At 35.7% G+C, this 47232-nt stretch carries 38 protein-coding genes; 16 read left to right on the top strand and 22 right to left on the bottom strand.

The features are described 5' to 3' along the window. The first annotated feature begins 443 nt into the window (after positions 1–443). From LQV47_RS21605 to LQV47_RS21585, 5 genes are all read left to right on the top strand, one after another. Positions 444–1610: a T9SS type A sorting domain-containing protein gene (locus LQV47_RS21605; protein ID WP_230041193.1), complete on the top strand. Its 1167-nt coding sequence runs from the start codon at positions 444–446 to the stop codon at positions 1608–1610. 141 nt (positions 1611–1751) lie between these two features. Further along, positions 1752–4403 carry a 4-alpha-glucanotransferase gene (locus tag LQV47_RS21600; RefSeq protein ID WP_230041192.1) on the top strand — a complete coding sequence of 884 codons (2652 nt, stop codon included), beginning with the start codon at positions 1752–1754 and terminating at the stop codon, positions 4401–4403. Between the two features lie 139 nt (positions 4404–4542). Beyond that, a complete protein-coding gene (locus LQV47_RS21595) occupies positions 4543–5559 on the top strand; it encodes a hypothetical protein (RefSeq protein ID WP_230041191.1) in 1017 nt (338 codons plus the stop codon). 181 nt (positions 5560–5740) lie between these two features. Next, positions 5741–6187, top strand: a complete 447-nt coding sequence (locus tag LQV47_RS21590; protein WP_230041190.1) for a hypothetical protein — start codon at positions 5741–5743, stop codon at positions 6185–6187. A gap of 127 nt (positions 6188–6314) precedes the next feature. Further along, positions 6315–6824 (top strand): ferritin, encoded by a 510-nt coding sequence (locus LQV47_RS21585; protein ID WP_209804726.1) that lies wholly within the window; start codon positions 6315–6317, stop codon positions 6822–6824. Positions 6825–7095: 271 nt separating this feature from the next. Here the strand turns inward: LQV47_RS21585 and LQV47_RS21580 are convergent, their stop codons facing one another. Together LQV47_RS21580 and LQV47_RS21575 are read right to left on the bottom strand one after the other, a co-directional pair. Then, complete coding sequence (locus LQV47_RS21580; protein WP_230041189.1) at positions 7096–7320, bottom strand: hypothetical protein; 225 nt, start codon at positions 7318–7320, stop codon at positions 7096–7098. Between the two features lie 138 nt (positions 7321–7458). Next, positions 7459–10599, bottom strand: a complete 3141-nt coding sequence (locus tag LQV47_RS21575; RefSeq protein ID WP_230041188.1) for a UvrD-helicase domain-containing protein — start codon at positions 10597–10599, stop codon at positions 7459–7461. A gap of 182 nt (positions 10600–10781) precedes the next feature. On the opposite strand from LQV47_RS21575, the gene LQV47_RS21570 reads away from it, so the two are divergent. From LQV47_RS21570 to LQV47_RS21555, 4 genes are all read left to right on the top strand, one after another. Then, positions 10782–11528, top strand: a complete 747-nt coding sequence (locus tag LQV47_RS21570) for a hypothetical protein (protein ID WP_230041187.1) — start codon at positions 10782–10784, stop codon at positions 11526–11528. A gap of 5 nt (positions 11529–11533) precedes the next feature. Then, positions 11534–12343 carry a hypothetical protein gene (locus LQV47_RS21565; protein ID WP_230041186.1) on the top strand — a complete coding sequence of 270 codons (810 nt, stop codon included), beginning with the start codon at positions 11534–11536 and terminating at the stop codon, positions 12341–12343. Positions 12344–12460: 117 nt separating this feature from the next. Continuing rightward, the gene (locus LQV47_RS21560; RefSeq protein ID WP_230041185.1) at positions 12461–13177 is read left to right on the top strand and encodes a carboxypeptidase-like regulatory domain-containing protein; all 717 of its coding nucleotides are present in this window, start codon (positions 12461–12463) and stop codon (positions 13175–13177) included. Positions 13178–13253: 76 nt separating this feature from the next. Next, positions 13254–13988, top strand: a complete 735-nt coding sequence (locus tag LQV47_RS21555; RefSeq protein ID WP_230041184.1) for an SIMPL domain-containing protein — start codon at positions 13254–13256, stop codon at positions 13986–13988. Between the two features lie 81 nt (positions 13989–14069). Here LQV47_RS21555 and LQV47_RS21550 read toward each other — a convergent pair whose 3' ends face one another. The 6 genes from LQV47_RS21550 to LQV47_RS21525 form a co-directional block, all read right to left on the bottom strand. Beyond that, entirely contained in the window at positions 14070–14582 is a 513-nt protein-coding gene (locus LQV47_RS21550) for a GNAT family N-acetyltransferase (RefSeq protein WP_230041183.1), read from the bottom strand. Between the two features lie 2 nt (positions 14583–14584). After that, complete coding sequence (locus tag LQV47_RS21545) at positions 14585–14806, bottom strand: PspC family transcriptional regulator (RefSeq protein WP_047494723.1); 222 nt, start codon at positions 14804–14806, stop codon at positions 14585–14587. Position 14807: 1 nt separating this feature from the next. Beyond that, positions 14808–16070, bottom strand: coding sequence for a DUF2851 family protein (locus LQV47_RS21540; protein ID WP_230041182.1), 1263 nt, complete (start codon positions 16068–16070; stop codon positions 14808–14810). 40 nt (positions 16071–16110) lie between these two features. After that, positions 16111–17160, bottom strand: coding sequence for an endonuclease/exonuclease/phosphatase family protein (locus LQV47_RS21535; protein WP_230041181.1), 1050 nt, complete (start codon positions 17158–17160; stop codon positions 16111–16113). A 301-nt stretch (positions 17161–17461) separates the two neighbouring features. Then, on the bottom strand, positions 17462–18610 hold the full coding sequence (gene bshA, locus LQV47_RS21530) for an N-acetyl-alpha-D-glucosaminyl L-malate synthase BshA (RefSeq protein ID WP_047494729.1): 1149 nt from the start codon (positions 18608–18610) through the stop codon (positions 17462–17464). 4 nt (positions 18611–18614) lie between these two features. After that, entirely contained in the window at positions 18615–20327 is a 1713-nt protein-coding gene (locus LQV47_RS21525; protein WP_230041180.1) for a glycoside hydrolase family 3 N-terminal domain-containing protein, read from the bottom strand. A 116-nt stretch (positions 20328–20443) separates the two neighbouring features. Between LQV47_RS21525 and LQV47_RS21520 the strand changes: the two genes are divergently transcribed. Further along, the gene (locus LQV47_RS21520; RefSeq protein WP_230041179.1) at positions 20444–20989 is read left to right on the top strand and encodes a hypothetical protein; all 546 of its coding nucleotides are present in this window, start codon (positions 20444–20446) and stop codon (positions 20987–20989) included. A gap of 231 nt (positions 20990–21220) precedes the next feature. On the opposite strand, the gene ribA is transcribed toward LQV47_RS21520, so the two are convergent. From ribA to LQV47_RS21480, 8 genes are all read right to left on the bottom strand, one after another. Further along, positions 21221–21817, bottom strand: a complete 597-nt coding sequence (gene ribA / locus LQV47_RS21515) for a GTP cyclohydrolase II (protein ID WP_230041178.1) — start codon at positions 21815–21817, stop codon at positions 21221–21223. A 15-nt stretch (positions 21818–21832) separates the two neighbouring features. Next, on the bottom strand, positions 21833–22294 hold the full coding sequence (locus tag LQV47_RS21510; protein ID WP_047494916.1) for a hypothetical protein: 462 nt from the start codon (positions 22292–22294) through the stop codon (positions 21833–21835). Then, a complete protein-coding gene (locus tag LQV47_RS21505) occupies positions 22291–22905 on the bottom strand; it encodes a DUF4254 domain-containing protein (protein ID WP_230041177.1) in 615 nt (204 codons plus the stop codon). Before LQV47_RS21505 ends, LQV47_RS21510 begins: the two co-directional genes overlap by 4 nt. Positions 22906–22920: 15 nt before the next feature. Beyond that, positions 22921–23133, bottom strand: coding sequence for a twin-arginine translocase TatA/TatE family subunit (locus tag LQV47_RS21500; RefSeq protein WP_209804713.1), 213 nt, complete (start codon positions 23131–23133; stop codon positions 22921–22923). Between the two features lie 31 nt (positions 23134–23164). Beyond that, entirely contained in the window at positions 23165–24727 is a 1563-nt protein-coding gene (locus LQV47_RS21495; RefSeq protein WP_230041176.1) for a peptidoglycan DD-metalloendopeptidase family protein, read from the bottom strand. Next, complete coding sequence (locus LQV47_RS21490) at positions 24724–25569, bottom strand: DUF4292 domain-containing protein (RefSeq protein WP_230041175.1); 846 nt, start codon at positions 25567–25569, stop codon at positions 24724–24726. Before LQV47_RS21490 ends, LQV47_RS21495 begins: the two co-directional genes overlap by 4 nt. A gap of 112 nt (positions 25570–25681) precedes the next feature. Next, entirely contained in the window at positions 25682–26698 is a 1017-nt protein-coding gene (locus LQV47_RS21485) for a sugar phosphate nucleotidyltransferase (protein ID WP_230041174.1), read from the bottom strand. Positions 26699–26844: 146 nt separating this feature from the next. After that, complete coding sequence (locus LQV47_RS21480) at positions 26845–28299, bottom strand: oligosaccharide flippase family protein (protein WP_230041173.1); 1455 nt, start codon at positions 28297–28299, stop codon at positions 26845–26847. Between the two features lie 160 nt (positions 28300–28459). Here LQV47_RS21480 and LQV47_RS21475 point away from each other — a divergent pair, with 160 nt between their 5' ends. Continuing rightward, positions 28460–29797: a dihydroorotase gene (locus LQV47_RS21475; protein ID WP_230041172.1), complete on the top strand. Its 1338-nt coding sequence runs from the start codon at positions 28460–28462 to the stop codon at positions 29795–29797. 301 nt (positions 29798–30098) lie between these two features. Here LQV47_RS21475 and LQV47_RS21470 read toward each other — a convergent pair whose 3' ends face one another. Continuing rightward, positions 30099–32396: a GH92 family glycosyl hydrolase gene (locus LQV47_RS21470; protein ID WP_230041171.1), complete on the bottom strand. Its 2298-nt coding sequence runs from the start codon at positions 32394–32396 to the stop codon at positions 30099–30101. A gap of 126 nt (positions 32397–32522) precedes the next feature. Here LQV47_RS21470 and LQV47_RS21465 point away from each other — a divergent pair, with 126 nt between their 5' ends. The 3 genes from LQV47_RS21465 to LQV47_RS21455 all read left to right on the top strand — a co-directional run bounded on the left by LQV47_RS21465 (position 32523) and on the right by LQV47_RS21455 (position 36596). After that, positions 32523–33404 (top strand): SDR family oxidoreductase, encoded by an 882-nt coding sequence (locus LQV47_RS21465; protein WP_230041170.1) that lies wholly within the window; start codon positions 32523–32525, stop codon positions 33402–33404. A 79-nt stretch (positions 33405–33483) separates the two neighbouring features. Then, the gene (locus tag LQV47_RS21460) at positions 33484–35682 is read left to right on the top strand and encodes a M1 family metallopeptidase (protein WP_230041169.1); all 2199 of its coding nucleotides are present in this window, start codon (positions 33484–33486) and stop codon (positions 35680–35682) included. An 86-nt stretch (positions 35683–35768) separates the two neighbouring features. Further along, positions 35769–36596, top strand: a complete 828-nt coding sequence (locus LQV47_RS21455; RefSeq protein ID WP_230041168.1) for an endonuclease/exonuclease/phosphatase family protein — start codon at positions 35769–35771, stop codon at positions 36594–36596. 2 nt (positions 36597–36598) lie between these two features. Here the strand turns inward: LQV47_RS21455 and LQV47_RS21450 are convergent, their stop codons facing one another. Both LQV47_RS21450 and LQV47_RS21445 read right to left on the bottom strand, forming a co-directional pair. Next, positions 36599–37285 carry a response regulator transcription factor gene (locus LQV47_RS21450; protein WP_230041167.1) on the bottom strand — a complete coding sequence of 229 codons (687 nt, stop codon included), beginning with the start codon at positions 37283–37285 and terminating at the stop codon, positions 36599–36601. After that, positions 37275–38594, bottom strand: coding sequence for a HAMP domain-containing sensor histidine kinase (locus LQV47_RS21445; protein ID WP_230041166.1), 1320 nt, complete (start codon positions 38592–38594; stop codon positions 37275–37277). The genes LQV47_RS21450 and LQV47_RS21445 overlap by 11 nt, the downstream gene beginning before the upstream one ends. Before the next feature lie 229 nt (positions 38595–38823). Between LQV47_RS21445 and LQV47_RS21440 the strand changes: the two genes are divergently transcribed. Both LQV47_RS21440 and LQV47_RS21435 read left to right on the top strand, forming a co-directional pair. Then, complete coding sequence (locus LQV47_RS21440; protein WP_230041165.1) at positions 38824–41196, top strand: outer membrane beta-barrel family protein; 2373 nt, start codon at positions 38824–38826, stop codon at positions 41194–41196. 104 nt (positions 41197–41300) lie between these two features. Beyond that, a complete protein-coding gene (locus LQV47_RS21435) occupies positions 41301–43166 on the top strand; it encodes a M1 family metallopeptidase (protein WP_230041164.1) in 1866 nt (621 codons plus the stop codon). A 36-nt stretch (positions 43167–43202) separates the two neighbouring features. Here the strand turns inward: LQV47_RS21435 and LQV47_RS21430 are convergent, their stop codons facing one another. The 3 genes from LQV47_RS21430 to LQV47_RS21420 all read right to left on the bottom strand — a co-directional run bounded on the left by LQV47_RS21430 (position 43203) and on the right by LQV47_RS21420 (position 47127). Continuing rightward, positions 43203–44588, bottom strand: coding sequence for a phosphatase PAP2 family protein (locus LQV47_RS21430; RefSeq protein ID WP_230041163.1), 1386 nt, complete (start codon positions 44586–44588; stop codon positions 43203–43205). A gap of 99 nt (positions 44589–44687) precedes the next feature. After that, a complete protein-coding gene (locus tag LQV47_RS21425) occupies positions 44688–45680 on the bottom strand; it encodes a zinc metalloprotease (RefSeq protein WP_230041162.1) in 993 nt (330 codons plus the stop codon). Positions 45681–46119: 439 nt separating this feature from the next. Continuing rightward, positions 46120–47127 (bottom strand): zinc metalloprotease, encoded by a 1008-nt coding sequence (locus tag LQV47_RS21420; RefSeq protein ID WP_230041161.1) that lies wholly within the window; start codon positions 47125–47127, stop codon positions 46120–46122. Positions 47128–47232 lie beyond the last annotated feature (105 nt).

Genomic DNA, 47232 nt, shown 5'->3' with positions numbered 1-47232 from the left:
CTGCTTTGGTTATATCAAAGTGTTCAACTAAAAACTCGGGAAGTAATAATTTAAGTAGTTCGTGATCGCTTAGCATAATACAAAGATAAGATTACTAAATATTCCCCCCAACTTTTGCTCCTGATCCCTCCTAACTCATTAGAACTTATATTGAAGTTCAATACTGAGATCCCTACGGGATGACAAGGGAGGTGGAGTATGATAAAGTAATGCCGGACATTGAATAGTTGATAGTGCTGTCAACCCTCAACTCATAACTCTCAACTCTTAACTCATCATTATTCTTTTTTGACTGATAACCTCCCTTATTTGCAAAATATCAGTGTTTGGATTAATTTATTGTAAATGTTATTCAAATATCACTGTTTTTTTGTTTTTTCAATTTTAAAATTATGTAACTTAGTCATAACCAAAATGACTACGAATTCTAAAATATGCATATTATGAAAAAACATTTACTCCCTCTATTTGTCTTGTTATTAGGTATGAATGTTCATGCCCAGCAAGATTTCTTTGCGATTACCGGAAAGGATACTCAGAGTATTAATTTTAATGACTTTAGGGTAATTGATCCTGCTAGTGGAATATCTGGTGAAAAAGTCTTTACAACCGAATCTTCTGCTAAAATATTTTCACAGACCAGAAAAAGTAAGATAACGGAAGATCGAAATTCTTCCCATAGTTCTCAGGCTGCAACGATGGCTGCACTAGCTTATAATTCTTCTAATAATAACTTAGTGTACATACCCATGTTCTCTTCAAATGTTTATATTCTAAACCCTGAAACTAAGGAAATTACTTTAATAGAAAACAGTATAGCAAAGGCTTCGTCCTGTGATATTAATTCCCATATAACGAGGATGGCTACAGGCTATGACGGCAATATTTATGCTGTAAATAATGCAGGAACACAGTTTTTACAGATCACAAATAAAAATGGACAATATGAAGTAAATGACCTAGGAATTATAAAAGATGACACCTCTAATGGTAAAAATTCATTTACCGCTATAGAAACCGGTTTTGGAGGAGATATGATTGCTGATACAGATAATAATTTCTATATTTTTGCAGCGTCAGGAAATGTTTTTAAAGTATCAATAAAAGAATTGAAAGCAAAGTTTATTGGTAAAATTGCAGGTATTCCCGATAACTATTCCGTAAATGGCAGTGCTGTGAATGCAAAAGGGAAAGTTGTTATTGCAAGTGCTAAAGGGGCTCCTTTATATGAAGTAGATCTGGGTACTTTACAGGCACAGCAGCTTCCAGGAGAACAAAATCTCCACATTTATGATTTGGCCAGCAAATATTTTGCTAATGATAAGGCATCTTCAGTGAATGTATTGGCTAATATTGATATTTACCCAACCAGAGTTAATGAGCATTATGTGAATGTTTATAGTAACAATAAGAATGTTAAAGGAAATATTCATTTTAATGTTTTTGATATGTCTGGTAAGAATGTGATGACACAAAGCCTGAATGTAAAAGAGGGCTCTTTACATGAAAAGGTATATTTCAAAAACCTAGTGAGTGGTGCCTATATTGTAAGTATTGTTGATACATCAGGAAAAATATTATTGAATAAAAAGATTTTGGTGACAGAATAAGTTTAATTTAAAGAAAGAACTTTTTCTGTCCATAAAAATAGGACCTTCTTAAATTAATTTGAGAAGGTTTTTTAATGATTATTTGATATTCGATAAGTTTTATCTTTCGATATTAAAATGTAATTTTATAAAAAAATATAGATGAAGCTATACTTTAATGTAGGGTATGTTGCAAAAGCCGGAGAAAATCTTCAATTGATTATTGGTGAGGAAGGAGCTGCGGTTCATATCCATACTATGTTTTATGCAGATAACGGATTATGGAAGTGTGAAGTAGATTATTTTTCTAAATCGATTTCCTACAAATACCAGCTTGTAGATGAAAAAAATAATGTTTTAAGAGAAGAATTTGTTTATCATCATCTTAATTTTCCGCATAATTATAAGGAGTTTATTATTTTCGATGAATGGAATAATAAAAATTTTCCTGAGCATTATTTAAATAATAAAATTCTATATAATAAGTTACATGGATTCGTTCCGGAGAAAGTAGCTGTCTTAAAAAAGCATACACATTTATTCAGGTTGGAAGCTCCTGTTTATAATCCTGACTGGAAAATTGTATTGTTTGGAAGCACAAAATCATTGGGAAGCTGGAATGTGGATAATGTTGTTCATTTATACCAAACTGACTTCGGAGTTTGGGAAGCCTCCGTTGAAATCCCGGAAAATGAATTTATTCAATTCAAATATTGCCTTTATGATATCAAAGAAAATAAGGTAATAGATGTTGAAACCGGTGATAACAGATTTACTGTAGCTAATTCTTTTACAGATGTTCTTCAGATAGTTTCCAACCATTATTTTAAATTCAAGGCATATCAGATGTATCATGATGCCGGAGTAGCAGTTCCTGTATTTTCTTTAAGAAGTGAAGAAGGATTTGGGGTCGGTGAGTTTTTGGATATTAAGAAACTAGCAGACTGGACAAAGGAAACTAACCTTGGAATTATTCAGATCCTGCCTATCAACGATACTACAGCGAATTATTCCTGGACAGATTCTTATCCTTATGCTGCAGTATCAGTATATGCACTGCATCCACAATATATATCACTCGAAAAACTGGATTTTCCATTACCGGAAAAATTAGTTGAGAATTATATTTCTGAAAAACAGACTCTTAATGCTCTTGAGCTTATTGATTATGAAAAAATGATCGTGGCTAAATGGAGATATCTGAAAGCCGTTTTCAGTACAGAAAAAGAAAATATTTATAAAGACCGCAGTTTCAAAAAGTTTATAAAAGAAAATGAATCCTGGCTGGTTCCCTATGCTGCATTTTGTGTGCTGAGAGATAAATATAAGACTCCTAACTTTAATGAGTGGAAAACTCACAAAAAATATATCGCTGGAAAAATCTTGCAGTTTTTTACTCCAAAAAGTAAAGACTATGATAATTCTATGCTTCATGCATGGGTGCAGTATCAGCTTCATAAACAGTTGAAAGATGCCGTTGATTATGCTCATAACCTTGGTATTTCTCTAAAAGGAGACCTTCCTATAGGGATTTACAGGTATTCTGTAGAAGCCTGGACAGAACCTGAATTATTCGGTATGGATTTTCAGGCTGGTGCACCACCGGATCAGTTTACAGAGCTTGGCCAAAATTGGGAGTTTCCAACTTATAATTGGGAAGCAATGAGAGAAGATGACTATAGGTGGTGGAAAAATAGGTTCAAAGCATTGGAGCAGTATTTTGATGCAATGAGAATTGATCATATTCTGGGCTTTTTCAGAATCTGGAGAATGCCGGTTTCTGCTGTACAGGGTATTTTAGGATATTTTTATCCGGCTGTTCCTATTGTTGCTGATGAATTTAAAGCCTGGCAGATTCCGTTTGATTTTGACAGATATTGTAAACCATTTATTAATAATCAGATCTTATGGGATCACTTTGGGGATAACAGTGGAAAAGTACTTGAATTTATTGATCGCAATCACGACGGAACCTATTCTTTTAAGGAAGAATTTAATACGCAGAGAAAGCTGGTAGATTTCTTTAAGAAACATCCGGGAGGTGCACTTGAAGAACAGCTGATTTCACTTTGTGCCAATGTTTTATTTTTAACGGAGGAAAGAAATGGTGAGCTGGTTTATCATCCGAGATTCAATGTATATCATACGGAATCATACAAATACTTGCCGGAATCTGAAAGGAAAGGTATTTATGATTTATACCATGACTATTTCTTTAGAAGACAAGACCATTTATGGTACGAGAAAGCAATGGAAAAACTTCCTGTAATCCTAAATGCCACCAAAATGCTGATTTGCGGAGAAGACCTTGGGATGGTTCCGGCATGTGTACCGGTGGTAATGGATGAACTTGGTATTATTGCCCTGAAAGTACAGCGTATGCCTTCAGAAAATATCCCATTCTATAATCCTAAAAATGCAGGCTATATGAATGTGGTTACGGCCTCTTCCCACGATAGTTCTACATTAAGGCAATGGTGGAAAGAAGATCCAGCTTTGACACAAAAGTACTATAACCAGCAATTAATCCAATATGGAAAAGCTTCGGAAGATCTGAACCCGGATCTTGCTGAGATTATTATGAAGCAGCATTTATACAATGATGCTATGCTGGCTATTTTCCCTATTCAGGAATTTTTTGCTACAGATGCAGAACTATCCAATGAAAATATGGACAACGAAAGAATCAATAATCCTGCTGTTTTTCCTCATTACTGGCGGTATAGAATGCACATAAAGCTGGAAGATCTAAAAGAAAAACAAGCTTTCAATGAAAAAATATCCAGATGGATAAAAGATAGTGGAAGAGTATAAATTTAACACCTGATTATCAGTTTGTTATAAAAATATTAAAAGAAGTTTAATCTTATGATTTAACTTCTTTTTTTTATTTGAATCAAAAAGATAGAATTAAGATATTCTGCTATATATTAACCAATTAACGACTATAGAGATGAAAAAAATATTTTTGGGATTAGCTTTGGGCTTTGGAGTCTTGACGGCAGCTCAGCAATATCCGAATAATGGTTGGGGAGATGATGGTTATTATCAGAATGGAGACGGCTATTATAGCAACGAAGATGACAGGAATTATTTTCCGGATGATTATTACTACAATTATCCTCAGGATTATTATCCTGGCGATTATTATCAAAGCTATTATAACGATTACAGAAATAGTATTATTAATATTGACTGGAACGGCTTTTTCGTACAGAACAGACTAAATCGCTGGCAGGTCGACCAGATTATGAGATTGAATAATCTGTATTCAAGTTTTACAACTTGGGATAATTTTTACAGATATAATCCGGACAGGTGGTATTATGACAGGTTTTATGCACTGGAAAGAATTTTAGGTCCGAGAGTCTTTGTAGTTTTCCAAAATAACTACTATCGTGGCTCAAGCCCAATTATTTATTTTCAGAATTACAGAAGAACGTACTATGCACCAAGATATACTGTAATGCCAAGATACAGGAATGTAAATATCAATATTTACAGAATGGACAGATCAAGATTCCGCAGAATGGATAATCCTACTTTTGATATCATCAGAAGAGACAGCAGACCCGACAACGGATTCAGAGGTCCTGTAAGAGATGGCAGCAATTCCGGAGGTTTCAGGGATAATGATAATTCCGGAGGTTTCAGGAGTAACAATGGAGGAGGATTCAGAGGTAACAGCGGTGAAGTCCGAAAAGAAAATAATGGTGGTTTTAGAGGTAGTTCCGACAATTCCGGAGGTTTTAGAAGTAATAATGGAGGAGAATTTAGGGGAAATAGCGGCGAAGCCAGAAAAGATAATAGTGGTGGTTTCAGAGGCAATAGCGGCGAAACCAGAAAAGAAAATAATGGCGGCTTCAGAGGAAATAGCGGAGGCTTTAGACAAAAGTCTGAAAGTTCTGCACCCCGTCAGCAAAACCGCAGTAATAGCGGAGGCTTTAGAGGCAGCTTAGTAAAGAATTAATAATTTTCATATATTATATTTAAGTGGTGTGAAGGGCAGGTTTTTATAATCTGTCCTTTTTTTTGTTGTTTTATTGATTTATTTTTATTAAAATTTAACATTATTTATGAATGTGTTAATTTAACTTGTGTTTTAATTGTTAATCCAAAAGATGTATAACAATTAATTAAAATTTTTAAAGATGAAAAAATTAGTTTTAGCAATAGCATTTATCGGAATGGGAAGTTTCGCAATGGCACAACAAACCAATCCTCAGGACAAAGAAGCAAGAAAAGCTGAAATGCAGCAGAAAAGACAACAAAAAGAACAGGAGCATCTATCACAAATGCAGAAAGACCTTAACCTTAATCAGTCGCAGGTAGCTCAAATAAAAGATCTTCATGAAAAAAGAAAGGCCGAAATGAAAGCTGACTTTGAAAAGAATAAGGATAACAGGCAAGCCAAGATGGATGAGAGAAAGGCTAAAAGAGCACAAATGGATGCCGATATGAAACAAATTCTTACTCCTCAGCAATATGATAAATGGCAGGCTGACAGAAAAGCTAAGATGGAGCAGAAAAGAGTAGCTATGAAAGATAGAAAAATGATGAATAAGCCGATGAATACAGCTACTCCTGAAGTGAAATAATAGTTTGTAATTGTAGTTTTTTAATGTGTAAAGGATGGAAATTTTTCCATCCTTTTTGTATTAATTTTCTGTAAAACTTTTGATTTCGGGCATTTATTCCCTATTTTTGGCTATAAATTTAATACTTATGGTTAGCGAAAAAATTGCAAAATTAATTAACGAACAAATTGCCCACGAACAATATGCTGCTCAATACTATCTTTCAATGTCTGCCTGGTTTTCAGGAAAAGATTTAGATGGAATTGCCAACTATTTCAGAGTGCAAAGCAAAGAAGAATTAATGCACGCGGATAAAATGTTTGATTATTTAAATGATGTAGGAGGAGAAATCATTATCGGGGAAATTGCAAAACCTCCACATGAGTTTGATAATGCAACAGATATTTTCGAGAAAGCATTGGCACATGAGAAAATTGTAACTAAAAGTATTTTCAATATTGTAAAGAATGCTAACGAAGAAGGTGATTTTGCAACAACGTCTTTCCTGCAATGGTTTATCAACGAACAGGTAGAAGAGGAAGCAAGTGCTTCGCAATACGTAACAAAGATTAAGATGGTTTGTGATAACCCATCTGCATTATATCTTTTCGACCAGGAATTAGCACAGAGAGTGTTTACTCCCAATCCGGCTGTTTAAGAATCAAATCTTTTCAAAAAATATAAAACTGCTTTTCAAAAGAATAGCGGTTTTTTTATACCATAAATTGTACAGGATGATTTATTTTATAATTGTATTCAACATTATATAGCTGCACATTGTTGCTGATATATATATGAAAAGAGAAATGACAGACAAAAGTTAAAAGAATAAATTAAGTCAAAATGATCACCCGAGCACTAAATATAGACTTCCGGTTCTTTATGATAGCGTTTTTTATTTAATTATTTGAAATATAGCCTGTTGAACTTTATCTTTTCTGTCTTTCCCTTTGTATTTTTACCGCTGCAATAAATGCTATGGCTGTTAATATCAAACTGCCAATGAGGGATTTTGCGATATTTTCTGTGGGCATATAGGGATGTCCGTCATCGGTTACCGGTGGATCTATATAATCTGCAATATTGTAAATGGTTACAGCAGAGAGTATCATCATAACAATACTTATAAGAGCTGAGATTAAATATATTTTCATGGTTAGTTATTGTCTTTTATCAATTCAAATACACGGCGGACTAATTTTTAATGAATAAAAATAATCAAACCTTTTGTATTTGTGACTTTTTTTAAGACAATTCTATTCTATTATCGCGAATAAAAGCATTATAGAGGTTTATAAATAGATGATTTGGGTTTTGAGAACCTTTTTACCCAGTTTTTCGAGAATGTTTTTATACCCTTCCACCTGAGCTTCATCTTTACTTTTTTGCTCTCCGGTTTTGAAATCTACAATGATATACCCTTCATTGCTTTTTAAAATACGGTCCGGCCTTAAAATAAAACTTTCTCCATGTTCTGAAATCATGATGTCTTTCTCATTAATTACTTCCCATTTCTCATCAAAGAACTCGGCGTAGGTTCTCACAATTTCCTGTAAAGTATCATGGATTTCATTTTTCTCCTCTAATGTAATCTGGCCTTCCAATGTATATCCTTCCAGTACTTTTGAAATATCTTTTTCCGTATTTATTTTTGAGAGAAGCTCGTGAACGAAAAGTCCTATTCTTACTTTTTCATTTCTTACCTGATAATTTTTTGATGGAGTGGCAATCTTTATGGAAGTAGTCTTTTCATTGACATTTTTCAGATCCTGAATATTTTGGGTTTTGAAAGGCGAGCTTTTTTCTTTAGAATACTTTTTTAGCATTTCAGGCTTTACTTCATACAGATCAAATTCATCAGCTTCATTCATATTCTTTGTTTTAATAAACTCTAAAAGCTCAAGATTGTTGGATGTTTTATTAGGCTTTTGAAGGTAGAAAAATAACTGTTCAACAGGTCTTGTAGTAGCAACATACTGAAGGCATAATCTGTCAATCAGGTTTTTATAGGAATTTTTTTTGTTGAATAACTGAATCTCACTGTCATAAGCTTCCAGATTTTTACTGAACTGGTTGATATTGACTGCTTTTAAAGATTCATTATCATGAGTATCAAACCAATTAGTAAACTCATTATCCCTGTTTTTGTTCATCATGGGAATAAAAACAATAGGGAATTCCAGTCCTTTAGACTTATGGATGGTCATGATCTGAATGGCATCAATATTCTCTGAAGCCTGAATAGTGTAAGAAGAGGCTTCCTCATCCCAGTATTTTAAAAACTCTTTTGTACTTACACCAGCAGTTTGGGTAAAATTAAAAAGCATTTCCATGAAGTTGAGCAGGAAATCGGTTTCTTTATTCTCAACGGAAAATTCATTGATATAATATTCTACAAAGTTGTAGAGATTAAATCTTGGAAAATTATCCTGCTTAAGCTGTAATGAATATTTTTGCTTAATAATCTCGAGGATCTCTTCATGGTTTTCAATATCCAGAATTTCTTTCATTTCCAGTGTGAAATCAGCCATATGAATTTTACCCAACGTATTCAGGTAATACATCATCATGATCAGACAGTGTTTATTCTTAGGATTTATCTCCCATCTCAGAAATTCAATAACAGCTTTTAGGGTGTTGGAAAGTTCCAATGTAAGCCCTTTATCGGAGATTGTTTTTATATTGGTCTCTTCACCCCGGTAATTTACTTTTAAGTTTCCAAGCTTCTGAGAATAGCTGAAAATATCAAAATTTCCACGGCAGAGAATGGTGATATCAGAAAATTTGAATCCATTATCCAGACATTCCTGAATATCTTTTCGCATTTTTTCAGAAGTATCATCATAAAATTCTTCGTTTGTGAGGTTTTCAATGAGGTTTACCTTTACCCTTCCATCCATTTGGGATTTTGGAGTTTGTTCGGCATCTGTTCCAAAGATATTTTGATGTTCCTCCTCCAGTTCTCCGGAATGGAAACGGTAGAGCTCATTGTTAAATTGTACAATATTTCTGGCACTCCTCCAGTTATCTTTTAAAACCAGAAGATCAGCCTCTTTAGGAGAGAATTCTTTCTTATTGATAATATCGAGCATCAGCTTACTTTCTCCTCCACGGAATCTGTAAATACTCTGTTTAGGATCTCCAACTAATGTAAAAGAAGTGTTTTCAGAAGATACACTATGGTCTCTTAACGGAACAAAGTTCTGCCACTGCAGCTCTGAAGTATCCTGAAATTCATCAAAAAAGTAATGCTGAAATTGTGAACCTACTTTTTCATAAATAAATGCAGAAGGTTCATCTTTAAGGTTTTCATTGATCAGAATATTGAATTTTGAGAGCAGCACCAGATCATTTTCTTCCTCAATCTTTTTGAGCTCATCCTGAATATCTTTATTAACTTTTAAAGGAAGAAGTGCCGAAAGTACTTTTTCTTTCTTTTGCGTTTCAATATACAGAAGAATAAGCTGCATCCTGTTATCAAGAAGCTGATCCAGGATCTCTACAATATCAGCTTCCTTATGTTTTGATTTTGAAGAAGCTCCCTTTCTGTAATTGTTGACTACAGATTCTTCCTGAGTAGTAGGAAAAGGAAATCCAGCTCTTTTCTGTTGATAAAAGTCGATAACTTTAAGAAAAAAGCCTCCAATCCCATTTTTTCCCTGGGCAAAATCTTCAACTTCAATATTTCTGGCCTTAAAGAGCTCAACAGATGTTGCAGCAAGCTCTGCAGCCTGTTTTTTATGAAGAACAATTTCTTTACGCAGTGTGTTTTTTATAGTGTCATAATTCGCATCATCAAAACTTTTGTTGTTTTTCAGATGTTCATAATGAATATCTTTCACAAATTCTTTCGCGGAGTCATACAGATTTTTGTTAAGATTAATCCTTTCATTGTTTTCAAGACTGTAATCTACATAATCCATGAAAGAATTGGAAATCGTTTCATTTTCACCAATCTGATCGAGCATTTTATCTACTGCCTCGATCAGGTAGGGCTCAGCTTCAATTTCAAGATTGAAATTTTTAGCCAGTCCCAATTCATAAGAAAAGCTTCTTACCAATCTTGAATTAAAACGGTCAATAGTCCCGATATTCAGTGTAGAATAATTATGAAGAATATAATCCAAAAGCTTTTTTGAACGCAGATGGAGCTCATCAATTGTAATTTTTAAGCCCTGCTCTGCAAAAGCTTTTTGAATATTTGTAAGATCTGCATTTTCGGTATAGCTACTGGCGGAAAAATTTCCCAGCCATGTCAAAATCCTTTCCTTCATCTCATTCGCTGCCTTATTGGTAAATGTCAGAGCGAGGATATTCCTGATCGATTGATGTTGATTAGGATAGCGGAGACAGATCATCAGCAGTCTCTGAACCAGAGCATATGTTTTCCCTGATCCTGCTGAAGCATTGATGACTGTATAAGAATTTTGCATTATAAAAAGTAGAATTGAAACTGCAAGTTAGCTAAAATTTAAAAGAAATTTTAACAATTCACTTCAGCTATTTAACAGTTTCAAGAGCAAAAACAGAAAAGAAATACTAAAAGGCGTTAACTGTGGTTAAACTTGTGGAATAATTTAAAAATAATTTTAGCTTTGCTTTATAAAAACAGCCTGTGAAACTCAAACTATTCTTTTTTTTATTTCTTATTTCTTCCATTACCATCAGTGCCCAAAGCTACATCTTCGGCAAAATAACTTCTGAGGGAAGTTCCGAAATACAGGACGTGAATGTGATCAATATCAGAACGGACGAAATGGTGCTCTCCAATAGTGACGGGCATTTTATGATTTCCGGAAAGGCTGGAGACGAACTACGCTTTATAAAACCAGGCTATGAGCGCTTAACCAGGATCGTATCTCAGGAAAATATACAATCTCCATTGAATATCAGTCTGGTGAGAGTTACCATACAGATTCCTGAAGTGGAAGTGAAGCAAGGTCTTACCGGAAATTTAAAAATAGATTCCAAAATATATAACAAACCTAAAAAGGTTGAAAAATTGTCTAAAGAAATAGATAAGTATATTGCCCAAAAATCTGACCCCAGAATATTGGCGGCAAGAGCAGGAGAGTTTGTACAGCCAAAAGGCGAAGGTTTTTCAATAGGAAAAGTAAAAGATCAATGGGATGATATCGATTTAATGAAATATCTCAAAGCGAGCCTGGGCGATGATTATTTCGCAAGCTTAAAAATAGATAAACCTCAAATTGACCATTTTATTTCTTATGTTCTTGCAGGTGGTTTTGAAAGAAAGAAAATTTTAAAATATGGCTTCTGCAGTGATGCTGATCTGAACAGGTTTCAGCGTTTTGTACTCACCAGAATATCATCATACCGGGCACCACAGACTCAAAAATAACCTATATGAAGACTTTTATTAAACTGTGCTGGATATTTTTATTTGTGGCCGGAAAATTATTCTCACAAGAGAATATAAAGGGGCAAATTACAGACGGCAGTACTGGAAATGTAAACCCTGTTTTAATAATCAATATTTCTGCTCAAAAAAGCTCCCTTAGCAGTATGTCTGGAGAGTTTGCCATTGAGGCAGCGGAAAATGATGAAGTCAGATTTGTAAAAGAAGGATACTACCGCTTTGAAAAGAAGATTACAAAAGAAGATTTAGCTTCACCGTTACATATCATTCTGAGAAGAATGGAAATACAGATTCCTGAAGTGGAGATCGCCTATAAGCCCACTGGAAATCTGGCAAAAGACTCTAAGTATTTAAGTGAATCCGGAAAATTGAAAGCTTTAAAATCTGATATAACAATGTATATGAAAAGCCCTCTCAATGAGCCTATGCCGGATAATAAGGTATCCAAAACATTTGCCGGACATGATTTTAATGCCGGTCAGGTAAATGTGGCAGGCGTTTTTAAAGCTATTTCAGGGATTATTAAGAAGGCTTCAAAACCGAAAATTACTAAAGCAGATTATAATGAAACCCAAAGCTTTCTTATCAGAGTAAAAAATGAAATCAGCCTTGACTTTCTGAAAAAATACGGTATGGATGAAGAGCAGATTAACAGATTCCTTCTTTATGCCAATAAGACCCGGCTGCTGGCAAAAAATTACAGAAAGGACTTTAAAAACGATGTGGTAGAATATGAATTAAGAGTGGCCTTTGGAGAATACCGGAAGCTGCATAAACTGGACAGCTGGGAAAAATAAACCTGATAAAACTTAAAATAAAAATTGGCTAATACTTTTGAGACTATAAATATTTTTTGGAGGAAAAGAGTTTTTCTTTTGTTTCTTTTCCTGTGTAATGCTCTGTTTTCCCAACAAATGATAACAGGAAAAATTGTTGATGACAGTAATGAAGATGTAAGCGGAGTAACGATTATCAATATGTCTACCGATAAAAAAGTATATTCCAATTCATTGGGAATGTTTTCTATTGAAGCATCTTCGAATGATGAACTCAGATTTGTAAAAGAAGGCTTCAGAAGACAGTCTAAAAGAGTTCTCACGGATGGAGTCAATTTTCAGTTGCTAATACGGTTTTTTCAGATTCCCAAAGAAATAGAAGAAGTAAAGATTGTAAAAAGACTGACGGGTGATCTTGAGCAGGATTCCAGAATTGTTGCTAAAGTAGACAAAGGGGAAATAGTTCGGGATGCAGTAGGTTTACCACAGCCTGTTGGAAAAATGAGGGAAAAGCCGGCAGAAGTGAAGCAGGTTCTGCTGCCTATACTTTTAGGAAACCTGAATGTTCAGGGAGCTTATGATCTGATAAGTGGCAAAGCACGAAAGCAAAAAAGACTGTACAGATATGACGATTTACAGGAGCACATTGCCTGGATTAGAGATAGAGTGGAAAATGACTATTTTACAAAAGCCGGAATTCCGGAAGATAGAATATCTGAATTTATAGAATTCTCATTCGTTGCCAAACCTCAGGTGCGTACCTATGTAAAAGCGAAAAATCTATCGGGAGTTCTGCTGAGGCTGGAAGAAACTATTCCTTTGTATGTTGAGAGGCTAAAGAAGAATGGGAAATAGTGTTAACAAAATCTTAAAATATTGGAATGGAAATTGATGCATTACTGATATAAAATAAATCAAATCCACAAATCTTATGAATAAAAATAATATTGCAGTAGCAATAGGGGCTTTAGGTTTTGTAATAGGGCTTGGCTTTTTAGGAAATGCCATCAAAAATAGAAATAGATCTGAAAATACAATCTCGGTTACAGGGTTGGGAACAAAACAGTTTGTTTCCGATCTTATTACCTGGTCCGGAAGTTTTTCCAAAAACAATATGGATCTTAAATCAGCGTATGATGAATTGGCTCTGGATAGAAAGGTGATCAATGATTATCTTCTTTCAAAAGGAATTAAACAGGCTGAAATTGTATTTTCATCGGTAGATATTCAGAAGCAGTTTAGAAGTTATAATGACTCCAATGGCAATTATGTACAAGGCGAGTTTTCGGGTTATAACCTGACTCAAAAGGTTTCTATTGAAAGTAAGGAAGTAGCAAAAATTGAAAACCTTTCCAGAAATATTACCGAAATTATCAATCGTGGAATTGAATTTACCTCTTCTTCACCTTCTTATTTTTACACCAAGTTAGCTACTGTAAAGCAGGAAATGATTGCCAGTGCAACAAAAGATGCTAAAGAACGGGCCGAAAAAATTGCCGAGAACTCCGGCAGCAGTCTGGGGAGCCTTAAGAAAGCAACAATGGGAGTTATTCAGATCACAGCTCCCAATTCCAATGAAGATTATTCATATGGCGGAACTTTCAATACTTCTTCCAAAGATAAAGAAGCCAGTATTACCATAAAACTGGAATATCAGGTGAATTAGAAACATCAGTTGCGGGAATCCTTTTAGCAGTCTATAATCAATATAAAAATAAACGCCGGAAATATTCCGGCGTTTTATATGTTAAGGATATACAATATCACAAATTTCATTTTTCAACTCGTCTACATTCTCCGGAGCATAGTTGGCAAGCAGCCATAGATGTAAAGACTGTTTCCCTTCACCATAGCTGGGCTGTATGTGGCTGTTATCAATCAGGCTGAAACTGTTTCGTTGATAGAAAGAATAACGGCGCTGGGCATCCTCACTTAAATCCGCAGGTTCAATTTCCAGAATGATTTTAGGGTATGTCTCCAATAGATGTTCTATAATATGAGAACCCAGTTTTTTACTTCTGAACGTTTCAAAAACTTCAAAATGTTCTACGAAAACAAAAGAGCTCATTTTCCATAAGATGAGATAGCCAATGGCTTCAGATTCGTGAAAAACAGACATTATTTTTGTCTGTGGGTTTGAAAATAGATCCAGAAACTGTTCTCTATCTCTTTGTTCGTCTACAGGAAACGTACTGGTATAAGAATTATAGATTTCCTGAACTCTATCATCCTCAGCATTAATAATCGGTAAAAATTCCATAATTATAAATCAAAAACGCTTGGTCTTCTTGTAATAAAAATATCTTTAATCCACAAAGTAAATGCCAATCCCAAATAAATAAGGAAGAAAAATCCGGCGGTAGCAAAAGTAGAGTAGATGAAGAAAACCCTTAATTTAGATACAGGTATTCCCAGTTTAGCGCCCGTTCTTGTAAGAACACCAAACCATTCTCTCTCCATTTTATGACGAATATTACTCAGCATTTCAAGATTCTTTTAGTAGTTTAAATCCAATACTGCAATTTAAGCAATTTTTTTCTTCGCATAGATGTTTGTAGTGATAAATCAGGCTCTGGCTTTCCAAAGCATTTTTTATATGGAGACCCAGATTTTTCCATCCCGTTATCACGGAATTTTTCTCTGCCGTAATATGACTGTAGAATCCCAGAATTTCATCGGCTATTTCTTCATTATGATACCTGTGGTAAGCATATTTTACCGGAAGTACAGTATTTAAAATAAGGAGATCAATAAAATCCTTACTCAACATTTTTGGAGTAGGTTTTGAAATGGTTCCAAAATTGAAATGACAGTCCCAATATTCCGAAGCTTTTACAGGCTGAAAAATCTCATAAAGCTGATCAGGATTTTTAATACTGATTATTTTTGAAAATAAATTCTGGTGTCTGTTGTAAAGATCAGCCAATTGAGAAAGTCGGATTGTTGGAAAGTTAGGAGGTCTTAATCTTAAAAACTTGGGATGTAGTTTTACATCGGATAGCATAAACTTGGCTGTAAGAAAATCAAATTCTCTTTTCCATATTTTCATCTGTCCGTCCAAAGGAACATCAAGCCATCCCGAAACTCCGAAGAATAAAGCTTCAAGCTGCAAATGATTCTGCCGGATTTTATTAATGATACTGAAATCAATACTTTCTGCAATTTGTCTGAAAATATAAGCATTCACTTTTAACCCAAAAGAATAGGCAAGGCTGTGGAATAAAACAGCTTCGAAATTATTCTTGTAGTGTGATAAGTTATGCTCAAGCTCAAGGGATTTTTCGTCCAGTTTTTTCAGAATATTTCCTTCGTGAAAATGAACAGGGATCTTGTTGCGGTCAAAAATTTTTTCACAGGCTATGAACTGGTTGCCATCAATGAATTTTTCATACTTACCTATTATATTTTCATCAATATAGCTGCTCAGCTCTAAGGTAGGTACGTTTTTGTCAGTATGTTCACTGATTTCCAGGTCATGCTGGAAAACAACATGAAGTATGATATTCTGGTAATTGGGATCTGGAGAGTGGTTGTGGAAAATCCAGTCAGATGAGCGGACGTGAAGTTCTATATTCCCGGCTATAACCAAGCCATTAGTCTTGATTTTGGCATCCAGAAAATCGGGACCTGCATCTTTATTCCACTTTCCAAAATTGATGATTTCAACGGAATTCCCTTCAATATCCTTGAAGTCAAAATTATTGAAAACCTTATAGTTCCAAAGATATTGAAGTAGTTTTTCTGTCATTAATTAATAGCACTAGGCTAGGTTGGTCATTTATGTTTTTTTACTTCTTAACACTGAAGGTACTTATAACGGCTTTATGATCTGTCGGCCAATTGTTCTGTGGTGCTAAGAAAATATCATGTTCCGTTTCTTTAACTTTCTGTCCTTTAACAATGCTTGTATCTGGACCCAGAATAGCGCTTTTATCAACTGAAATTCTACGATCAGCATAATAATAGACGAAATCTATCCTGTCTCGTTCATCTGCATCTAGAGCCCAACTGTTCTGTGCAGGCCACGTAAATCCCGGATATTGAAGTTCATCAGGATACACTTCTCTGTAGCTATCTCTAAAGCCATTTTTGTATAATGTGGTTGATGAATTCCAGGGAGCTACAATACCTCTGTGGTCGTAAAGGTTTTTAGTTGATTCTGTCCAATCCAAATGAGAAGCTTCATTAAAATCTCCTCCTAATATGATGATTCTTTTCTTTGCAATATCCTCTTTTGCTGCTTCAAGAAATGCTTTTATAGCCACCTGCCTAGTAGAGCTAAGATCCATATTCATGATTTGAGTGAGATCTGTAATAGGTGCTGGAAGCTTGTTAAAGTTGTTTCCATCATATCCGCGAGGCAGATAAACTGCATAATGGGTATAATCCAGATGAGCGGAATACACAGCGATTTCCTGTCCTTTAATTTCAGTAACCAATTTATGCATGCTGTGAATGGCATTGTCCTTACTGAACTCTTTTATAGGGTATTTGCTTAGAATAGCAGTGTCATAACTTGAAAAGGAATAATATTTTACTCCCTTTTCGTCTAATGCCTGCAGTATTCTTTTGTAAAAAAGGGTATTATTATAGTTTCTCACCTCTGACATTGTAACAAAATCAGGATTATGAGCCGCAATCTCATTGACAATTGCATCAAAGCCTCCGGGCACTTGTGTCCCTTCCTGCCATACATTGAACTGCATCACACTGAAACTGAAATTAATGTTAGAATTTTCAGTTTCTCCTGTTTGGCTGCAGGAAGGTATAAAGCTCATAAAAATGAAGCTGATTATTATATTTTTTAAAGTAATTAAAACAGTTCTTTTTTTCATCATTGATTTTTTTTAAACAAGTAAAAACAATTAAAATGTTTTTAACTACACTCTCAAATGTAAAATTTATTTGAATACAAAAAAACAAATTTCTCTGTTTAGAGAAATTTGTTATATTAATAAAATTTATTGAATGAAATTTTAAATTTCTAATCGTGTTTTGTGATCTTTTTTTTTAAAATTCTGATATATCTACAAAAGAATATTCAGGGGATTTTAAAGTTGATGAAGAAATCATAAAAGTAAAAGACCCAGATAAACATCTGAGTCTTAATTCTATTGATATCATAATCTTATAAAAAAACTATACTTTCGTTAGCTCTTTCTTAAAATTTTCTATGGTTGTTCTGTACATTTCTTCATATATAGGAAGAATGTTTTTCAAATCGAATTTTATAGCCTGTTCTTTCGCATTTTCCTTCATTTGAGATAAAAGATCGTCGTTACTCAATAATTTGATCGTATAGTTGCTCATAGCTTCCACATTTCCGATTTCTGCTAAATAACCGGTTTCACCCTGAATATTTACTTCAGGAATTCCACCTGCATTGGAGCTGATGACAGGTGTATAGGCTGCCATCGCTTCAAGAGCTGCCAAACCAAAGCTTTCCTGCTCCGAAGGAAGTAAAAATACATCTGAAAGCTGTAATATTTTATAAAGATCATTTACTTTACCTAAAAGACGTATTTTGGAGATAAGATCGGGATTTTCTTCCAGGAATTGGTTTACTTTTTCCATATCAGGACCTTCTCCAATGATGATCAGTTTTGACTTTACCTTTTTATTTACGTTTTTAAAAATCTGAAGTACCTCTTCTACACGTTTTACCGGACGTAGGTTTGAGACATGGATCAGTATTTTTTCATCCGGATTTGCAAACTGTGTTCTTTGGCATTCCGAACAGTCATCGAATTCAGAATTATCAATGAAATTGGTAATAACCTGTATTTCCTTTTTAATATTAAAAAACTGAAGGGTATCCTTTTTCAGACTTTCGGAAACTGAGGTAATAGCATCGGATTGATTGATCGAAAACTCTACAGCATGTTTATAACTCGGATGCTGGCCCACAAGGGTTATATCTGTTCCGTGAAGGGTTGTTACCAATGGAATATCATTATTATCCTCACGAAGCATTTGCTTAGCGGTAAAAGCTGCATAGGCATAAGGAATAGCATAATGAGCGTGAAGCAAGTCGAGCTTATAAAGATTGACAACCCGGTAGATCATAGAGCTTAACGCAATATCATAAGGCTGATATTGGAAAAGGGGATAGGTTTGAACATTTACCCTATGAAAGAAAATATTGGGATTGGTAATATCTAATCTTGCAGGAAGTGCAGAACTGATAAAATGTACTTCATAGCCTTTATTGGCAAGTGACATTCCCAGCTCTGTTGCTACAATTCCGCTTCCACCATATGTTGGATAGCAAAGTATGCCTATTTTCATTGGATTATTGTTGTTTTGATGTTGTTAAAGATAAAGTAGGGTTAAGATCTATACCCATTCCTGGTTTTAATTGGTCATTGACCAGTACAGGAAGTCTTCCCCATATTTTTGTTTTTCCGTTCAAAGCATCGGCTGCTGTATTCATAGAATCATCATTGTTTTCATAAGAAACAAGAACCGTAGATACCTTTGAAATATCAATGTCTTTTAAAGCATAAGCACTTCCAAATACATTGAGGATTACACGTTGATTTTTTGTGAGGTCAGCAAGAACTTTTTTTGATTCTGCCGATATTTTGTAAGGCTTATAAGCCGTAGAATTGTCCTTATGGAAACCTACAACTACAGTAGAACCTGCCGGAATTGTATTGATTTCGCTTGCCTTTTTTATAATAAGATTCGATCCTATTCTATTGGCAAAAGTTTGGTAAGGAGCTTCTTCCAGCGGAATATAATAAATTTGTTTTCCGGTGACAGGAAGAAGTTTTTGATCATCTTTTAATAAAGTTAATGCATTGGAATATAAATTCTGAACTAGTGTTTTGTGAGAATCATTATTCAGATCAGCATTGATATTATCAGGACTTTTGGGAGTGTATTGAGTCAGTCCTAAAAAATATTTTGTAAGCAAAATCTTCTTTACACTTTCTTCCACCCGGGATTGAGGGATTTCTCCTTTATCTATAGCTTTTTGAATCAGTTTTTTACCTTCAGAAACGCCCTGTGAGAAAAGCATAATGTCATTTCCTGCGCTGAAGGCCATGGCATCCAGTTCTCCCGGTTTATATTTATTGGCTACAGCACCCATATTGAGGGCATCTGTGATGATTAATCCTTTATAGCCTAATTGGTCTTTCAATAAACCTGTAATGATATTTTTAGAGACAGAAGCAGGAATTCCTTTTCCTGATTCTAAACTCGGAACATACAAATGAGCAACCATCACGCCACCGATTCCTTTATCCATCAGCGCTTTGAATGGTGCTAATTCTATAGTATTAAGCCTGCTGAGGTTATGAGAAACAACGGGAAGATCAAGGTGTGAATCTGTATTGGTATCTCCATGTCCCGGGAAATGTTTGATCGCAGCCAATATATTGTTGTCCTGAAGACCATTAGAATAGGATAGAGCAGATCCAATCACATTATTGACTTCTGATCCAAAGCTTCTGTTACCAATGATAGGATTGTTTGGATTCGTATTAACATCCACTACCGGGGCAAAATCCCAGTTAATACCCATCCTGTGGCAATCTTCTGCAATTTTTGCAGACATCTGGTAAATTAAATTCTTATCCTGTATTGCTCCTAATGTCATAGCCCAAGGGAATTTGTGGGCAGTTGCTATTCTTTGGAACAGTCCCCACTCAGCATCCATTCCGATCATTAACGGAACTTTGGACTTCTGCTGAAACTCATTGACAAGGTTGATTTCTCTGGCTGCATCGTCCTGCATTAAGATCAAACCACCTATTTTATCAGCTGTAACAATATTTCTTACCTGATTGATATAATCCTCTCCTTTATTAGTATATAATGCAACAATAAAGAGTTGTCCCAGCTTTTCATCCTGAGAAAGATTTTTATACGTCTTTTCTACCCATTGCTGTGCCTTTTTCAAATCTTCCGGAGATGCGTTTTTAGGCTGATACTGGGCATTCATCTTTGGGCTTATCAGTGCTACAATAAAGAGTGAAGTATATACTATTTTCTTCATGACTTTTTGAATAAGAACAAAAATACAATTAAAAAAACGACGAAAACAATGTTTTTTTAATTTTTGGTATATGATTTGAATACGCAATATAAATAATAACTAAACTTTAAATAGAAATGAAAAAAATTCTTCCATTTATATTACTAGCCGGAATTGGGTTTTTGTCTTACAGCTGTGATAACAAAGATGATGTTGTCGTACAAAATACTGCCAATGCTCAGATAAAAGATGTTACAGGTACATTTAACAGCAGTAATAATTTTGCATTCAAACAAGGTATTGCTATTCAGAATACGGATGTCGTGTTGGTATATAGAGATGCCGGAGGTGCATGGCAGCAGATTCCTAAGACTGTAGTTTTAGATAATGTAACGGGTATGCCTACCAACAGGGTATTTGAATATAATTTTGTTTTCGATACTCAGAATGTACAAGTAAGAGTAGAAAATGAAAATTTTGACTTAACCAATGGTACAACTTCCGGTGAGAAAAATGACTGGTTAAATAATCAAAGATTCAGAATTGTATTAGTTCCTGCTGTTTCAGGTAATAATCTAAAATCAGCAAATGCTACTCCACCTGTAGATTATAGCGATTATAACGCAGTGGTAAAATATTACAATCTTAATGATTCTAATGTTTCATCTACAAGAGTAAATTAAGAAATATCTTTTCAGTTTTTTATAATTAAAGAAAGCTCCGGGAGAAATTCCGGGGCTTTTGATTTATATAAAAGGAGAATCAACTGTAATAGGATGAAGCCCATTCTATAACTATTTCTTTTTTGTTGGCAGAAGCACTTCAAAAAAGGTACAGAGCCTCATGTGATGAAAGCAAGGTTATGTATTAGAAAACAAAAAAGCTTCAGATAAGAACCTGAAGCTTGTCATGTATTAATTATCATTGTCATCCAGAAGATGTCCAAAGAAATCTTTTTTAGTCTGTAGATAACCTTTACTTATTTCGTTAGCCGGAATTTGTAAAGGAATCCGCGAATTAAGATGAATATTACTGTCTACTACATATTTTACCTTTTCAGGGTTATTAGTAAGCAGGTTGATATCTTTTACGCCCAATAAATTAAGGATTTCAATAGCTACTCCGAAGTTTCTGTCATCAGCAGGAAGTCCTAGTTCAAGGTTGGCCTGAACGGTGTCAAGACCTTTTTCCTGTAGTGAGTAAGCCTTCAGCTTATTGATTATTCCAATATTTCTGCCTTCCTGACGAAGATAGACGATAATTCCTCCATTTTCATGGGTATATTTCATAGCAGCATCTAATTGTTGGCCGCATTCACATTTTTTTGAATGGAAAACTTCTCCTGTAATACATTCTGAATGGAAACGCACATTAACAGGTTTTGAAAAATCTGTGTTTTCTGCGATAATAGCCATGTGAGGCATCCAGTCGTTTTCATTTTCAGAGAAAGCTATCATTCGGAAATTGCCGTGTTCTGTAGGAACATTGGCCTCCGCCTGAGTTTTAATCATTAATAGTTAATTGTTTTAACTTCCTGGTAAAGCATCTTCAATCACAGAAATATTGGTTTTTAAACGAACCAGGTATCTGTTGAGAACCTCATCATCATCTCTATCAAGATTTTGTCTTTGCTTTTGTATTTTCTTATATGATTTTTCGAAGCTTTTAAGGGCTCTGCTCTTTCCTGCAGAGTTGTTGGCATCAATAGCATATAAATAATTTTGAAGGCTGTATTTCAAGCTTGTTATTTCATCATTCAACCCATTGCTTTTAAATTTAGGAAAGGTTGAAATTATATTTGAAATTTCAGAAGCGTTTATATTTTCCTTGATATTGATGTTGAAACTCTTTTTTGAGCCTCTGTCCGAATCAGAACCTTTTGTTTCACTATAAAAATTATTCGACAGCGGGGAAAGATTAAGTTTTTCCGTTGCGCAGGAAGAAGTTATTATTATAATGAGTACTCCAAAAAAAAATCGTTTTTTCATTTCTGTTGCCCTTTTTGATAAAGGATTGGATTAAGACTTTCATCGTTATACATTTTCATTTGTTTGTAAACTTTCATCTTAATATTACCGTTTTCAATGTCAGCAAGCAACTGATCTATGGAAGTTGATAGATCTTCTTTCTGAGTAAGCAATATATCCAGTTTGGCCTGGCAATTTTTTCGATGCTCGTCAGAAGCAGATTCTCTATTCGCTTCCAGTGACATATGATAAACCTTTAGTGCAAGAATTGATAATCTGTCTACTGCCCAAGCGGGAGTTTCGGTATTTATTTTTGCTTCAGGTTTAGGAGTTATATTTTCAAATTTTCTAAGGAACCAACTGTCAATATATTCTACCAGATCAGTTCTTTTCTGATTGGAGGCGTCTATTGTTCTCTTCAATTGAAGAGCTTCAGCCGGATCGATATTTTCATCTCTAATTATATCTTCCAAATGCCATTGAACGGTATCAATCCAGTTCTTTGCATACAAAATCCGTTCCAAACTATCTATTTCGAACGGGTTATTAATTAGAGAGTTAACGTTATCAGACACGTGATAGTCTTCAATACATTGATTGAAGACTTTCCATGCAGTCTCAGTGAAATTCATTAATCGTAAGGAATATTAGTTACTGGAAGAATTATTGTTTGTAGAAGAAGTTTTATTTTCAGAACCTGGTTTATCTTCTTCTTTTACCGCATCTTTAAATTCTTTGATTCCTGAACCTACTCCTCTCATTAATTCCGGAATTTTCTTTCCTCCAAATAGTAATACCAAAAGTATTGCTACGATAAGGATATGTTGCCAAGATAAGGCTAGTATTGTTATTGTATTCATCTCTTAAAATTTTTACAAAGTTAAGCTTTTTTTAATATGAAATCCAACCTAATGGATCAACGGGTGTACTTCCGTTCCATACTTGGAAATCAAGGGTATAGGAACCGTCGAAATCCTGAGCTACTGTTCCTACAGGAGTGCCTGAAGAAACCTGCTGCCCTTTGGAAACGCTTACATTTCCTAAGTTGGAATAAATAGTAAAATAGCTTCCGTGTTTTACAATAACAGTTTTGGTTCCATCATTGTTTGCCAATACTGAAGATACTGACCCTGGGTACACAGATTTAGCGCGTGTACCTGAAGGAACAGAAATTTTTATTCCGTTATTTTCTTCGGTAATATTTTTGAAAACAGGGTGTGGCTGTCTTCCAAAACGGTGGGTGATTTGCCCGGCTCTGTCTGCAGGATAGCCCAGTCTTCCTCTGTTATCGGCAAAACTGCTTCCCGAAGAAGTAGTTACCCCATAACTTGTCATTGCCTTTGTTTCTGCTGCTTTTTTATCTTCTTCTTTTTTCTTGGTAAGAGCAGCTTCTGCTGCTTTTGCTGCTATTAGCTTATTGGCAGCTTCTCTTGATCTGGCAGCTGCTTCATCCGATGCTTTTTTAGCGGCTAATCTTTTGGCTTCATCTCTTGCACTGGCTTCTACTTTCGCTGCCTCTTCATTACGTTTTCTTTCTTCTTCAGCTCTTCTAGCCGCTAGCTCAGCAGCTCTTTTTGCTTCTGCCTCTGCCAATCTTCTTTCTCTTTCCAGGGCTTCAGCTCTGGCTTTAGCTTCGGCTTCAATTCTCGCCTTCTCTCTTTCTGCAGCAAGTTTGGCTAAACGGATTTTTTCAGCTTCAGCTTTTCTTCTTGCTTCTTCCTCTGCTTTTGCTATTCTTATTTCTTCAGCAATAATTGCTCTGATCTGTCCTTCCAGAGCTTTAGACTGAACTTGTTTTTGTTTAAGTTCAACCGTAAGTTTCGACTCGTTCTTTTTGAATTCAGTAACGAGCTGTTCTTTTTGTGCTCTTTCTGCATTAATTGTAGCAAGATCTTTCTGCTGGTTAATCAACAGATTTTCTTTTGCTTTTACAGAGTTTTGCCTTTGTGCAATTGTTTTTTTGATCAGATTGGCTGCATCAGTAATCTCATTAGCTTTCTTATCCTGGTAATCGGAATATTGTTTCAGATACTGTACTCTACGTATAGCTTCTCCCAAATTCTTGGAAGAAAGAATAAAGGTTACCTTATTTTGTACCCCTTTGTTTTTATAAGCATTTACAAGAACTTCAGCATAGTTTTTTCTTAAAACTGCCAATTCCTTATTCTGACGATTGATCTCCAGCTGACGCAGGTAGATATCATCCTCAATAAATCTTTTCTCTTTCTGGGTATTATTGTAAACCTTTTCTCTTAAAACTAACTTTTGATTAACGTTGGTGAGGTAGGCTAAAGAAAGCTTAGATTCGCTTCGGGTTTTCGCTAAATCTGAATTTATTTGTGCAATTTGTTTTTTAAGTTCGGCATTTTGTTTTTGCAGCTGTTCTTTATTCTGCTGTCCCAGGTGCAGTCCGAACACCAAAATACCTATTAAAAAGCTAAATTTTTTAATCATTTAATCTCAATTTTCTTATAACTGGAGGGTACAGAATAAGCTGTTTCCATCCTCGAAAAGTCAAATTTCGTATTTTCCATTAAAATCTGACTAGATTTTGAGCCTTTTATAATTATTTTAACATTTTTTGGAAGACGTATTCCTTCATATTCATTCCAGTCACTGTAAGAAATTTCAAGCTCATCCGGAGATAAAACATCTTTAAGGTTTACACTGAGTAAGTCATAATTCGTGTCATATTGCAGGACGATTTTATACTCCCTGTTTTTTTCGTCAGTAACAATTTTTTGATTGACCTTTGAGGTCATTTTATATCCCTGCGCATTTTGAGTGAGGGTAAATTGTGAATCACTGATCTTTACAAAAGTTCTGCCCATCAATATTTTCTCCAGAGACTTATAGTCGATGAAATTAACGTTCAGCAGATTATTGAGATAGTCAAAATCAGAATCAATATAGACCTTGTTTACTTTGTCCTGACCTTTTATGCCTTCAGGAGTGGCAATTCCTCTTGCCACATTCAGGAATACAGCTCTTAAGTTCATCCATACTTTTTTATCATTTTCAATATAGACAGTTGCATCCAGGGTAGGAATAAAACTTCCGGTTTCTACACGTACTTTACTGTCAATCTTAATCTGCTCAAATTTTGGCGGGATTAATACATGCTCAAAGAAAGTGAGTTTATCTCTCACCGGTTCATTTACATCTTTTGGATTTTTATTATTTTCTGCAGCGGTAATGCTGTCCCGTGGATTGCCATTATTATCTTTAATGGCATTTCTTGTTTTACAGGATGATAAGGCAAGAAGTAATAAAAGGAGTGGGATCCAATTTTTCATGTATTTATCTTTTCAATTAAAAAATACGTTGCAATATTAACGCCAAACCACACAAGATGTTTTGTGTGGTTTGATGATATTATATTTTAGGGTAAATAATTTCTGATCTTATTTATTTGGATAGAAAATCTAAAACAGAATAATCTCCCAAAGAAATTTCTCTTGCTACACCGAAATACTGTGCAGAATTACCAATCATGGAATTCGAAAGATTCCCATGGTTGATTTTAGTGTTCTCCTGAATAAGAGAGTGTTCAATATTTGAGTTTACAATTACAGTATTGTTTCCTAATGAAACACCAGGTCCTATTTTAGAATTAGAAATTTTCACATTCTCTCCAATAAAGCAAGGCGGAATAATCAATGAGTTTTCAATAGTTGCGGAAGCCGGGTGGTGTGACATTTCCTCCGTTTCATACGCTAGAATTTTACTGTTGGTTTCTACCGTAGCATTCTTATTTCCACAGTCCATCCAGTCGTTTACCTTTCCTAAAGTAAACTTGGCACCTTTTGCTCTAAGGTTTTCCAGAGCTGTAGTCAGCTGATATTCTCCACCATTTTTAATATCATTATCCATGATATAATTGATCTCATTCATTAGCTTTTCAGCACTGTTGAAGTAATAGATACCAATAATGGCAAGATCTGAAACAAAAGTTTGTGGCTTTTCAACAAAATCAGTGATAAATCCATAGTTGTCTAGCTTTACAACGCCAAATGCAGCTGGATCTTCTACGCTTTTCACCCAGATTACACCGTCTGAATTTTTATCTAGCTGGAAATCTGCGCGGAAAAGTGTATCTGCAAATGCAATCACGACATCTCCCTGCATAGACTGTTCAGCACATTTAATAGCATGGGCTGTTCCCAGAGGGTCATTCTGGTAGTATATACTTCCTTTTGCTCCCAGCTTTTCAGCAATCTGAATAAGAGACTTTTCGATCTCAGGACCAAAATCTCCGATGATAAAAGCTACTTCTTCAATATCTTCTCCTGCTACCTTAGCAATATCTTCTACCAATCTCTGTACAATAGGTTTTCCTGCAATAGGAATAAGAGGTTTTGGAACAGTCAGTGTATGTGGACGTAATCTGGAACCACGCCCAGCCATTGGAACAATAATTTTCATAAATTATATAAGTAAGTTTGTTTAAGTTTATTCCTTTTGTTAAAGATACTATTAAAACGCTTATTAAAACGTAATAACTATCATCTTTAGCAGTCTGTTTAATTGTATATGATAAGCTTGCTAAGCATCAAATTAGAGACCAAATTCTAAGATCTTTTTATAATTTTTAATAAAATAGCTTTTTCTTTGAAAGCTACCAGACAAAGAAACAGGATTAAAAATAAGTTTCCTACCAGATAATTGGTTCTGAAATAATAAAAAGAAACTAATGAAAATGTAATAGTAAAAATAAGATACATTAATATTTTTCCTGTATTATAATGGATTGGGTATTGTTTTTGCCCCCATATATAGGAAATAATCATCATTGACATAAAGGTTATCAGAGCAGCCATTGCGCTGGCCCAATATCCATACTGAGGAATGAATAAGAAATTGATAAGAATGGTAATAACGGCACCCATTACTGAAATATACAATCCTACCCGTGTCTGGTCTGATAGTTTATACCATATCGACAGGTTAAGGTAAATTCCTAAAAACAGAGCTCCCAACATTACAAAAGGAATAATTTCAATTCCTTCATAATAGAGAGGGTTTCTTAAATATTTTTCTGATATCCATTGAAGGTTAACCATGAGCCCCATATAAATAATACAGCTGCAAATGACAAAAACATCCATCAATACAGCATAGGTCTTATGGGAATCTTTATTCTTAAAACTTGAAAAGAAATAAGGTTCAATACCCAATTGGTAAGCCTGCCTAAAGACAGTAATGAAGGTTGCTATTTTATATACAGCTCCATAAACACCTATTTGATGACGGGCTTCTTCTTCAGGAAGCAGATATTTTAAAAATTGTCTGTCCAAAGTCTGATTAACAATACCCGCAAGCCCTGCAATCATAACCGGCCATGAATAATTCATAATTCTTTTCCATAAATTGAAATCGAATTTTGAGATGCTGAAACTGAAAAATTCTTTTCCTACGATTAAAAGGGTAATAATACTTTGAATGAGGTTTGCTATAAAAACATAACCAACGCCAAATTCAGGATTGTATTTTAGACCTAGTATTCCTTCAGGATGATTAGGAAGCCATCTGATAAAGAATAATACCAATAGGAAGTATACTGAAGAACCCGCTACCTTAGACAGCATATATTTAAAAGGTTTCCCTTGAAGCCTCAATATAGCTGAGGGAATAGTAGAAAATGCATCTAATGAGAGGATGAAAAGGAATATAATAAGATAGTTGACCTGATCGGGGGTTTCAAAGGCTTCTGCTAGCTGGTATCTGAAGACATATCCTAGAATAAGATAGATGAGCCCCATACTAATGATACTCACCGAACAGGTAGAAATCAATGTTTTCTTGTCGATATTATCTTCCTGTGCAAACCGGAAGAAGGAAGTTTCCATACCATGAGTAAGTAATACTGTAATTACTCCTGCAATGGAATACCAGTCTACAAATGGTGATGAAGCAGCAGGCCCGAATGCTTTTGTAACAATTGGGGCAATGATAAAGGGGAAAATGCGAACCAATACGGAGCTAAGCCCATATACAGCTGTCTGCCCAAATAATTTCTTATACAATTCGAAAAATTTTATGCAAATGTAAATATTAGAAATTGATTTTTTAGAAGTGATATTAAAAATTCATTCATAAACCTTAATTTTGCTTACAATGAAATAGAATGGATTTGTTATAATCTGATTTCTAAATATCTCTAACATCTAATTTCTAAAAGAGTAAATGAAAACCCTTATCAAAAACGTAAAAATAGTCAACGAAGGCAAAGTCTTTGAAAGCGATATCTTAATAGAAAATGATCTAATCTCTAAAATAGGCACTGATATTTCTGACGAGGCAGATCAGGTCATTGACGGTTCAGGAAAACATCTTCTTCCGGGCGTTATTGATGATCAGGTTCATTTTCGTGACCCGGGGCTGACTCATAAAGGAGATATAGAAAGTGAATCAAGAGCAGCTATTGCCGGTGGAGTAACGAGTTTTATCGATCAGCCGAATACCGTTCCCAATGCTGTTACACAGGAATTATTAGCCGATAAATATGAAATTGCCTCTCAGAAAGCTTATGCTAACTATGGTTTCATGATGGGAGGAACTAATGATAATCTTGAAGAGGTTTTAAAAACCAATCCCCGAAATGTTCCGGGAATTAAGTTATTCTTAGGCTCATCCACTGGAAATATGCTGGTTGATAATCCTGAAACCCTGGAAAATATTTTCAGCAATACAAAAATGCTTATTGCTGTTCATTGTGAAGATGAAGCTACCATCAGAGCTAATACACAAAAGTATTTGGATGAATATGGAGAGGACATTCCTGTAAAATTTCATCACTTGATAAGAAGTGAGGAAGCTTGTTATAAGTCTTCTTCAAAAGCCGTTGAACTGGCACAGAAAACGGGAGCGAGGCTTCATGTATTCCATCTTTCAACAGCTAAGGAAATGAGTCTTTTCAGAAATGATATTCCATTGAAAGAAAAGAAAATTACCGCTGAGGTATGTGTTCATCATTTAACCTTTACCAATGAAGATTATGAAACGAGAGGAGGCTTGATTAAATGGAATCCTGCTGTAAAAACACAAAAAGACAAAGATGGCCTTTGGGAAGCTTTATTGGATGGCAGAATTGATGTGATTGCTACCGATCACGCCCCACACACTGCAGAAGAAAAACAGAATGTATATACAAAATGCCCTTCAGGAGCCCCTTTGGTACAGCATTCATTAGTAGTGATGCTGGAGAACTACAGAAATGGTAAAATTTCTCTTGAACAGATTGTTGAAAAAATGTGCCACAATCCCGCTATCCTTTTCAGAGTTGAGAAGAGAGGCTTTGTGAAAGAAGGCTATAAAGCAGACCTGGTGCTGGTGGACCTGGACGAAAACTGGACGGTTGCCAAAGATAATTTATTGTACAAATGTGGCTGGAGCCCATTGGAAGGGATGAATTTCCATTCTAAGGTAACGCATACTTTTGTAAATGGACATTTGGTATATGATCACGGAAAAATTGCAGAAGAAAAGTTTGGAGAGCGTTTGCTTTTTGAAGTTCAGGAGTAACAAAATAAAAGATAAAACTGTAAAATCTTAAATTTGCTTTTGTAGCTATGCTGTAAAAGATATTTAGTAACAAGTATATTAATAGGAGCGGGCTTTTAGCCCGCTTTTTAATTTTAGAATATCCATTGGCTTTAGCCAAAACCTGCTAGAGACCAGAATATAAATCAAAAAAAACTGCCAAATGCAGTTTTTTTTCTTACAGAGTAAGTCTGTGTACTTTTTACAGTCATCTACTCAGTTCGCTTAATCTAAGAGCGTTTTTATTTATTAAATATGAATAATAGAAGGCTTTATGAAACACTTACTTCCTTGCTTTATTACTCATATAAAACGTAAGTTTTCCTCCGTTCATAATCTCAGCATGTTTCAAGGTGAAATTTTTAATCTCTTTTCCGTTTAAAAGAATCTTCTGAACATATACATTCTTTTGGCTTTGGTTGACGGCTTCAATTTCAAAGGTTTTTCCGTTTTCCAAATGTAAAAAAGCATGGTCAACGGCCGGGCTTCCGATTGCATAATCTTCTGAACTGGGAGCAACAGGGTAAAAGCCAAGTGAGCTCAGAATATACCATGCGCTCATTTGTCCGGTATCGTCATTGCCTCCCAGTCCGTCAGGAGTAGCTTTATACTGCATTTCTAAAATACGTCGGACTTGTGACTGGGTTTTCCAGGGTTGCCCTGCCCAATTATAAAAATAAGCAACATGATGAGCCGGCTCGTTGCCATGTACATATCCTCCGATGATTCCTTCCCGGGTAATATCTTCAGTATCTGCAAAAAATGCATCCGGCAAGTGCATCGTAAACAGCTCATCCAGCTTTGAGGCAAATTTTTTCTTGCCTCCCATCATTTTGATCAGTTCATCAGGGTCTTGGGGAACAAAGAAGCTGTAGTTCCAGGAATTTCCTTCAATGAAACCCTGTCCGTGTGTACTTAATACGTCAAAATCTTTTTTGAAACTTCCGTCAGCCAGACGCGGGCGCATAAACCCGATAGTGGTATCGAAATTATTTTTCCAGTTTTCAGAACGTTTGATGAATTGGTTATAAATATCTGTTTCACCCAAATGTTTTGCCAGCTGAGCAATTGCCCAGTCATCATAAGCATATTCTAATGTATTTGAAACTGAAGTTCCGTTCTTTTCAGCGGGGATATAGCCTAAATCAATATACTGACCTATACCCTCGTAATTCCTTTTATTGGCAGTTTCCACACAGGCTTTAAGAGCTTCTCTAGGATTACCGGTATAATTTCCTTTAATAATAGCATCCGCGACAACGCTTACACTGTGATAGCCACTCATACACCAGTTGTCATTGGCATAATGAGACCATATGGGAAGCATTTTCATCGAAAACTGATCGTAATGGGCCATCATTGATTTTATCATATCATTATTTCGCTTAGGCTGAATGATATTAAAAAAGGGATGAAGAGCACGGTAAGTATCCCATAATGAGAAGGTGGTATAATTTGTAAAACCTTTTGCCTGATGAATATTCTGATCCAATCCTTTATACTCTCCATTGACATCCATATAGACTGTCGGATTAATGAAGGTGTGGTACATGGCAGTGTAAAAGTTAGTCTTTTCAGTTTCAGATCCCTGAATGACAATTTTATTTAATTCTTTGTTCCAATCTTCCTGAGTTTTTGCTCTTACCTGATCAAAATATAAATTTCCTGTTTCTTTTTCCAGATTTTCCATGGCATTGATTTGGCTTACGGGAGAAATAGCAAGCTTTACTTCGATGGCTTCATTTTCATTAGTGTCAAAATCAAAATACATTTTCAGATTTTTACCGGCGATTTCCGGAAAGTTTTCCGTTTGGTTAAACTTTCTCCAAAATCCTTTATACACCTGTGTTCCATCATAATTTTTCTGGCCGTATGACTTAAAAGGTTTTGAAAATGTCATCGCAAAATAAACAGTCCGCGTTCTTGCCCATCCGTTTGTCTGACGGTATCCCGTTATTGTATTCCCATTTTCTACCCGAACATAAGTCCAGACATTTTTACTGTCATAATTATAAATTCCGGCCATTAGATCCAGGATGATGTGGGACTGATCCGATTTTGGAAATGTATAGCGGTGAACTCCGGTTCTGGTTGTTGCTGTTAACTCTGCCAGAATATTATAATCATCAAGTTTTACTTTGTAATAACCCGCTTCAGCTTTTTCATTCTGATGGGAGAAGCTGCTTCTGTAGCCATTTTCAGGATGAGAAGCTGTTCCGGGGTTCAACTGCAGTTTTCCAACGGTAGGCATGATAAGAAAATCTCCCAGATCAGAATGTCCGGTTCCGCTGAAGTGTGTGGAACTGAACCCTGTAATTGTTTTGTCTTCATAGCGGTAGCCTGCACAATATTTGTAAACATCACCATTGTATTTTCCATTGAGTTCATAGGAAATGGTATCGGTTTCGGGGCTCAGCTGCACAGCTCCGAACGGCGCAGTTGCACCGGGATAAGTGTGTCCCATTTTTTCAGTTCCGATGAGCGGATTTACATATTGGTATAACTTTTCAAACTTTTGAGCGTTAAAGTTTGAACTACAAAATAACAATGATAGAACAAGAGCAGTTCCCGGATTTTTCATGAGCAACGATATTATTAAGTGCTAAAATTAATTAAAAAAATAAAGAATATTATTTATGGCATTATTTATAAATTTAATTTAGGGACAATCCGTTCAATATTTATTATTTTTAGAAAAATATTATACATGAATTTATATACACAACCAATGTTGCGTGAAGGCGCACTGAAAGATAAAGTAGCGATTGTAACAGGAGGAGGAAGTGGCCTTGGAAAAGCCATGACTAAATATTTCCTTGAGTTAGGAGCCAATGTGGTGATCACTTCCCGAAATATTGAAAAACTTCAGGCTACTGCTAAGGAACTGGAAGAGCAGACAGGAGGGAAAGTTCTTTGTGTAGCTTGTGATGTGAGAAACTGGGATGAGGTGGAAGCAATGAAAGAGGCAACGTTGAAAGAATTTGGTAAAATAGATATCCTTTTAAATAATGCTGCTGGAAACTTTATCTCTCCTACAGAAAGGTTAACGCATTCTGCTTTTGATTCTATTTTAGATATTGTTTTAAAAGGGACAAAAAACTGTACACTTTCAGTGGGTAAACATTGGATAGATGCTAAACATGCAGGAACCGTTTTAAATATCGTAACTACCTATTCATGGACGGGATCTGCCTACGTTGTTCCTTCAGCGTGTGCTAAAGCCGGTGTTTTAGCCATGACGAGATCTTTAGCTGTAGAATGGGCAAAATATGGAATCCGTTTTAATGCGATAGCGCCGGGGCCTTTCCCTACAAAAGGTGCCTGGGACAGACTGTTGCCTGGTGATTTACAGGAAAAATTTGATATGAAGAAAAAAGTGCCTTTGAGAAGAGTGGGAGAACATCAGGAATTGGCCAACCTGGCAGCTTATCTTGTTTCAGATTATTCTGCTTATATGAATGGTGAAGTGGTAACTATTGACGGTGGGGAATGGCTTCAGGGAGCAGGAGAATTTAATATGCTGGAGGATATCCCTCAGGAAATGTGGGATGCTTTAGAAGCCATGATTAAGTCTAAAAAATCAAATTAAATAAAAAAAAAATAAATAAAAAGCTCCTGGATTTGTAACAATTCCAGGAGTTTTTTTTACCTATGTATAAAATAATTAAATGAATTGTAAACTTCCAACCCTGGTTTCTGCAGTTGCATTTTTCCTTTTTTCAGGATCTGTATATGCACAGGAGACGCCAAAATATGATTATGTAGAGGCGTTTAAGCCATTTTTTTATCCCCAGACAGGTACGGAAACCCGTTCTGCAAGTGGTCAGCCCGGTCATGCTTATTGGCAGAATTCAGCAGATTATTATTTGAATGTCAGCCTGAATGAAGATAAAAAAGAAATTGCAGGTACTGCTGAAATTACCTATACGAATAACAGCCCTGATGCATTGAGTTTTCTCTGGTTACAGCTGGATCAGAATTTATTTGCAAAAGATTCCCGGGGAAATGGAGTTGTTCCTATGTCGGGAAGCCGAAACGGAGCTCATGGTGAGGAACTGAATGGAGGATATCATATTAAATCGGTAAAACTGGACGGTAAAGAAGTACAATATACCATTACAGATACAAGAATGCAGATTGACCTTCCTAAGGAACTGAAAGCAAAAGGAGGTAAAGCAAAAATTGCCGTTGAATATTCTTTTATTTCTCCGGAATACGGTTCAGACAGAATGGGAGTGCAGGATACGAAAAATGGCAAAATATTTACCATGGCACAATGGTATCCTAGAATGTGCGTTTATGATGATGTATTGGGATGGAATACGATGCCTTATCTTGGAGCATCGGAATTTTATTTAGAATATGGAAATATTACAGCCAATATTACAGTTCCTTCCAATCATTATGTAGTTGCTTCCGGTGAGCTTCTCAATGAGAAAGATGTGTATACCAGAGAGGAAATCAACAGATGGAATGAAGCCAGAAACAGTGATAAAACAGTAATGATCCATTCTGAATCTGAAATTGGTAAAAATAAAACGGCCGGAACAAAAACCTGGAAGTTTAAGATTACACAGGCAAGGGATTTTGCCTGGGCATCATCTTCGGGGTTTATTATAGATGCATCAAGAATTAATCTTCCAAGTGGGAAAAAATCTTTAGCTATTTCTGCATATCCTGCAGAAAGTGCGGGAGATAAAGCATGGGGGAGATCTACGGAATATACCAAGGCTGCTATAGAGCACTACTCAAATAAATGGTACGAATATACATATCCGGCAGCGACTAATGTTGCAGGAAATGAAGGCGGAATGGAGTATCCGGGAATTGTGTTCTGTCATATGGATTCAAAAGGAGAAAGTCTTTGGGGGGTTACCGATCATGAATTTGGTCATAATTGGTTCCCTATGATCGTAGGTTCTAATGAAAGACTATTTGCATGGATGGATGAAGGTTTTAATACTTTCATTAACGGACTGTCAACGGAAGCTTTTAATAAGGGTGAATATTATAAAAAGCCAAACCTTGCCCGTACAGGAAGCTATCTGATGGGTGATAACCTGGAACCTATAATGGTAGGACCGGATAATATGAAGGAAAGGAATATTGCCGCTTTAGCCTACTATAAACCGGGCGCAGGATTATCCGTTTTAAGAGAAGCCATTTTGGGTCCTGAAAAATTTGATAAAGCATTCCGGACCTATATCAACCGTTGGGCCTTTAAACATCCTACGCCCTGGGATTTCTTCCACACTATGGAGAATGTTTCCGGAGAAGAGCTGAACTGGTTCTGGAGAGGCTGGTTTTTTAATAAGTGGAAAATTGATCAGGCTGTTAAAAATGTAAAATATATCAATGGAGATTTTAAGAATGGGGCTGAGGTAACTGTTGAAAATCTTGGCCAGCTACCAATGCCTACTACAGTACAGATGAAATTTAAGGATGGAACATCGAAAACAGTAAAAATACCCGTTGAAGTCTGGAAAAGAAATACAGAATGGACCTTTAAAGTAGATGCTGCTAAAGAAATAGATGAGGTGAAACTGGATCCGAATTCTGTAGTTCCCGATATTAACGCAAAAAATAACATCTGGACATCTTCTGATGCAAAACCTGTTGAAAAAATCAATGCAAAAGATTTTACAGGAATATATGGAAGCAAAGAGAACAATTTTAAGATCACATTTGTGGAGAAGAACGGACAGCTTTTTGGAAATGTAATGGGACAGCAGGAATTTCCTTTTGAGTACGCAGGAGATAATAGATTCACTTTTGACCAGGCCGAGCTGGCGGTTGTTTTCAGTAAAGATAAAAAGATGATTACGCTTACAGAAGGAGGAAGAGAATATAAATTCAATAAAGAATAATCTTGATTTAACAATATTATCATATAAAATAAGACTTCCCTGTCACAGAGAAGTCTTATTTTTGTCTCTTATTGATAAAATAAACTATGAATTTCAGATTTTCAATTATGCTCCTGATGCTTTTTGTATTGGGGTTTTCACAGGATCTTACGGTGATGAGTTTTAATATCCGGCTTAATGTAGAATCGGATAAAGAGAATGCCTGGCCTCAGAGAAAACAGGATGTCGCCGATTTATTAACCTATTACCATCCCGATTATTTCGGAGTTCAGGAAGCACTTCCCGAGCAGATGAAAGATCTTAAAAGCGGATTGAAAAACTATGACTATATTGGTGTAGGCAGGGATGATGGAAAAGAAAAAGGAGAGTTTTCTGCTATTTTTTACGATACCAAGAGGCTTGATGTCGTAAAATCCGGAACATTCTGGCTGTCTGAAACTCCTGAAAAACCTTCAAAAGGCTGGGATGCTGCATTGAACAGAATCTGTACGTATGCTGTGTTCAGGGATAGAAAATCTAAAAAAGAATTTTTAGCAATGAATCTTCATTTTGATCATGTTGGAAATGTGGCAAGGGTTAAATCTTCTGAATTGATTATAAAAAAGATTCGGGAACTTAATCCCAAAAACCTGCCGGTAACCTTAAGTGGAGACTTTAACCTGACAGATGATACAGAGCCGATTAAGATTCTTTCCCAACATATGAAAGATAGTTTCTATCATTCGGAAACGAAGCATTATGGTCCGGTAGGAACTTTTACAGGCTTTAATATCAACGAAGTACCTAAAGAAAGGATTGATTATATTTTTACAAAAGGTTTCAGGATCAAATCAAATAGACACATTAATGACAGAAGGGAAAACCTGCTGTATCCATCGGATCATTTTCCGGTGATTACAGAGCTTTCCTTCTAAGATCAATGCGTTGGAAAATCAACTTCAAATCCAATTCCTCTCAGGGATTGGATTTTTACTTCCGGGTCATGGCTGAAATATTTTCTGAGTCTGCTGATAAATACATCAAGGCTTCTTCCTGTAAAATAATCATTGGTTTCCCAGAGGTTATCCAGGATGTTGTCTCTTGTTATCGTGGTGTGATTATGCTTCAAAAGATAGACAAGGAGTTCCTGTTCCCGAACCGTAAGGCGTATGCTCCCCTCATTGTGTGAAAGTAAAAGTTTACTGGTGTCTAAAGAATATTCTCCAATCTTAATGTATGTTTCTACAGCCGTCGGTAAAGTTCTCCTTAGTATGTTTTTTATTCTCAAAATGAGTTCCTCAGGATCGCAGGGTTTGGCAATATAATCGTCTGCTCCTATTTTTAATCCGGTTAACCGGTCTATTTTCTGATTCTTGGCGGTTAAAAAAAGCAATGGGAAATCACTTTTTTCCTGCAGGATCATTTTAGCTAAAGAAAAACCATCAATATTAGGCATCATAATATCCAGAATTCCAATATGGAAAGGGAATTCGGAAGGGATTATTTTTACAATATCTTCAGGGTTTTCAAACCAGGTGACTTCAAAATCTTCCAGTTCAAGATATTGTTTCAGGATCATTCCGAAATCAGGATCATCTTCTGCTAAAAGGATTTTAGTTTTCATAAGGAATAGATATTTTAAAAGCAGTTCCCACTTTAGGCTGGCTGGAAACATGTATTTTGCCGTGATATTCTGTAACAATTTTTTTAACGATATACAGCCCAAGCCCCAATCCTTTATTGTTATGGATATTGTTGGCCTGTATCCTGTAGAATTTTTCAAAGATATTTTTTAATTCTTTAGTTTCCATGCCAAAGCCGTTGTCGGAAATTTCAATTTCTAAATGCTGTAGAGAACTGCTGATATTGATTTTTATACTGGAAGCACCATATTTTACACTGTTCTCACAGAGGTTTTTGATAATGGTTTCCATCAGGTTTTTATCAAAAGGAAGCTCCTGTGATATATTATTTTCAAATTTAAAATCTGTATTGAAGTAAGTGAAGGCCAGATCCTGAATAAAGAAATCCCAATCTTCAGGCTTTACGGGAGTAGCTTTATCCGGGAGTTCATCTTTGTGAAGCTGGGACATAAGGGCCTCAAGTCTGTAAATCTGCCGGTCAATAAGGGGAAGCGTTTCCGGATTCCATTCTTTCTTTAAAGTTTTAGAAGCTATTTTTAATGTGGCAATAGGTGTTTTGAATTCGTGTGATATATTGTCTACTACAGTATGGAGTACCTCTACCTGTTTTTGCTGGTTTATGAGGTTTTTAACAGTGAAGATATACAGCAGTAGAACGCTTGCAAGAAGGATGATACAGCAAATAATCAATAAGGTAAGTTCTTTAAATACAATGCTCTTAATATTGGCAATTTCAAATTCAGTTTTACTTTTGACTAAAAAAGTGTTTTTCCTTTCAATTTTTTCATTGTTTTTATCATTCCTTTTGGTGGAAGAGGTTTCCCAGCTGCTGGTTGTTGAAATTTTAGAATTTTTAACCTTGTTTTTTGTTTCAAAAATGATGATTGGCTGATCGATTATTTTAGTGCTGTCCGGAAGATGTATGATTGAGTAGTATTGAATTTTTGCAGAAATATCATAGCCTTCTTTTTTGAAACGGCTGCTGATATAACGATTTAGCTTTTCCCGGGTAGGTTGTCTGTTGTCTAAGAAGTGGTTTAAAAAATTTTTTTTGCTGATTTCCTTATCATAATATCTGATAATAATACTCTGAAGAGAATCATCTTTCATTTCTTTCGTACTCACATCCTCCAGTTTATCGGTGTAATTGGACAGACCTTCCTGAATAGACCTGTAGATATCCCTTTCTTTTACCTGATACGTTTTATAAATGAAATAGACCTGGATTCCCAATAAAATCAGGAATAAGGTAGCGAATAGAGGAATAAGGTATCTGCTTTTGGACATCATTAAAACAAAGATAAAGCTTTAGCTATTTTCGGGGAGATTTATTTTGATATTAACCTTTCATTAACCCGTACATACACTGTATTTTTCTGTTTCTTAAGAGGAAAAGAACAGGGCAATGGACGTTAACCTATCATTAACCTCCTGTTAACCGAAACTTCCCCTTTCATTTCAGAGTTTTGTACCATAAAGCAAGACAGTCATATTGCTTTGTGTCATTCAAAAAAGAGTAATGATGTATAAAATTTTCCTTTTTCTATGTTTTCCCCTGTTGGTATTTGCCCAAAAGCAAAAACTTGAAGGAATGGTTGTCAGCAATCAGAATGAAAAGCTTTCCGCAATAAAGGTGGAACTCTATAATTCCCGGAATGAACTGATTAAAGTGTTGAAAACAAATATTGACGGCAGCTTTATTTTAGAAGGAATTTCAGAACAAAATGTAAAGCTTGTTGTGAAGAACGAAGGATATGCCCTGTATGAAAAGAATCTGGACCTTCAAAATCCTGAGCCATTGCATATCATCATGAAAAAAGAATCTCATGAAATAGGAGAGGTGGTGATGACCAAGCGCAAGCCTTTGGTGAAAAGGAAAGTAGACCGTTTGGAGTTTAATGTGGAGAACAGTAATATTTCATCACTCAATGCCTGGGAGATTTTGAAAAATACACCCAATGTAACGGTTAATAATAATATCCTTAGTGTAAAAGGAAGTACCGGAATTTTGGTGACCATTAATGATAAAAAGGTGATGCTGACTGGCGATGAGCTCAAAAATCTCCTGGAAAATACTCAGGGAGATGAGGTGAAGTCTGTAGAAGTGATTACCAATCCTCCTGCAAAATATGAAGCATCGGGAAGTGCAGTGCTCAATATTATCATGAAAAAAAATAAAGTTGAAGGCTACCGGGGAATTTTGTCATCTAAATATATACAGACACAGTACGCAAAAGGTGTTTTCGGACTTTCTCAATATTATAAAAAAGATAAACTCTCCGTTATGGCGAGCTATTATAAAGGGATGGGGACTTACTACAGGGAAGGAACAGATTATGTCAATTATCTGGAAAGCCAGAAGAGATGGGTAAGTACGATGAACAGGAAGGATAAAAACCATAACCAGAATACCCTGAATTTTAATGTGGAATATGAGTTGGACAGTTTGACTAGCTTAAGTCTCAACTATTCAGGGTTTTACTCTCCAAAGTCTTATGGAATATACAATGTTCCCACAATAATCTATAATAATCAGAATATTGCTGAGTCTGATTATACCACAGTTAATGATCACCAAAACCGCAGTATTAATAATTCTTTAAGCTTTCAGATAGATAGAAAATTGAATAAAAAAAGTAGCCTGTCATGGATTAATTATTTTACAGGAAACAACACCGATAAATATCAAAATGTGATCACTTCCCTGAATTTTGCCGGACAGTCTCCAAGGGAAGAGAATTTTATGACCCAAAATAAAACTGATGTTCAGCTCTATTCCACACAGGCAGATTATCAATGGAAAAATGAAAAATTTGACCTTGAATCCGGCGTAAAATACAGTTTTGTAAAAACAAACAGCAGATTGGATTTTTCTGATAATGAAAATGGAATGCTGCAGTACAGACCGGATAAAAGCAGTATTTTTGATTATAAGGAACATAATTTTGCCGTTTATTCTTCTTTAGGATACACCATCGGAAAATGGAACTTCAAAGCCGGGCTGCGTGCAGAAATGACCGACCTGGAGGGAATTGTTTCTGAGCCTTATGACCGGAATAAAAATAAATACTGGAACCTTTTCCCTACTTTTTACACCCAATATACTACGGAAAATAAGCAGGAATTTGGATTTTCCTACGGCAAACGCATCAGCAGGCCTACCTATTCCTGGCTGAATCCTGCAAAGTCTTACTATAATCTTTTCTCCTATTACCAGGGAGACCCCAAATTAAAAGCGACCATTACTCATAATCTTAACTTTACCTATTCCTGGAAAGAGTGGAATCTCGATCTATACTACCGAAAAGAGATCTATCCTTCTATGGAAATTTCCTTTCAGGAGCCCAATACCAACAGCCTGATCTACTATTTTACCAATATTGAAAAAGGAGAAGCTTTCGGACTGAGTGTATATAAGAATTTGCAGATAAAACCATGGTGGAACCTTATTCTGTCCGAAAATCTAGAACATAATGAAAATTATTTTAAAGGTACCGACGGAATACTGTACAAAAATAAAGTATGGAACTGGGTTTCCAATGTTTCTACAAGCTTTACGCTGGATAAAAGTAACGACTGGAAATTAGAAGTGGGACACCGTTACTATTCTCCGGGAATACAGGGAACATTTAAAATTTCGAATGCCTGGACTGCTTATTTTGTAATGAACAGGAAGTTTTTCAACAAAAAACTGGATGCCAGTTTTATATTCAATGATATCTTCAGGACCATGGGGCAGAAAGTAAGCACCCAATATGCCAATCAGGATAATTATTTCCTGGATTATAACGATACACAAGGCTTTACCTTCTCTTTGAAGTTCAATTTTGGAAACCAGTCTGTAAAGAACGCCAAAACGATAAAAAAAACAGAAGAACAGGAACGATTGTAAATAATTAAACAAAATACGGTTATTGTTAAATATTCTTATCAAAGAATTTGCTGCTCTGTGTCACATTTTCGCTATTTTTGATACCAATCTTAAAAAAGATAGTTATGAAGAGAATTTTTTCCGGTGTGATGGTGGTGGTTTCATTATTCCTGCTTTCTGCACAGGACTTATATATGCCGAGAAATATCAAAAAAGCCTATGAAAAAGGAACGCGCGACATTTCGGGAGCGCCGGGTAAAAACTATTGGCAGAATAAAGGAATTTATAATGTTGAAGTAAAGGTAGATGCCAATACAAAAATAGTTTCAGGAAAAGAAACAATTGTTTACACTAACAATAGCTCAGATAACCTTAATGAATTGGCCATCAGGTTTGTTAATAACCTTCATAAGCCACAATCTCCAAGATCAGGAACGGTCTCTAAAGATTTTTTGTCTTCGGGACTTAAAATCAAATCATTTATTGTAAATGGTGAAAGGTATGATATTGACAGCGATGATTGGGGAACTGTTGAAAAAGTGAAATTGAAATCAGCTTTAAAATCAAAATCAAAAGCTGAGGTTAAAATAGAATGGGAATACCCGCTTTCTGTGCAGAGTGGAAGAGAAGGACAGATAGATCCTGAAACTTTTTATGTAGCTTATTCTTTCCCAAGAATTTCTGTATATGACGATTATAATGGATGGGATATGCTTCCCCATTCAGACAGACAGGAGTTTTACAATGACTTTAATGATTATAGTTTTGCTATTACGGCTCCCAAAAATTATGTGGTTTGGGCAACCGGGGATTTCCTGAATCCTGATGCTGTCCTTCAGCCGGAATATTTAAAAAGATATAAAGCTTCCCTGAAGAGTGATAAGCTGATACATATTGCAACAGAGCAGGAAATGAAGTCCGGGAAAGTAACCAGACAGAATAAATGGAATGTTTGGAGGTTTAAAGCGAACCATATTACTGATTTTTGTTTTGCATTAAGTAATCATTACGTATGGGATGCGGCCAGTGTCCAGCTGAAAACAAAAAGAGCGAGTGTGCAGGCAGGATACAAAGCCGGAGCGAAAGATTTCGAACAATATGTAGGGTGGATGCGCTATAATCTGGACTGGTTTTCTAAAAACTGGCCGGGAGTAGAATATCCTTATAATGTAATGACAGCCATTCAGGGATATGCTGATATGGAATACCCGATGATGATTAATGATTCCAGTATTCCGGATGATCTTCAGGATGCAAGACTTACTGCCGATCATGAAATTGCGCATACCTATTTCCCTTTTTATATGGGAATCAATGAAACAAGATATGCTTTTATGGATGAAGGATGGGCAACAACATTGGAATATCTTATAGGAATTGATGAAAACGGTGAGGCTAAAGCAAAAGAATTTTATAAAAACTTCCGTGTTAAAAAATGGATCAATGATGCTTCCGCAGAGCAGGATCAGCCTGTTATCACTATGAGCACACAGGTAAGCGGCTCCGGCTATGGAAATAATTCTTATGTAAAAGCATCGTTATCCTATCTTGCCCTAAAAGATTATCTTGGAGATGAATTGTTTAAAAAAGCATTGCATCATTATATGGATAACTGGAATGGTAAGCATCCTGTTCCCTGGGATTATTTTAATTCTATGAATACAGGATCCGGAAAAAATTTGAATTGGTTCTTCCATAACTGGTTTTATACCAATCATTATATAGATGTAAAAGTGGCGGGAGTTTCCCAGATGAATGATCTGCTTACGGTAAATATTATCAATGTAGGAGGCTTTGCTATTCCGTTTGATGCTATCCTGTCTTATGAGGACGGAACAACGGAGAAGCTGCATTTTTCACCTTCCATTTGGGAGAAAGACCAAAAGCTAACTGATCTTGTGATTCCCATCAAGAAAAAAGTAAAATCGGTACAGCTGGATGGAGATCTTTTTATGGATTACACTCCGGAAGACAATACTAAAATACTATAAAAGCAAAGCCTTCAGATTTTTGAAGGCTTTTTTATTTTAAAAATAGGCTGTTAACCGTAAACCTAACGTGATATAATTGATTCTTTCCTTTGCAATGACATGATTAAGCTCTTCATTTAATTCGTCGTTTTCTTTTATTTCATCACTAAAATGATATCGGATCGTAGATTTTATCTGGTTGTAATCGGCATATAATGTAAGTCCTATTCCGGGATTGAATTTATAAGTAAGGGAAGCTCCCGTATTCCACCGGAAAGCGGGCTTAGGTTTATAACTGGCAATAGGAAGCTCATGAGTTGGTGTGTCTATGTTGTCACTTTTTATAGAGACTTTTCCGCTTGCTGTGGCTGCGTATCCGGCAGTGGCTTTTAATGTAAACTGCCATTTATCTGAAAACTCGTGCGAGAAATAAGGCCCTATTCCGGCACCTAGAAAACCTAAAGATTGGGTAATAATAGTGTAATCTCCAAAATCTTCTCCGTTATCTAACGTTTCTTTTAGAGGCTTAACGGGAAAGCTGCTAAAGGTGATGTCTGCTCCGATACCCCATTTTTTTGAAAAGAAATAAGCTCCTTCCAATCCGCCTTCAAAGCCTACTTGTTTTTTATTGTCAAGATCAGACTCTTTCAGGAAATTTGTTGTACCCAATGCTGTGCCCAGTTTTATAGCCAGGAAAGAAGGATAATCATTTCCCTGTATCCTCGATAAAAGACTTAAATTATCACCTTTGTTTTTATATATTTTGTCAATAAAGAAATAGCCTAATTCCGTAGATATAATACCTATTCCTGCACCGGCTAATACATCAGGAAGCCAGTGTCTGTTGTTTAAATTCCGCCCAAGCGCCGTAAGAGTGGCTGTACTATATCCTCCAATACTGTATGCTGGGTTTACCATACCATATTCTTTATGCAGAAAACTTGCATTGGTAAAAGCCATAGCAGCGTGGCCGGATGGGAATGAATTATTTTTAGAGCGGTCAGGTCGTTCAACTTTTGATGTATATTTGATTGAATTCACCACAATACCCATAATAGCTAAACTGGTAATGTAAGAAAGTGTAGCTCTTCCTATATTGTTCCGCCCTTTAACTCCCGAAAGTTTTAATCCGTAAACAGCAACTGCAGGAGCATATTGCAGATAATCATCATATTTTGCCTTGAATGTAGGAAGATAGCGGTTTCGGACTTCACGGATATTTTCCTTCTCTCCCCAGGTTGCTGCAGCAGCTGTAAAAAGTATGGCTGGAGCTATAGATTTTTTCACCCATTCTTTTTTGAAGAAAGTTGTTTTATTTTCAATAGGTATATCAGAGCTTATTAATGAAATATCTTTTTGCAGATTTCGAGACTGAACAGTATCTTGTGCTTTATAACAGCATAAATGTAAAAACATGCTGGCTGCTAATATTATTTTTTTCATCTTTGTTGTTCTGAAATTAGAATCGCATAAAAGTATAAAAAAAATCCATCCCTAAATTGGGACAGATTTTTTTTAAGCAAATCTTAATATATTAATGGTTTAATATACTCTCAACCCTGATCTTGGTCCGGATGCAGAAACCACAGCCTGCATTCTTTGTTTTTGATTGGTTGTAAACATGACCATGATCTTGTCATCCACATAATCCATGTAATTCATGAAGATTTGAGAACGGCTTACTCCACCGCAAGCACGGCTAAGAGGATAAGAAGGTGTTCCGTAATTTGGACCAGGCGAAACAGGTGTATCATTAGAGTAATCTGTCTGGCAGCCTGTGTTTGATGAACCCCAAAGGTGAGGAAGATTTAAATAATGTCCCACTTCATGAGTGGCTGTTCTTCCCAAATTGAAAGGTGCTGAAGTTCCGGATCCTGTTCCTATATAGGGAGCAGCTATTACTACACCATCTAAGGAGCCAGTGATGGTTCCCGGATAATAAGCATATCCAAGGGTGCCGCCTGTCATTTTATTGACTACCCAAATGTTTAGGTAATTGTCTGGAGTAGTAGCTGCAATACCTGTACTTGCTGATTTCATCTTATTCTCGTCAGGATTCCAAAGCGTTGTGCTGTTTTGCTTTCTCACTGTTTTAGCTAATCTGAATCTGATTTTGGTGTCTCCGGCCTTTACAGGAACGAATTCTGATGGTGTATTGCTGTTGTCTGCATTGGTAGCTCCATAATCTCTGTTCAGGACATCAATCTGGGATTGTAAGCGCGTGTCAGATACATTTTCACTGCTTGTGTTGTAAACAACATTGAATACTACAGGAATTTCTACGGTACCATCTGCCAATACCTTGCCTACTTTTATGTCGTTAAGACGCTTTTCCGTAAACTCTTCAATAGCGTTAACTCTGGCTCTGGCTGCAGGATCTGTACTTAGAATTTTGTTCCTCATTTCGTCCGACGGGCAAGATCTTCTGCTGGCGGTTTCCTGAGGTTGCATGTCCTGTTGTTCCGTTACAGAATTGACATCGTTGTTACAAGAAGCCAGAAATAGAATTCCAGCTCCAAAAAGAAGTTTTTTCATATTATATTATTTTGGTTTTGAGTTTGTGAATTTATATTAAATAAACTTAATGTGCAAATTATTTCTTAATTTATTTAATTATTATTAATCTTTATTGCTAATGGTTGTGATTATCCTAAATAAATTTAATTTAATTTGAATTTTAATCAATTTCAGTAATTTTGTTTTTATATTTCACTTTTTTGTGTTTTTTGACTAAAAAAAATACTATTGTTTTTGATTTTTAATGAAAATTTAGTCATCTGGTATATCCGTTTCAAGCCGTTGGAAAAGGAAGCTAATTGTCCCGTAAATTTTGCTGCGATCACTGCATTTTTTTAACTGGAGGATAATGACCTTTTATCATTATGATGTTTGAGGATTAAACTTCTTAAAAATAAAAAAATCCATCTCAATGGAGATGGATTTAAAATATTAAATTGAATTGTATTTAGATGTATTATAAAACTCTTAACCCTGCTCTTGCTCCGGATGTGGCAACTACAGCCTGCATTCTTGTTTTTTGTCCAGATGAGAACATAAACATGGAAGCATCATTTACATAATCCATATAATTCATGAACATAACAGACCTTTTTACACTATTGCAGGTGTTGTATAATGGGTATGTTGGTGCGCCTCCATTAGATGAGGTTTGTGTAGGAGTATCATCTACTAGGTCATTCCCACACATTGCATCTCCCCAGATATGTCTTAGATTCAGATAATGTCCTACCTCATGAGTAGCAGTTCTGCCCAGATTGTAAGGAGAAGAAGCTCCTGTTTTTCCAAAGAATGGAGCAGCAATGACTACACCATCATTTAATGATCCTGCAGATTCAGGAAAAGTGGCATAGCCAAGAATGCTTTTTCCTTGAGAGGTCATTTTACTTACCACCCAAATATTTAGATAGTTGGTTGGGTTGGTAGCATCAATACCGCCAGATGAGGCTTTTTTCATGGAATCATCTGTTTTCCAGCCTGTTTTAGTTGTAGATTTTCTTATAGTATTAACTAATCTGAATTGTACTTTTGTATCACCTGCTTTTACTGTTTGAAATTCTGTAGGAATACTACCGGCGTCAGTGTTTGTTCCGGAATAATCAGCATTTAATACAGCTATTTGCTCTGCAATCCTTGCGTCTGAAACATTTCCTGCTGTGCTGCTGTAGATTACATTAACTACAACCGGAATTTCTACGGTCCCATCTGCCAAGACTCTTCCAAGTTTTTGGTCATTGGCAAACCTTGCTGTATTGGCTTCCAGATCAGCAAACTTTTGTCGGAGTTCGGGGCTGTTTTTTAAAGCTTCCTCTCTGATTTCTTCTGATGGGCAGCTTCTTTCCAAAGCCATTGATGAAGAAGAAACTGCCGGATCTGTAGATTCTTCATTTTGATTTGAAATGTTGTCGCTGTTACAAGCTGACATAAAGCTAAGTACAATAGCTCCAAATAATAATTTTTTCATATCGTTTCTTTTTTGTTTGAGAATGTGAAATTATAGTATTTGAAATTAATATCCAAAATTATCTCAATTTGTTTAGTAAATTACTATCGAATTGGTGTTTTATTT

This window comes from Chryseobacterium sp. Bi04, assembly GCF_918698085.1.
Classification (GTDB): Bacteria; Bacteroidota; Bacteroidia; order Flavobacteriales; family Weeksellaceae; genus Chryseobacterium.
The sequence above is the reverse complement of the archived record's forward strand: the minus strand, read 5'-3'. Positions and strand labels throughout refer to the sequence as shown.

Bases quoted from the DNA above. Each gene is read 5' to 3' on its own strand.
- LQV47_RS21585 (WP_209804726.1), top strand. From the start codon at position 6,315: ATGGTTAGCGAAAAAATTGCAAAATTAATTAACGAACAAATTGCCCAC.
- LQV47_RS21520 (WP_230041179.1), top strand. From the start codon at position 20,444: ATGAAAAAAATTCTTCCATTTATATTACTAGCCGGAATTGGGTTTTTG.
- LQV47_RS21545 (WP_047494723.1), bottom strand. From the start codon at position 14,806: ATGCTGAGTAATATTCGTCATAAAATGGAGAGAGAATGGTTTGGTGTT.
- LQV47_RS21490 (WP_230041175.1), bottom strand. From the start codon at position 25,569: ATGAAAAATTGGATCCCACTCCTTTTATTACTTCTTGCCTTATCATCC.
- LQV47_RS21555 (WP_230041184.1), top strand. From the start codon at position 13,254: ATGAATAAAAATAATATTGCAGTAGCAATAGGGGCTTTAGGTTTTGTA.
- bshA (WP_047494729.1), bottom strand. From the start codon at position 18,610: ATGAAAATAGGCATACTTTGCTATCCAACATATGGTGGAAGCGGAATT.
- LQV47_RS21575 (WP_230041188.1), bottom strand. From the start codon at position 10,599: ATGCAAAATTCTTATACAGTCATCAATGCTTCAGCAGGATCAGGGAAA.
- LQV47_RS21550 (WP_230041183.1), bottom strand. From the start codon at position 14,582: ATGGAATTTTTACCGATTATTAATGCTGAGGATGATAGAGTTCAGGAA.
- LQV47_RS21540 (WP_230041182.1), bottom strand. From the start codon at position 16,070: ATGACAGAAAAACTACTTCAATATCTTTGGAACTATAAGGTTTTCAAT.
- LQV47_RS21505 (WP_230041177.1), bottom strand. From the start codon at position 22,905: ATGAATTTCACTGAGACTGCATGGAAAGTCTTCAATCAATGTATTGAA.
- LQV47_RS21590 (WP_230041190.1), top strand. From the start codon at position 5,741: ATGAAAAAATTAGTTTTAGCAATAGCATTTATCGGAATGGGAAGTTTC.
- LQV47_RS21450 (WP_230041167.1), bottom strand. From the start codon at position 37,285: ATGAAAACTAAAATCCTTTTAGCAGAAGATGATCCTGATTTCGGAATG.
- LQV47_RS21435 (WP_230041164.1), top strand. From the start codon at position 41,301: ATGAAGAGAATTTTTTCCGGTGTGATGGTGGTGGTTTCATTATTCCTG.
- ribA (WP_230041178.1), bottom strand. From the start codon at position 21,817: ATGATTAAAACTCAGGCGGAGGCCAATGTTCCTACAGAACACGGCAAT.
- LQV47_RS21455 (WP_230041168.1), top strand. From the start codon at position 35,769: ATGAATTTCAGATTTTCAATTATGCTCCTGATGCTTTTTGTATTGGGG.
- LQV47_RS21485 (WP_230041174.1), bottom strand. From the start codon at position 26,698: ATGAAAATTATTGTTCCAATGGCTGGGCGTGGTTCCAGATTACGTCCA.
- LQV47_RS21475 (WP_230041172.1), top strand. From the start codon at position 28,460: ATGAAAACCCTTATCAAAAACGTAAAAATAGTCAACGAAGGCAAAGTC.
- LQV47_RS21460 (WP_230041169.1), top strand. From the start codon at position 33,484: ATGAATTGTAAACTTCCAACCCTGGTTTCTGCAGTTGCATTTTTCCTT.
- LQV47_RS21430 (WP_230041163.1), bottom strand. From the start codon at position 44,588: ATGAAAAAAATAATATTAGCAGCCAGCATGTTTTTACATTTATGCTGT.
- LQV47_RS21560 (WP_230041185.1), top strand. From the start codon at position 12,461: ATGATAACAGGAAAAATTGTTGATGACAGTAATGAAGATGTAAGCGGA.
- LQV47_RS21510 (WP_047494916.1), bottom strand. From the start codon at position 22,294: ATGAAAAAACGATTTTTTTTTGGAGTACTCATTATAATAATAACTTCT.
- LQV47_RS21465 (WP_230041170.1), top strand. From the start codon at position 32,523: ATGAATTTATATACACAACCAATGTTGCGTGAAGGCGCACTGAAAGAT.
- LQV47_RS21565 (WP_230041186.1), top strand. From the start codon at position 11,534: ATGAAGACTTTTATTAAACTGTGCTGGATATTTTTATTTGTGGCCGGA.
- LQV47_RS21600 (WP_230041192.1), top strand. From the start codon at position 1,752: ATGAAGCTATACTTTAATGTAGGGTATGTTGCAAAAGCCGGAGAAAAT.
- LQV47_RS21500 (WP_209804713.1), bottom strand. From the start codon at position 23,133: ATGAATACAATAACAATACTAGCCTTATCTTGGCAACATATCCTTATC.
- LQV47_RS21525 (WP_230041180.1), bottom strand. From the start codon at position 20,327: ATGAAGAAAATAGTATATACTTCACTCTTTATTGTAGCACTGATAAGC.
- LQV47_RS21425 (WP_230041162.1), bottom strand. From the start codon at position 45,680: ATGAAAAAACTTCTTTTTGGAGCTGGAATTCTATTTCTGGCTTCTTGT.
- LQV47_RS21440 (WP_230041165.1), top strand. From the start codon at position 38,824: ATGATGTATAAAATTTTCCTTTTTCTATGTTTTCCCCTGTTGGTATTT.
- LQV47_RS21595 (WP_230041191.1), top strand. From the start codon at position 4,543: ATGAAAAAAATATTTTTGGGATTAGCTTTGGGCTTTGGAGTCTTGACG.
- LQV47_RS21605 (WP_230041193.1), top strand. From the start codon at position 444: ATGAAAAAACATTTACTCCCTCTATTTGTCTTGTTATTAGGTATGAAT.
- LQV47_RS21445 (WP_230041166.1), bottom strand. From the start codon at position 38,594: ATGATGTCCAAAAGCAGATACCTTATTCCTCTATTCGCTACCTTATTC.
- LQV47_RS21420 (WP_230041161.1), bottom strand. From the start codon at position 47,127: ATGAAAAAATTATTATTTGGAGCTATTGTACTTAGCTTTATGTCAGCT.
- LQV47_RS21470 (WP_230041171.1), bottom strand. From the start codon at position 32,396: ATGAAAAATCCGGGAACTGCTCTTGTTCTATCATTGTTATTTTGTAGT.
- LQV47_RS21495 (WP_230041176.1), bottom strand. From the start codon at position 24,727: ATGATTAAAAAATTTAGCTTTTTAATAGGTATTTTGGTGTTCGGACTG.
- LQV47_RS21580 (WP_230041189.1), bottom strand. From the start codon at position 7,320: ATGAAAATATATTTAATCTCAGCTCTTATAAGTATTGTTATGATGATA.
- LQV47_RS21535 (WP_230041181.1), bottom strand. From the start codon at position 17,160: ATGATGAAAAAAAGAACTGTTTTAATTACTTTAAAAAATATAATAATC.